Origin of the sequence: Bacillus cereus group sp. BfR-BA-01381 (assembly GCF_022663555.1) — a bacterium.
In the GTDB taxonomy this organism is placed as follows: domain Bacteria; phylum Bacillota; class Bacilli; order Bacillales; family Bacillaceae_G; genus Bacillus_A; species Bacillus_A pacificus.
On record NZ_JAKUFR010000029.1, the window covers coordinates 1 to 54,727 of the forward strand.

Below are 54,727 nucleotides of genomic sequence, written 5' to 3' on the forward strand. Positions count from 1 at the left end.
AAGCAACCAAAACAACGGAATCCACCACAGCGATCTGCACAACCGCCACAACGACCACAACCGCCACAGCGACCACAACCGCCACAGCGACGAGCAGCATCTTCAATATAGTAATATGGATATTGGTTTTGCTGGTCCCAATACACAACATTTCCAGACTGGTAATCATTAAGGCTTAACGCTTGTAGTTCTTGTTGAAACTGATTCATTTTCATGACCTCCGTTTATTAACTTTAAACCTTTCGACACTTTCCTATATTTCTGTTCGTTAAATCTAAGTAGAAATAGCACGATACTATAAACTAAGTTCAATACGTACACCTACAAAATATGACCTATCAGTAGATGATGCACCTTGTTCATGTACCTATTTTTAGCATATTTTTCCACTGGTTCATTTTTAAAAATTAAAAAAAGACGCACTTAGATTGATGCGTCTTTTTACGATACTTCTTTTGTTAAATCATATACATAAATATGATTCACACCTGTGAATAGCAATATCTCTTCTCTTTATCCTATTACGTTTTTCTCTTTTGTACTTATCGGCCACTTTTCTAATGTATAAGCCATTTCCCAAAATGAATATTCATATTGACTGCTAATAATAAAATGTTGTTTCATTCGATTTCGGTCTGCCTCTGTTACTTTTTCAGCTATTGCATCTAATCGTGTAATTTGTTCTTCAACCAATGTTCGGAACCAATCAGATCCATAAGCAGAAATCCATTCGTTATAAATTGGCTCTTCTGGCTGACACTCTTTTAAACGCTCACCAATTTCATAATATAACCAATAGCAAGGTAAAATGGCTGCAATGATATCACCTAAATGCCCTTCATACGCAGCACGATACATATGTGAAGTATATGCATATGCAGTTGGAGCAGGGATAAAATTATCTTTTTCTTCTTGTGTTATCCCTAATTTCTTCGCAAAATTCTCATGTAAAGATAATTCCGCCTCATATGTATTTTGAGCATGGTGTGCCATACGAGCTGTCGTTTCTAATTCCAGTGCTTTTGCAGCTCCTAAAGTTTGTACTCTAGCGAAGTGACTTAAATAATATGAATCTTGAAGCACGTAATAGCGAAAACTAGCTAAATCTAACGTTCCTTCACCAAGTTTTTTTACAAAAGGATGATGAAAACTAGCTTCCCAAATTGAATCTACTTCTTTACGTAATGATTGTGAAAAAGTCATTTAAATCCCTCCAATTATGTATAAAATTTAAGTATTTACCCACCATTATTACATCTGTAAAACAAAAAAACTTTCTTTACAGGCGTAAAGAAAGTGAAATTGACAGTTTTTATTTATTAAATAGCAATGTCTTTCCCACTTCCCTACGCTGGTATTAACCAGATCAGGTACTAAGAGTCTCAAATTCCAATTTGATCTCAGCCTATAATAGGCTCCCCTAGTGGATAAAATATTTAATTTTCGTATTGTATTCATCATAACATACTTCATGTAACTGTCAAAAGTTATTCATGATACCGCTACTTAAAATCCTTCTTCTTTTCTTACTCTTAATGAAGTTTCAATAATCATATCTAATAGTTTACTATATTCAATTCCAGCTGCAGCTGCACTTTTTGGTAGTAAACTCGCTTGCGTCATCCCTGGTAATGTATTAATCTCCATTACATATGGAATACCATCCTTCACCATCATATCCACCCTTGCATAAACGCTGCATTTTAATGCTTTATAGCAAGCCAGGGACGCTTTGTTTACACGTTCCTTAAGTTCAGCTGGAAGTTCGATAACTTCTTCAATTGTACTAATATCATCATATTTCGCATTGTAATCAAAGAACTCCGCCGCATGTCGAATTGAAATAATAGGTAATTGTTTTCCATCAAAAATGGAACATGTAATCTCGTCACCTTTTATATATTTCTCTATTACTACTTCAGAATCCCATTCGAACACCGTTTCCAGCATTGAAATTAATTCATCTTTATCATAGACAATCTTTACCCCCACACTCGAGCCACCAGAGTTTGGTTTTACCACTAACGGAAATCCTAATTTATCTAATTCATCAACATTTAGATCCTCCATTTTTGTAAGTTCAATCCAATCTGGTGTTTCTATTCCTTCATAACGTAAAATCTTTTTCGAAATATTTTTGTCCATACATATACCGCTAGATAACATATTGCTTCCGCTATAAGGAATACCTAAACTTTCAAGCGTTCCTTGAACAGTTCCATCTTCTCCGTATTTTCCGTGTAACGCGAGCAATGCAAAATCAATGTCTTTCGCTTTTTCGATTAAATCCATTTTTTCATTTAATGTAATTGGTACAATTTCATATTTATTTTTATCTAAATTTGCAATCATTTCATTTCCAGTCATAATGGATACTTGTTTTTCAGAGGATACTCCTCCCATAATAACGCCAATTCTCATTTTCTCAACTCCAAATTTCGTTTTTTATTGTATCACCGATTATTTTGATTCCACGAACTATTTCTTCTTCTTTCAGGCGTGAAAATCCTAATCGAAAAGTGGTCGCTCCTTCTCCATCAGAATAAAACACATCTCCAGGAGAAAAAGTAACCCCTTGCTCATAACACTTTTGCAAAAGTGTGCGGGCATGAATTTTTTCTTCTAACTCTATAAATAAATGAAGTCCACCATCACCGGTCATTCTTTGAAACGGAATGTACTCGTTACACGCCCCAACAGCTAACTCATATTTTTTCTTATAAACAGACCTTGCCTTTTTTAAATATTTTTCAAAATATCCTTCATGTAAATATTGAAAAAGAACAGCTTGATCTAAAGTAGATGTGTGAATTGTTCTTGCTCTTTTTACACTTTCTAAATAATGAATCAGCTCTTTATCTGCAATGATCCATCCAACACGTAAACCAGGGAAAAGTACCTTAGAAAAGCTACTAATATAAATCACATTATTACCAGCACCAGCAAAAGTTAATAGTGGGGCTAAATGTGAACCTGAATAACGTAGTTCCTCATTAAATCCATCTTCTATAATAGGAACCTTATATTTTGAAAATAATCTCATCAGTTCCGTTCTTTTCTCTGAACTCGTAACAATACCGGTTGGATTATGATAGGAAGGAATTAAATATGCAAAATCAAACTCTTTTTCACGCAAGCTTTTTTCCACTTCGTTCGTATCAATACCATCTTCATTCATATTTATTCCATGCACTTCAAGACCATGTAGGCGGAAAAGCTTGAGTGCAGCATGATGAGTCGGATTCTCGCAAATAACCCGCCCTGATTTCTTTGATAACGAGGATAGAACAATGTCTAACCCTTCTGTAAATCCATTTGTAATTAAAATGTCTTTATTCGAAATATCTACACCTTTCATTTCCATATAATGAAGTAGATATTTCATTAACGGTCTATAGCCTTTTGCGTATCCGTAATTTAATACGACATCACCTTCAATGGACATACGAGTAAGAAAAGCTCTTTTGAAATTTTCCACATCAAATAGCTTTTCGTCCGGAGCGATACTGTTAAAAACAATCATTCCTTTTTCCCAGCGAACACCATGTTTCATTAAATCTAATTCATCCGCTAATAAAGTAACTGTATTAAGTTTATTTTTCCAATCTATTTCAACAGACGAAGTGTTTGAAATATCAACCTTCGCAACAAAATTCCCTTTTCCTTTAACTGCATATATAAGTCCTTCTTGCTCTAAATCCGCATAAGCAGCTAGCACAGTATTTCTGCTCACACTTAATAATTCGCTAAGTTCCCTCGTCGAAGGAATTTTTTGCTCCCCGAGCAAATGCCCTTTCATAATCATCTTTTTTAAATAATCTTTCAATTGAATATAAACGGGACGCTCTTTGACAACTTTAAAATCTTTAAACAATTCCTTACCCCCTGCAATCATTTTTGCATAATTATTTCATTCTCAAAAGGTCCACTACATATGTATTTTTTATAAAGGGCGGTACGGTTTTATAAAGTGAAACTTTAACCCATTGATAATTTTACTACCCGTTCATACGTGACAAATCTTTACGATATAAGTTAATTACATCTTTTAAAGCTGCAGCTGCAGCGCCTCGTGGATTAGAAGCACCACCAATTGTAGTAACTTGCCCCATCGTATCTGTAAAGAACGTAATTCCTTTTTCTGTACCATTTACATTTGCTAGTGGATGATTCTTATCTATTTCGTACGGTTCTACTTTAAGAGTCACTTTACCATCCTGATCCTTATACGCTGAAGCTATTAATTTAATAAATTTATTTTGTTCCTTAGCATTTCGAATTTGTTGTTTTGTAACATGTTCAATTCCTTTTATATATATATCTGTAAGCATATGCTCTGTTCCCATTAAACTGTTTGTCAAAAGTAACAATTTACAAGCACTATCAGATCCGCTTACATCCAATATTGGGTTCGTCTCAGCAATTCCTTTACGTTGCGCTTCTTTCAGTGCTTCTTCAAACGTAATATCTTCCTCATTCATTTTCGTAAGAATATAATTTGTTGTACCGTTTAATATTCCTTCTATTTTTTCAACATGGCAACCAGCTAAACTAAATTGACCAATATCAAGTGTCGGTAATGCGGCCGCAGTTGCACCACTATATCGAATTCGTACATTCGCAATTTTTGCTGCTTCATTTATTTCTCTCCAGTTTGTAACAAGCGCACCTTTTGAAATTGCTACTATATCCATTTGTTTCTCAATCGCTTGTTTTATATATTGTTTCCCTGGATTTCCATCTTTAAGGTTTGTAACTGTTGATTCTACCAGCACTGTACCACTTATGTTATCTGTCGCACGTTCCTCCGGATGATATTCTATATACTTTTCAATTGCAGCACTACTGCTACCATAAATTAATAAGTTGTGAATAGATAATCCATCCTCATTATGTATTGCAACATTTCTGCCTAATACGCCACTTACAACTAACTCTATACCATATGTTTCATATATATATGAACATTTTTCATGTAGTAATTTTATAAACTCTCTTCCTACTGTTCCATATCCTGATAGTACAACTTTAATTTTCATAATATCCCCCCATATTTTTCTACCAAATCCCTCTTTCAATATAATATAAAGCGCCCTCGAATTCCATCGAGAGCGCTTTATTATTACCTATTTCGGTAAACGTGATAGCTTTTCAGCAATTGTTCTATAAAACTCTTGAATGTTAGAAAAACCTAACGTGTCTGAAATACTTAATCCTACCATGTCGAGATGGTCCCAATTTGCTTTCGTTTCGATATGATTCCATTTCCCAATCTGTAATGACTCATTATTATTTACGGTAGCATTAGAAGAAGGTGCAATCATAGAACTTGTATTTACTACACCATCATTTTGCCACCAAGTAGTATCAATTAATGGACGATTTTCTTCATACCTTGCATAGGAACCTAAGAAAAATGCATTCCCCATTAACACTTTATTCATCGTTATATGAGGCAAATGTAAACCTGTTATAGGTGCCGCTTGTGATGCATGTCCACTATAGGATAAGTAATACACATTCGGTTGCGTCTTTACCCAATTATTTAACTCCTTTGCACCATCTGTACTTAAATCCCATTGACTTATATCTTTTGTATTTTTCCAAAGTGAACTATTTAGAATACGATTACTGTATTGGAAAAAGGACTCTCCAACATTTTTCTTTATGCCCCATTGATCCAATTTAAAATCATATAGTGATAAATTATCGTTTCCTCCAAAACTTGCAGCTGTAATGAGTAAATCTTTAACGAACGGTAGTAGAAGACTACCATCCGCAAGTGTTGTACCGTTGTGAGGAGTTGCTAATGTTGTAACACTATGAACATATGATTTCTCACCCTCAAATAATGGTGATATTTTGGTGTTTGGGTGATTTTTCACATGATTTTTTTCTTCAAAACTGCCTTCTTTTAATAGCTGTACTAATGTTCTAATCGTTTGTCCACCCATGCTATGCCCAACTAAATGAACTTTATTTGTTTCACTCCAATTCGGCGCAAAACCACTATAAGTTCTACCAAAACGATTATGTCCATGTTTCTCAGCATGTGCGGCACCGTAGTCTACTGTTCCACCGTTAATTTGGGCATATAATTCACATGCACGGTCCCAGTTACTAGAAACTGGTCCAACAGCTGCGGTATGAACTGTATAACCATTGCGTTTCAAATCTTCTTGTATATCATGAACACCCCCCCAATATTTAACCCCTAGCATTTCCTCTCTACCCCATCCGGCAAACCCATTTACTAAAATGATCGGATAATTATTTTGTTGACTCTCTTCAGCATATGTTATTTTCGCTACCAATGAACAAACAGCCACTAATGCAAAAAAACATATTTTTAAAAATAACTTCCCCATATTTCCTCCCCCTGATAAAACGTTTACATTTTTCACTTTACAGCATGCTTTAATAACTTAAACATAATGTAAATTATTATATATACGTTGTATATATAGAAAACATATACAAATGTTGATAAATATTAATTCAAGTAAACATTTACTTTTTACAATGCACCTTGTAAATCTATTTATTTGAATTTATAATTAGGTATAGTTTCCTCATGTTAAAAAGATTTAAAAACCATAAGAAAACTAATCTCATTGCTTGAAAAGGAGGAAAAAGCATGCAAATCAGATCAAATATTCATACATTATCTCAACCTACTAAAATAACTCCATCTAATCTTGAGCATAATACTATCTCTTCTACTAAACTTGAAGATAAAAAATCAAATGATCCCATCAAATTTGATATTCGTTCATCTGAAAAAGAGATGAAACAACCTGAGCATAAATTTAATGAATTAGATTTATGGAAGATGCTAAAAGATAAAGGTGTTCCTTTATGGATTATACTTGAAATGCTACAAAAGGCTCGTAAAGAAAAAGAAGCACAAAATAATTCAGTTCAAAATTCAACTGCGATTGAAGAAACAAGTGAGACTCGATTAAATGAAGTAATGTAATCTATGTTATATGAATGCTCTAAAGTAAAAAGAGTTCGAGATTGATAAAATTTCTATCAAACTCGAACTCTTTTTTAAGATTTTTCTCCAATCGTTACAAACTGAAATGATACTTCCCCTTGATGATCTTTAATTAACTTTTCTACTTTTACTTTTTCATTTATTAATGTATTATCTGTCGACATTTTAGGTTTTTCATCACCTAAAGACTTGTTCAGGTGGAGAAGATGCATTTTCGTTTCATTTGCTTTTAATTCTTTATACACACTATCTTTTGCTACAATTACATACGCTTGTGTTGGATATTTACGAGTGTTACCTATCCAAGCATCACTACCGTATTTAACAGCAAACTCCTTTCCTTCTAATTCAATACTTTTTAAATTTTTTTCATCTTCTTGTGCCAACAAAATCGAGCCTTCTTTTGGTAACTTAGGTAACGTACCTATAGGTCTAAATTTGGATCCATTCTCTCTTTCACGAAAAACCTTTGTTTTAATCAACGCTTGTGCTGTAGATTCATTTAAAATTAAAACTTGTCCATTTCCAAATGTACCCGTTTTTACAGAAAACACTTCATTTTCTTTCGTAATTTCCTGATAACGATTCATAATTGATAAAGTATTATTTTCATCTCCAATGATTAATACACCGTTAGCTGGAAATCTGTTTTCATTTTTAGAGCATGCACTTAAACTTATTAACATTAATATACTTAAAATGAAAATAGATAATATTTTCTTCATCACAGTTCCTTTCATAACTCAAATTGTTTTTACATGCTTTTATGCAGTCTTACTTACTCATATTCCCTACTGTTCCATAGTTTTATAAAGCTTCTGTAAATAACGCCAACGAGTTATATAGAAATATAAAACTTGTATACAGATAAATGAAATTAAAATTACAATAGAACTATTTAAAATAGAAAAATCGACTAATTGTTGCAATGCCATATAAGCAACCACTGTGTGTATTACTGCAATGGTAATCGGTAAAAAGAACATTAATAATAACTGTCTCGTTACAACTTTTTTCAACTCTCGCTTACTTAATCCCATTTTCGAAATCATTTTATATTGTTGTTGATCGCGATCCAAATCAGTATATAACCGGAAGTAAATAAAACTAGCGGCAAATGTGAAGAAGACGATTCCAACTAAAACACTGGCCATAAGTAATAATCCATTCGTTTGTTTTGCCTCTAACAAACTTAAAGTCAAAGCTTGAAAATGGAAATTATCTTCTCTTGCATCTGCATTGAATATACTATTTAATTGATTTGAAATTTCTTTCGTCTTTATCCAGTCATCTACAACAAATCCGTATGTACGATGTTGAATAACTACATCATCTTGATTGATATTAAAAGGAATACCATCATATACACGATCTTGAACCGCGATAAAAATACCGCTAGTATCATGTGGTAAAACTAAATTTTCTACAGCTTTTTTCACACGAAATGTCTTTATCCAATCTCCTTCAATGACTTCAATATTCTTTTTATAATCACCATTTTTAAATTCTTGTTTTTGTGATACCATTCCAGGGATTAGTAATATTTCATCTTCTTTTTCAATTGTTTCTTGTTGATATCCTAGTGCTCTCGCAAGTTCGTTATATTCACTTAACTTCATTACATATACATTACTTTCTGTATATTTATAAGAAGATGAAGCTGTTCGATATGGAATATTCGCATCAGCAAGATGTTTTTTTATAATAGATAGATGTTTATCCACCATTTTGTCTTTTTCAGGACCTATATAAAGAAACGTATATGGGTTTGTCATTCTTACCAATTCTTTATTCCCAATAGCAGCTGTAGTTCCAATTGCTGTAAAAGCAACTGCTGAAATAATAGACACTATAAAAAACATAGTTGCATTATCTTTCATACGGTAAATTAATTCTGAAAACGTTAATATATTTGTTCTCTTTAAAAAGAAAAATTCACTCCTTTTCGCAAGATGCAATATATAAACGCTACATTGTGTATATAAAAAGTACGTTCCTATAATTACTAAGAGCACACCCATTACGAGCATGATAAAACTATGATTTTGAATAAAGCGAAATACTGAAATATATCCATACCCTATACTAATTAAAGAAAGTAACGATAATATTATTGAAGCTTTCGGTTCAGGCTTTGGCTTTTCTCCAGCTTGAATAAGTTCCACAAGTTCGGTTACTTTAACCGTTTTAAATGTAACTAACGAAACGATTAAAAATAAGACAAGAAACGTGAAAACTGTTAATAATACAGCCTGCACTGGTATATAAAAAGGTAAACCATTACTAATCATTAATACACTGGCACTGATTAGTAAAACTAGTTTAGAAAATATGAGGCCAATGAGGATCCCAATACAAATCGAACCAAGTCCGATTAACATATTTTCAATTAACAATAACTGCTTAAGCTGTCTCATTGACATACCTTGCATCATTAAAATGCCAAATTCTTTCTTACGCGTTTTTAAAAACGAGCTCACTGAATATAAAATAAAGAAAAATGAAAAAACAAAAATCAAACCTTGGGATATTTGAAATCCTAATGTACCAAATGTACTTATTGTTTTACTTGTCGATTTCAACTCCCCCTGTAAATCAGGATGGAATAATAAAAGGGCATATGTAAAGAAAATCATAATCGAAAATGCACTACTTAAAAAATGGGCAGCATATGTACGCTTATTTCGAAAAATATTATTAAATGCGAACTGACGAAAAGTCATGCCTTTTCCCTCCTAACAAAGAAAGGACATCCATAATCTTTTGATAAAAGGTTTGCCGACTTTCACCACGATAAATTTCGTTATATAGTTGACCATCTTTAATGAAGATTACTCGGCTACAAAAACTAGCTGCATACGGATCATGTGTAACTAACATCATCGTTGCCTTTTCTTCCTTATTAAGCGTATCCAGCATCTCCATTACATCATTTGAAGATTTAGAGTCTAAATTCCCGGTCGGTTCATCAGCAAGTAATAATTGCGGTTTATGAACAATTGCACGAGCAATTGCTGTTCTTTGAGCTTGTCCCCCTGAAATTTCAAACGTTCTTTTATTCAATATATCTGTAATATTTAATTTCTCTGCAATTTCTTCTACTCGTTTATTCATTTCTTGCACAGAAACACCATCTAATGTCATCGGTAATACGATATTTTCCTTCACTGTAAGCGTACTAAGTAAATTAAATGATTGGAATACAAATCCTAATTGTTTTCTACGGAATAAAGCCAAATCTTCAGATGATAACTGGAAAGGATTCGTACCATTTATTACTATTTCTCCCGATGTTGGAGAGTCGATAGTAGATACCATATTTAATAACGTTGTTTTCCCGCTACCAGATGGCCCCATGATCCCTATAAATTCACCTTCTTGAATTGATAAATCAATATCTACTAATGCTTTAAAAGGTAGTTTCCCTTTATATACTTTACTAATATTTTTCGCATGTAAAATTTCCATTTCTATTCTCCCTTCATTTGCACTTCTCACAATGAGTGTAAATGAATTCTCTTATAGCTCATATTGATTCATCTTTCATTTATCTTACACGCTTGTAAGATTTCTAAAAAAACTGATAATAATACTATTTACAAATTAAAATTAACGCATAACTATCTTATAATAATTGTATAGTGGGAGGAAATACAATATCCTATCTTTATTATACGAAAAAGAAAAGACCGATTACTTTATCGATCTTTTCCTTCCCAAAGTTATATTTTTAACTTACGCCTTTAATTGAAATGTATTTGACTCACCATTTTAATTCTCTTTCACTTTATAATACCCTCTACAAAAAATTGAGTGCTTCGGTTTCATTGCAATTAACAAAGAATTGTATATATCTGAAGCAGAAATTATTGAATTTATCCAACATACAAATAATAAAATTGATTTAATATTGCCTGATACAAAAGATGATATAATGGCCGGAATGACCGATAGTACAATAATAGGTAAACTCATAAAGGTCCAAAATCTCGCTTTGGATAGAATTGCATTCGTATTTAGCCAAAAAAATACTCCACTACGGGTTAAGCTAATATCACCTTTATTATTTATGACAATAATATGTAGACATTCATGAATAATGAAGACCAAAATGCCTATGATAATAAGATAAAATATATTAAGATCAGTGAAACTTGCTCCAAAATAATTCGGAATTAGAAAAATAATGATTTGAAGTACATATACAAACTTCATATAATGTTTCCTATGCCAATTATTCTGTATAAAAGGATTCCATTCTGATAAATCCATACTTATTTGTGGTAAGTTACGAAACCAAATTATAATACGCTTTCTCCCCCTCTTTAAAACTATTTCATACTTTAAGAAATGTACTCCACTAAAACTTTACCGTTAATTTTAGTTACAAACTCTTTTTTCCCTTTATGCTTTTATTAAAGCTTAAAGTAATTCATTTACAGAATAATTCGAGTAAAAATTTAGTGTTTTCACAGATGAATATATTCGACAAAATTTTCCAAACCCCTTTTCGAATATGTTGTTTATAAAATGGTTCTTGCTTGTACAACTTGATACATCTGTTTTTGGTGAAAAGCACAAAATGTAAAAAAGCTTAGAGTTTTAGCTCTAAGCTTTTTTTGCATTCTCGCTCCTTTTAAAGAGCACTATTTTTTATCCATACGGATTTACTCAATACATAATGATTATAAATTTGATTTTCTATCGTCTGTTGACTCAAATAAGTAAACCCGCATTTTTCAATAACTTTATTTGAAGGTGCGTTGTTTATTACTGCAATTGCGTTAAGAACATCTACATTTGTATTTTTAAACAAATAATTAATCAAGCTTTTTGTCGCTTTCGTCGCATAACCTTTATTATGATATTCACTTGAAACAGCATACATAATTTCTCTATTTGGTGAAGGAAGTTCGTCTTTCATACCTGTGCAGCACCATCCAACAAATTCATTAGTCGATTTCTTGAATATTCCTAGCTTTAATATATGGTCATCTATGTTATTCGTAGTTCTTACAGCATCAAGGAACGCTTTGTTTGCAGGTGTTTCATAATTTGCAATCCAAACAATTCGTTGTTCTTTCGTTGATTTCCAGTCCGGTAAAAATTTTTCTATGTCCGGTTGATTTGCTATTTGATATATACTCTCTGCATCATTGACCGTAAACTCTTGTAGGTATAGATCTCCACAATCTATTCTAAATAACTTAGTCAAACTCTCTTCTCCCATGTTAATCCCCCTTACTTACATTAAAGTTCCTTAATCTGCTTTGTAAGTTCCTTAAATCGTTCATCCAGTGCTTTATATTCTTTATCTTTAGAAGTTAAAAAGCTTAATTTCCCTAATACTTCTTGTCTTTCTGTTTCTAACGTTAAACGTAGCTCTTCAATTTCATCTCTAGTTTTCGTAGGTTCTTCAAGTTGCTTTTGTATCGTATTGTTTACAAACACAAGTTTTGTGTTTGTTGTTTTCTCCAGAAAATATCGATCATGAGAAACAATAACGAGTGTTCCGTTATACTCAGCTAATGTATTTTCGAGCTGTTCACGTGAAGGCAAATCCAGATGATTCGTTGGTTCATCTAAAATAAGTACATCTTTTTCATCTAAAATATAAGCCATTAGCTTACATTTTACTCGTTCTCCCATACTCATATATCGTATCGGCTCTGTCCATTGAGAAGATTCAAATCCTAAATGTTTCATTAAATTTTGGACTTTTCCTCTTTCTTCAAATGTCTCTTTATAAAATAAATCTTCTGGTGTTTTATCAAGTGGTAAATCAAATACTTCTTGTGTTAAATATCCAATGTTTGCTGATGGTGAAACCCATACTTCTCCTTCAGCAGTTTCGTTTCCCATAATCATCTTTAGTAAAGTTGTTTTCCCGCTACCATTCGGCCCAATAATCGCAACCTTCTCACCATGCTGAATTGTAAAATTAACGTTTTCAAATAATGTTCGATTATTAAATTCTTTCCGCAATTGTTTTACTTCTAAAAAACGTTTCCCTACTTTTTTACTCGCTTGAATAGAAAATTCAACTGAATACTCCTCTTTCACACGTTCTACCTTCGTTTTCTCTAGCTCTTTTTCGAGACGCTTTCGTTTTGACTTCACTTGTGCATCCATGCGCTTCGCTTTTACACGATAAAATTCTTTAACTCCTTCTTGTTTTGTAGACTGTGCATGTGCCTTTTGTGACCATGAACTTAATTCTTTTATATGAGTTTCTACTTGTTCTATCTTTTTTTGTTGTTTTTCATATTCACGCTGCTGCGTCATTCTTTTATGCTCACGTGCTTTCATATAACTCGTATAATTCCCGCTATGATCAATTAATTTCTTATCCTCAATTGACCATATTCTAGTCGCGACAACATCTAAAAAATATCGATCATGCGATACGACGATAACTGTACCTTTCATATTTTTTATTTGTTTAATAAGAAATTCCGTACTCATCTCATCTAGATGATTTGTCGGTTCGTCTAATATTAAGACATTAGGATTTTCAGCAAATCCTTTTGCTAATCGAACTTTTAGCTTTTCACCACCACTTAAAGTATGAAAATCATTCGTTGGCACACCCCATTTCGCAAGAAGTTCCGCCTCTTTTGCAATTATATCCTTACTAACGAAAGATTCTTTTTCTTGTTCAACATATGCTGTTGTCATATTCATTTGCATCCATTCAACAGTACCTTTTGATGGTTCAATCTTCCCATTTATTAATTGAAGTAACGTTGATTTACCAGCCCCATTTTTGCCGATTAATCCGATAACATCCCCTTGTCTTACTGTCACATTCATTTTCTCTAACAAAGTATTTTCCTTTATTTCAACATAAACATCATTTAATTTTAATAATTCTTTCATAATACCGATCCCTTTCATTAAGGGAGAATAAAAAAATCCTCCCAAATAAATTTGGCAGGATTAGTCGTTAAAATATTTATACCCAAATAAGCTATTGCGCAACATAAATAGCAATACCGTTGTATGGAAATTGGGCAGACTAATCCTATTTTTTAGAAATTGAAATATATTGAATTTCAACATTTAAAAATAAGATTAGTTAATCATCGTCCACCCATCATTCCTTTCCGTCGTTAATAACCATATTGTACCATACTAGTACTGTATGAGTAAATGTAATTATATGTGCCGTTAAAAAGATTGCTTTCTTTTAGATTTATTTATCATTCCTTAACTTCATGTTGAATAAGCACAAATTACATTGATTGTAATACGTCCTTTAGATTTCCCCAGTAATAAATTTTATATAAAAACAAAATCTTATTCGTTATCCAATAACCACTTATTGTTTTTCGATAAATTTTTATTGATTATTCCCTTGTAATAAGCTATTATATCTTTACAGAAAATATTAATGTAAGGATTGAATTTATGGACAGGACATTAGAAATCACAAAGTTAAATATGTTTATAAGGATTTTTATCCTCCCGATTATAGTAGGGATACTTGTTGGTATACTAACGAAATTGGGGCAAGGTATACTTCCGGGACATTGGAATTCATTAGCTAACCTAGGAAGCGTTTGGTTAGTTCCATCCTTTTTTGTGGCTAGCTTTAGTTATTCTAAGCGTACAGCTATACTTTCTGGTATCCTTGCACTACTCGGTATGGTACTAGGCTACTATGGTTATGCAATAATATTTAAAAATGTATCTCATTCTATTTATTTTATTTCTGTATGGATAACATGTGCATTCATTGGAGGAACTATCTTTGGAATTGCAGGTTTTCTATGGAAAGATACTACAAATCCACTTCATAAATTAGGAAGTGCACTTATTGGTGGAGTTTTTGTAACGGATGGACTTCACATTCTTTTAAATTTTGAAGACTATAATCACATGTTACCTGTTGGATATACCGAAGTCATAGTCGGGATTATCTTGATTCTTGTATTAGAACGCTCTAATGCTAATCGAATTTCTTCTTTCTTAATGATGGTTCCTATCACTATTTTAGGATTAATTGGATATAAATTATTAAGTTTGTTTACTTAATTACAATACTGTATCATGAAAAAACAAAAGACTAATTCTATTATAGTCCACAAAATATATCAAGAATTTGATCATTATACTTATTAATGTTGATACACTTATTCATAGGCTGGATTCATGAAGCTATCTCTTTCAAAGGGATAGCTTTTTTCTTACAAAAACTATTCATCAACTTTTATTAAATACTTCTAATTTAACAATCGTATTTATTAGCGTGGCATTATGTATACTAAGATGACCTTTTACCATTCCATATAATCGCCATAAAGTTAAACTTTAACCAGTGGGGGTTTTCTTTATCACCCACTAATTATTATCCCTCATCAATCGGACTTTAATGAGCAATCCGCCCCCATTAAAACGAGATAAAATAAGGCTAAAAAACTTATTTCCAAAGTTCTTTAGCCTAGATCACTTATTTATACATTATAAAATTTAATTCGTACAACCGTACCTTTACCAACTTCTGAATGTATTTCTACACTATGTCCTAATTGCTTCGTAATTTCACATACGAGATATAGCCCCATTCCAGTTGATTCTTTAAAATCTCTACCATTTTCTCCTGTAAAGAAAGGTTTAAACACTCTTGGTAAATCTTGCTTCGGTATTCCTACACCATTATCGGCAATTTCAAGTATAACATTATTACCTTCCTTACAAGCTCTTACTCTAATCTTCTCTCTACTACCAGATGAATATTTAATCGCATTTGATAGTATTTGTCCAATTAAAAATTGTAACCATTTCGCATCACTTTCTACTGTAATGTCCTTATCAATTTTAAGCTCTGGATATACAAAATTTCGGATAAAGAAGCGTTTATGTTCATGCACAGAATCATTCACTATTTTATGTAATTGTACTCTTTCCACATAAAAATCTTGTGTAAATGCTTCTAAACGTGCGACATACAGTGCCATCTCTAATCCCTTTTTCAGCCTATCTGTTTCCTCATTTATACTTTCAAAACGTGGATCCACTTCATCCTGTGTAATTAATTCTATTACAGATAAAGGTGTTTTCATTTGATGAATCCACTGATTCATAAAAGTTAAATGATCATTATTTTTTCTCTCTTGTATCTGGAGTTGATTTTGATAATGGCGATATTGTACCTCAAGCAAGTCTTGAAGAGCAGCAGATATAGCTGCAAAATCAGATTTTTGAACCGATTCATCTAAAGATTGCATCGGGTTTGCTAAACGTTCATAAAAAGAACGATGTGTATAGTAACGAAATAGTAAATAGCCTACCATAAAAAAGGCACCTAAAAACATTGCATACAATGCCGTCGCAATACGGTTATGTCCATCAAACCAATATACGAGGAATATGGCTAGTAGTTGGATTGCTGTAAAGCAAATAAGTGGTATATGATCACGTATAAACAGCCTTATCATTTTTCCATACCAGTATCCCAAGTAATATGCAATCTATATCCAACACTACGAATTGTTTCAATCGCATTCTCAATATGTAACGTTTTTAACTTTTTTCGAACACGTGTCGTATTTACACTCAATGTATTATCATCAACATAGGATTCACTATCCCATAACTTATTTAATAACACTTCTCTACTCACAACACGCGGATAATTTTTCATTAACATCTCTAATAAAATAGCTTCATTTCTCGTTACATCAATTTCTTGATTCTTAAGCTTCAATACAAGCCTTTCAGGATATAAACAAAGACCCTGTTGCTCAACCATCCGTTCTTCTACTTTCGGTGCATAATCTCCGTAAGCACGCCTTAAATGACTTCGAATTTTAGCCATTACAACTTCGTAATGGAATGGCTTTGAAATGAAATCATCGCCACCGTTTTCTAGCGCCATGACTTGATCCATCGTACCTTCACGAGCTGAAATAAATAATATCGGACATGTAGAAACTCCACGAATTTGACGACACCAATAGTACCCATCAAAACTCGGTAAATTAATATCCAATAAAACTAACTCTGGTTGTTCTTCTAAAAAAATATTTAATACATTATGAAAATCCGATACAATAATTCCTTCATACCCATATTTCGCAACGTGTGTTGATAATAGTTCTGCAATTTTCATATCGTCTTCTACAATCATAATTTTAACCATGTGTTTACTCCTTTTTCGACCCACAATCTTATATTCAATTATATAAAATAAATACTACCTTTTTTTATATAATCCGTAAATCAAAAAAGATACTTTTATACAAAATCATCCTTCTTCTATCATTTCTTATTTAATATGGAATTCACTCATAGTAAACCCCAATTTCTCCACATAATTCATCCCTAATTCCATTCGAGCAGTCTTCAGCGGGTCAACCACTTGACAAATTTTTAAATTGCCGGCAGCTGATAATAAAAGTATTGCATCAGCTTTAGACATTTCTAATTCTTCATGTAAAAATGTCACCATATTACGTACAGCACGATTCGCTGCATCATCTAGCAATTTTTCTGAAGCAATCGTCATTACTTTTTCTCTTTGAATAGCCATTGGTAGTGGCCATTTTTTCCCTCTTATAATTTGGACTGTTACGGTTACCTCACCAGCAACCTCTACTCCACTAACACCAATTTCACCATCACCCATCGCTGCGTGTAAATCACCTAATGCTAATAGAGCACCAGGAACATTTACAGGTAATAATAATGTTGTCCCTTCTTTTATCTCTTTACAGTCCATATTCCCACCGTGATCATATGGTGTGCCACATGAAATGCTCTCTTCTTTCGGCGCAGTTCCAATTACACCAATCATCGGATTAATCGGGATTTGTAGTTCATTTGAAAACAAAACATGTTCATTATGTATTGAGACGATTTTCACTGTATTTTCATGTAGATCTTCACCCATTACGCCAAGGTTCACCCCTGTAGTTAAAACACCTTGCTCTGCAATTTTTATCTTTTCAATCGTAACAACTAATATATCCCCAGGTTCTGCACCATTAATATATACCGGACCAGTCGCTGGATTAATCCGGTTCCAATCTAATTCTTGAAACACAACATCTTCAGAATCAATTTGATTTTCAAAGCAATCATATGTTTCAAATATAAGGCGACTCCCAATTTCTACTTCCATACATGGTTGATTTTCTGGTGACATTGCGTAAATGATATGGTCTTTCTGAATTCGATGCATATTATCTCTCCTCTTTATATTAGTCTACAATTACTAATTAGCTTTTTTCATAAAAGCTCCTTTTAATAATTAATGAATTTACATATAGAAAAGCACTTAGCTTATTTTCATACATACACTCTTTACTATGACAGGTAAAGAAAGTTGGTATCACTATGCCCCTTATTCCATATAACGAAAGCGATGTTGATTTACTAGCTCGTTTAATGCGTGCTGAAGCTGAAGGCGAAGGTCGACAAGGTGAACAACTTGTTGGCTGCGTAGTAGTAAATCGTGTATTTTGTGATTGCTTAGATTTTAAACAACTCCGTACCGTACGTGACGCTGTATATCAAAGCCCTGGTGGATTCGAAGCAGTGCAATACGGATATTTTTATCAACGCGCTCGTGATTCAGAAAAAGAAATCGCACGAAAAGTTTTACAAGGTGAATGGCGCTGGCCAGCAAGATGGGCTCTTTGGTATTTCCGTCCAGTTGGAGCTTGTCCACCCCAATGGTATAATCAGCCGTTTGTAGGACAGTTTAAAAGTCATTGTTTTTATGAACCTAGTGGTGATGAATGTCCGAAAATGTATTCACGGTAATAGAATTTGAAATGCAAGTACTTAGCCCTTTAAGTACTTGCATTTCTTTGAGCTTTTTAAAAATCTAATAATGTGATGAACTTTTCAACTCCTACAACATGTATTAATAACGGTATTCGAGGGCCACTGGACTGATTCATAATGAGCTTATATATAATAATAAATAATTGTTTTTGATTTTCTTTCATTATTTTTTTATTTTCATGATGACAAAGCGCGTACAATTGTTCCATTAAGTTAGAGTAATCTTTGTTAGAACGAAGTATGTTGCAGACTTCTACTAACCATTCTTTCTGTCTTTCATCTAATGTGTTGTAAAACTCTATATTTCTCTCTTGATTTACCGCCATTAATTTTTCAGATTGAAAGTTTCTAACCCAATACTCTGCACGTTTACTTATCGCTACCATATCCTCTAATGCATAATTCCTATCTATTTTGTCTAATATACCTTGTAAAACAGATGAATCAAAATTTAATAACGGTAACGTTCCTGCTACTTGATTAAATTTCGGATATTCTTTCAATTCGCTATCTACTCTAGAAAGTTTAATTGCATCAAATAAATCTTCATTTTTGAGCGTTTTATTTTTATAACGATCTTTTGATCGTTCATACTCTGTATAATTGCGAATCACATCTTCATCAAGACCGATATGAAAAGCTGCGTCTGGCCTATATTTTGCAAACATAAATAGAATCACTTCGGGCAAATACACTTTTAGCAACTCGCTAGGTGTAATACTATTCCCTGAGGAACTAGACATTTTTTCATGATTCCCTTTAATACCAATGAAATCGTAAGCAACGTAATGGGGCGCTTCACGATTGAATATTTTTCTCGCAATTTCTTTTGATACATTATAACTACCCGTTTCTGATGAATGATCTCTTCCTCCCGGTTCAAAAACAACATCCTCTATCATCCATCTCATCAGCCAATCGATTTTCCAATTCAATTTCATATTATTTGTTTTTAGTATAGATAATTCATTTTGATTTCCACATTCACATTCATACCGAACTGTTTTTAATACTTCATCAAAATGCATAATCGCTGTTGTATCTCTCCCGCATTTCTCGCAATAGAACGTAACTGGATAAAAGCTCTCTCGCTCTTCTTCACTACATTCCCCAGTTTTATAATCCATTAAAATATCATATATTTCTTTTCTTTTATACAAAGCCTCTAATATGCTTTTGTTATACCTTCCGCTCCTGTATTTATCATGTTGATAAATAAATTCTACTTCAATTCCAAATGCTTGAAGAGATTCCTCAAACTCTTTTTCAAAATGATCAGCATATGAATTATGGCATCCATACGGATCTGGTATATTACAGTATGGCATACCGATATACTTTATAAAAGATGGATCAATATTTTTAGGAACTTTTCTAAACCTGTCGTAATCATCCCATGAAAATATAAAACGCGCTTTTTTCCCTAAATCTTGAAGTGCCCTTACAACAAAATAAGTCGTTACGATTTCACGAAAGTTCCCAATATGAACAGAACCTGATGGACTAATTCCAGATGCGCAAACAAAAGTTTCTTTGTTTGGATGTTTTCTAATTAATTCGTGTGCTACTTCATACGCCCAATGCATATGTTACTCACCTCAATTGTTTTTTGTTTTCAGATTTTCAGTTTTATACAATAAAAAAACTCCCACCCCCAAGATTATTCATCTTGAGGACGAGAGTTGTTAGCTTCGCGGTACCACCTCAGTTTGTCAATATGTCGCCATATTAACCTCTTCAGGTACGGCAAAATATGCTTATACCCTATCTCTATAACGGGAGATCCCGTCGCACCATCCCTAAATACATTAGTTCCTTGCGCAGCTCCAAGTCTTTTTTCATTAAGATGTATACTGCTCTTTCTCAGCTACCAGAGCTCTCTGTACGTATCTTTTCTTAACTACTCTTCTCTTCCATGCCATTTTAAATATTAGTTTTTTCATATGATAATTTATAACGCTATTATTGTCAAACTTTTCCGAAACAAAATTATATAATTATCTAAAAAAATTCTTTATCGCTTCTAATTGAATTTTGTGACTACACTCATCACAGCAATATACCCCTTTTGGTTTCTCTTTAAATCGCTTATATTTTTCACTACCTTCATAAACACGAAATATATTTTTACAAGAAAAGCAAACAATCTCATAAAACATCATATGCATTTTCCTCTCCATGTTTATACATTTTTTAATCACTCGAGAAAATCACTTTTCCATAGTACAAATCTTAATATCTTCTGATTAAAAGGTTTACCTCTATTCTTATCGAATTATATAAATATCTTATAAAGCGAGGTGAACATCTTGGACAGTACTATAGAATTAATTTTAGATGCGAAAGCAAGTTTAGCAGAAGGACCATGCTGGGATGAAAAAAAGCAACTTTTATACTGGGTTAATATTGTAGAGAAACAATTATGCATATTTAGTCCTACCGCTAATACAAACCGAGTAATTGCTCTCAATCAACAAATTGGCTGTGTTGTTCCATATTTAGATGACGTACTACTCCTAGCTATGGAAAATGGCTTTTATTCTATTAATATAAAAACAGAAAAACTGACACATATTTTTGACCCTGAACCACATTTATTTGATAATCGTTTTAACGATGGAAAATGCGATCCAGCAGGACGTTTTTGGGCAGGTACTACAGATACATACGGTATTAATGCTGCAGGTTCCTTGTATTGTTTAAATAATAGTTTAAAGGTAGAGAAAAAAGTTTCACATGTAAATACATCAAATGGCATAGCTTGGTCACCTGACCATACATACCTTTACTATATTGATACACCTACTAAAAAAGTAGTTCGTTTTCATTATGATATAAGTACTGGAGAAATTTGCAATCCAAACGATGTAATCATGTTCTCTGAGAATGAAGGTTTACCTGATGGTATGACAATTGATGAAGAAGGTTGTTTATGGATTGCGCATTGGGGAGGCTCAAAGATTACTAGATGGAATCCTTTAACTGGCAAACAAATATTGAGTATTCCAATTCCAGCGTTATATGTAACGTCGTGTACATTTGGAGGGCCTAATTTAACAGATTTATATGTTACAACAGCCAGAACAAGAATGACGGATGACGAATTAAAGAAATATCCACATGCTGGTGGTATTTTTCGAATCCAAACAAATGTTAAAGGCTGCCCCACTTATTCATTTTGTAATAAAAATATTGGAGCTGAAACAATATGAACCGTATCGATTACATAAGAGAAGAAGAAAAGAAATATCATGACCTTTGTTATGAACAATACAAACTATTTGAAACTGGTTCTTGGCTTTACAAACCGGTTAAAACAGTTATGGATTTGATGGATTATTTTGAAGGAAAAAACAACTTGCAAGTACTTGATCTCGGCTCTGGTGTTGGAAGAAATAGTATTCCAATTGCCCAAAAGATTCAAAATGCTAGTGGTACTGTTACATGTGTGGATTTACTTCATTCCGCTTTAACAAAATTACAAACTTATAGTAAAGAATATGGTGTAATTAATAATATTAAAACAGAACAAGCAGCAATTGAAAACTATTACATCCAACCTAATACTTATGATTATATCGTTGCAGTATCCAGTTTAGAGCATGTTCAATCAGAAGAAGATTTAAAAAACGTGCTCCATTCTATAAAAAAAGGTACAAAGATTGGTGGTATCAATTGTTTAATTATTAATTCAAACATACAAGAAATCGACTTACATACGAATGAAGAATTAGATGCTTTAATTGAAATTAACCTTCCTACTGAAGATATGATATATCTATTAGAAAGTATTTATAAGGAATGGAAAGAAATTAAAGTTGAAATAAAAGAATTAGTCTATGATATTGTTCGCGATGAAAGGCATATTCAATTAAAAACAAATGCTATTACGTTTGTTGTTCAGAAATAATCGTATAATTAAGATGTGACTCTTTCCTTCTAATTTATTTTTATTGAATGAGATTTTTACCTTTTAATATTTATTAAACAAAAAATAAAAGAGCACTTGTTTCCGCAAGTGCTCTTTTGGGGATTTTGAGATACCCTATTAACGAAAGTTACGGTTACTTAAAGTTAATAGGTATTTCTATTATATGCTTGTCCTTTTTATTTGTGCATAATCAATATATAAACATATTTAATCATTCTTAATAACTTTTAGTTATAGTTCTTTCTTACATTTTATCGTTAAAAAGTTGATTGAAGGTTTATTTGCCATGTTCTTATTTGGTTCATCAATTTCCGAAACTTGTACTAATCCATATTGATTAAAATCTTTTTTTATAGATTCAGAATCATAGAAGAACATTTTTACGCCTTCCATTATCTCATAATAATCTTTATCCAACTGTTTTCCTTTTCCGTACATTGGAGCTTTTTTAGAAACAGTTGTAAAAACCATATATCCGCCTGGTTTTAACAGAATATAACAATCTTCAATAAATTTCTCTCTTTCCTGTTCATTCAACAAATGAAGAAGTGCATGACTAAATATCCCATCATACAGTTTATTATCAAAAGGCATTTCGTTTACTGAACCGTGATATATACTAATATCTTCTAATCCGTTTTGTTTCGCTAAATCAATAGCTGTTTTTGAAATTTCAATTCCTGTTACATTTATATCATTATCGATAAACACTTTTGCGTTTCTACCATATCCAATACCCGGAACTAATATGTTCTTAACGTTCTTTTCTAGAAAAAAATCTTTTGCCAAAATTGCAGATTCTGTAGGTTCAAACCCCCACATTGTTTGCTTCTCAATAAAGCTTGATTCCCAAAATTCCATTATGTTTCTATCTCCTTGTTCTAATCCTATTTTTAGTATCACATTAAAAACTTATAAATTTTAGTGCTGCAGTTACCTATGACCTATGCCAAATTAATTTTTTTACCACATTCACTATAAGTTCATTGAATATAGCATAATAATAAGCCTATATCTAATTTTAAGATTGGCTTATTATTTACCCTATATTAGTGTGTAAAAAATAGAAAAACCAATACTTCCGTTGTAGTATTGGTTTTTCTTAAGATAAATTATCTTTTTATATTGTACTGATCTATTACTTTTTCTAACATTTCTAAAGTTATCGGTTGAGCTTTCTCTATTAATTGGTAACCAATACGTCCATTCGGTTCAGCTGTAACTTGCTGTAAACTCTTTAAATCATGAATCCCTTTTTCTCTTAATTGCATATATAGTTGTTGTTCCGACATTTTCGCCTTCATCAAATTCTCTTTTACAATCTCTCCATTTTCTACTACTATAATGCTACTGCCATTTAGGAATTGTTCCATCTTCTTTGATTTCAATTCAAAGAAATGAATGATAAGAAGGACGCCTGCAAATATTACAGCTGCAAATATAGATGGGCCTACTTTCCTACTTAATACAGGCTCCACAATAATACGTGCAATTGATACTACTATAATAATTTCAGCTCTTGTCATTTGGCTAACAGATTTACTACCTGTCATTTTTAATGCAATAATCCCAGTCAGAATTAAAATAATACTTTCAAAAATCATATTCATAATAGCCCAATCCTTTAATGGTGAATGTTACTAGCATTCCCATTTCATATAGCATTCTAAATGTATTTTAATTAAATTTTTTTGTAAAAATCAAACTTACATATACTGAAAAAGAACCTATTTTAATCAACCTTTTTTCAATAAGGATTTGATGGTCCATCTTCCATTGTCAAAAAAGAAAAAGCACCCGAATGGATGCATATAGATTAAACTTATTCATTATTACTTTCTTCACTTTCATCATCAACTGATTTGGAGTCTAACATGCTGCCTATATCAGGTGGTAAAGCTAACTCTATACCAGCTACTGGTTGATTATCTTCATTAAACCATTGTTTTTTAAATTTAATCAATTCTTCATTTTTCTTTTTTCCATCCATATTACCCCGCCTTTTATGTACATGATATTAAACACTTTACTTAATATGTACACTGAGAAAGATAATATACTATTTGTACATAATGAAAGAGCAAAAACCATTCTCTGTTTTCACAACCCGTTGTACCTATTAAAGAATCCCCGTACATGTTACTCCGCGCTCTGCTATCATATTAGTGTCTAAACATATGTGGGCTATGTGACAAGTACCAGGTCATTTTGTTCATTATTCATATGAGACAAATACTTTTAAAGGGGTAATTATTCCTTGACTTAATTCCTCAAAACATTGAATGAGTCCTGTATGTTGTATTTCATGTTGAAAAATCTCTTCTATCCATGGTGTTTGTTCTATTTGACTAAAAAACCAATCTGCATGTTGTTGATAATTATATCCGTCACTTGAACCAATGATCCGCAGTTCTTTCTCATAAAAATTAGCGATTAATGTTAGTTCCTCTAAATTCCCATCAGAAAGTATACATATTTCACTATTACTGTTAAGTGCTTTTTGCAATGTATGAAATCCGATATTTGTAGCAGAACATTCGAAACCGTAATTATATGTTTCTATTATTTGTTCTTCTGATTCATATATGTTTTTCGCACCAAAATTCTTTGCAAAATCTCTTCTATTTTTATTAGGTTCAACAACATCTACATGCTTAACACCTACATAGTATTTTAAAAAATAACAAGCGAGTAAACCAATAACTCCCATTCCAGTTATAAGTACTTTTTCATCCTGTCGCATATTTAGTTTTAATACTCCTTTAGCAGCATCACACGAAAGAATAGATAATAAAGCAACTTTAGGTTTTATTGAATTAGGAACTCGAATCACTTTATGCCCCTTAACTATTCCTATCGTTTCATGTCCATAAAAAGAAACTACTTTATCACCTACTTTTAAATTTGTTATTTTATTCCCAACTCGAACAACCTCACCATAACTTTCATATCCAGTTTTTCTTGGATAAAAATGGTTCGTATCTGTAACATCGGATCCTTTATACTGCGGTAACTCTGCTCCAATGCTTATTGCACCTGCAATTGTTTTAACGATAATTTCATCATCCTGTATAGACTTTACTCTACACGTTTTCCACTTAAGGTATTTTGGTCCTTCTAAAACTAATTTATTTTGTTCCATTTATAACCCTCTCATTTTATAAAAATATATTCTCACTAAATTTCAAACAATGTATAATAGATTCATCAAAAATTTAAGCTATAACGTTGGCTAGCACCCAACAGTGATAATATGATAATTGAATTTGATGGATATGGTATAAATGAGTATGTAGCTGGGCAATGCGTTTCAATTACGAAATTAAAGAGGATGTATTTGAATGTAAAACATGAGGGGATTTCTAACGGTGGTGTCATTGATTTGTTTTGTGTTCGACATAATTATGAATGTCTTCCCCGCTCTTTTTGTAAAGACATTATAAGTGATATTGTAATCGATCTAGATACCGACTATATTTATTTACCTAATCTATAAGCCTATCTTTGTCCTTTGCCTTTATTTACCGTACATTTCTGCCCAGCACCTAATAAACAATTAACCATAAATTAACTATTCTGATAACATTTTAAGAAAAGTTGTTGCCGCCCAAATGAAATACGCAAGTTGCGTCATGATATACATCGTAATTTCAAAACCTGTAAGCTTTCTTTCCCTTTTTATTTTCTTTAAATATCTATAAAAACAAAATGAACATAGAAGTAATAAAACAATAGACATTTGATATAGATTTTCCACTAAAAGAACTGCCATTTATTTCATCACCTTCCCAATAAAAAAGTATATAGTTCAAGCATATCATGTTAATGGAATTAACTACCATAATTTTCGAATTAAATAATCTTCCTAAGTAAAAGAAGTCACTTTTTTTTAATGTTTCAATACAATATTATGTAATTAACTACGCTCTATATAATATTAGATTACTTTTTCTTTTACTGTACATGCTTAGGAGGAAGTTTTACATGCAATTGATTCATAACATAAAAAAAGCGTTTCATAACTTATGTGACTACGATACGGCAAATCTAATATCCGCTATTCAATCATTAAATATTACACTTCATAAAATATCTCCTTTTATTACTTCACCACTTAACCTTGAATACGGAAGAAATGTTATCTATAAGTCTGAATTTGTGGAGATTTTAGTATTAAATTTCCCTAGCAAAGCAAAGACTCTTATTCATGATCACGGAATATCTATAGGATGTATATTAATAGTCAATGGTACGCTACAAAATATTACGTACGAAAAAAATAGCGAACGGATTGAAGAGTTTACAGAGGGAAATATTTTCACCGTAAAAAAAGATACTGTGCATAAAATGTATAATGCTACAGATTCAACAGCAATAACATTCCATGTATATTCACCACCATTAAAAGATGTACAAATATATGAGTAGTCTTTAAAAGGAGGAAATATGCAAAATTTAAAGGATCACTATATAAAGAGCTTACAAGATGGTCGAAATGTTTGGCTGTATGGAAAAAAAGTAGATGTAACTACAGACAACAATTTTGCGGGGACACTATGTACCATTTCTAATTTATTTTCGTTATTTGATGATCCCAAACAGAGAGATTCTATTGGATATGTGAGCCCAAAAACGAAAGACTTTGTTCATAAATCATTTTTAGTTCCGAATTCCTATAATGAATTATTAATGAGAAGAACTGCATTTGAAACATGGAGTTATGCTACAGACGGTGTAATGAGTAGACTATCTGATTACGCAAGATCGAGACTTACTGGCTGGTACGTATCAAGAGATTTTTATAAAAAGTTCGATGCACAGTTTCCAGATAAAATCGCATCTTATTACGAAAAAGCTAGGGATAATCACTTGTTTTTAAGTGTGGTCCAACGTGATCCACAAATAAATCGCTCAACAGAATCAATGTTAAATGCAAATGACTTAGGGTTGCTAAGAGTTACAAAGGAAACTTCTGATGGAATTTATTTAAGTGGTGCGAAAATGATAGGAACTGCTTCTCCTTATTCAAATGATTTATTAATCTACCCATTAACAAAACTGACTGACGCCCAAAAAGATTTAGCTCACTTTCTTATCGTGGCAGCCAATTCTCCAGGATTACATATGGTTTGTAGAGAACCATATGCAAATACAACTTCAAGCACAGTTGATTCCCCTATTAGCTCACAGTACGATGAAATGGATGCACTATTAATCTTTGATAATGTATTTGTCCCCTGGGAACGTGTTTTACTTTATAATAATCCAGAAGCAATATGGGCTATAAAATCCGATACGGCTTCTAGTAGTTTAGCTTATCATCAAGCTATAGTACGACTACTAATAAAGCTAGAATTTATAACTGCGATTGCTTTTGAAATTGCTGAAGCAATTGGAGCTCATACTTATTTGCATGTTCAAGAAAAACTTGGAGAATTAATTATGCAAATCGAAACAATTCGCGCACTTTTAATTGCTGCAGAAGTTGAAGGTAGTACAAATGAAACAAAAACTTATTTACCAAACTTTAAATATATCGAAACTGCAAGGAATCTTGGTTCTAAATATTATCCCCGCGCAATAGAAATTTTACAATTAATTGGAGCAGGTGGCTTCATTCAACTTCCTTCAAGCTCGATTGATTTCCAGAGTCCAATAGCTGATTTATTAAAAAAGCACTTTAAAGGAACAAATATAGATGCCGAACAACGCACAAAATTATTTAAGTTAGCCTGGGATATTATTGGAAGCCCATTAGGATCAAGACACGAATTATACGAAAGATTTTACGCGGGAGATCCAATACGAAATACAGCTACACAATATGTAAATTATGATAAAAATCACTTTAAAAAGATGCTAAGTAAATATTTATGATGAAAAAGAGCACCCTTTGCTAAGAGTGCTCTTAAAAAATATATAATTATCCAGTTACATATATAGTTGCTCCGACCACAACTGCTACTTTTTCCGTAATGGTTTCATCTTATTCACCTTTATGTTTCTACTTAAGCTTTATAACTTTTGGTATATGATGCTTCCTATCATATTTCCTCGTATAGATCTCTCCATCTGGAGTAACGAATTGTAAAACAATCTCACCACATACCCCATCTAGTATTTCAAATTCACCTTCTGCATTTGAAATATTGCGTTCCTTACCTTTAATAGAACCTTCGTCAACTACCCCCACTGAGATAAAACCTTTCAGTGGGGGCTTGAGTTCGAACACTAGGTCTTTTCGTCTATCGCTAGACAGTTTGACGCTCTAGCATTCATGCTACCTTATGGTAACACCCCAAGTCTGTTTTTGGTTGGTACTGACAACGAACGATTGTTTTCCCACTTGCACCACCCTTTCGAAAAAGAGCGGTTCTCCCTTATGGAAGAAGCCACCACTCAGATGACTCCGGCGTGTGCTACAAGCCCCGACAAGCCGCGTACACATGGATGGTTGACGCACCCACTAAGCTATGCGTGAGGCAATAGCCTTACGTTTTTGCACTTCTAATAGAATCTGCGTTTTCACTTTCAGATTTTCATCCAGTTCTACAACTCCTGATTTTTTCAATATATTCAGCGCACCATTAATATCAGCATGGATACATGTTCCTGCTTTACTTTGATACAGACCACGCGTAATTCGTTTGCCACTAAAGCGATACTGTGTCTTATCATCCTTAGACCAAACTGGAACCGGATCCTTATCAAGAAAACTAGCTTTTGAAGTATAGCTTTCTTCTTGTTTGAAAAATCGGATGCCTTCTTTTACACATTTATTCTCAATCGCTGCAATCAATTTTTGAAATGGGATTTGAACAAACTTTTGATTATTCTTTTTCCCCATATGAGATTTCTGTTTCCAACCAGCGTTATACCCTACGACAACCGTATCTATATCGAATTCTTTCACTTTTTTGAACAATAGGCCTAGCGCTTGTGCAATGTAACCGTTTATTTGTCTTTCTCGTTTATGCCAAAGTGCAGCGATTTTATTCGTTACAATACGTTTTGAAATTCCATTGTCCATATTTTTCTGTTGGAGGTTACATATTATTTTGTTGAAGTATTGATTTATGGATTTTAGTTTTTTTCCATCAATTAAGAAGGCATCACCTGTATTGGTTACGCAACTTAACAATCTGTCTACACCTAAATCGCAACTCAAAGCGTTACTCGTGGTCGTGGATGGTTTCTTCATTTGAGAAACGTTCATTTCATATGTGTAATGCACCTCAAAGAACCGACCTTTTTGCTTCGGTACAATCTCAATGTAGGAGATGTTTTTATTTCTTAAGTTTTTTGGCATACGTATTTTAATGGAAACGAATTTTTTTCTGAATGCAACATTCATCGGAATCATCCAATACCCGTTCTCATCCACTTTTGGCACTTGATAGATTTCAATGATTCGCTTGTCAGTGGAACGAGAATAATTCGGAAACTTCGGACGACCTGTGAACTTCTCAGGATTTTTCTTCCACTGTTCCAATGCCTTAAAAAAGCTCTTCACTTCTGTAAATAAGGCTCTACGAATCGCTTGAACAGAATTTGATTGAACGCCCCAATAATTCGTATCGGCTTGCATGGCAGTGTCCACTTCTTTTACAGTAGCCATTTTATTATCGTTCAAATAGCTTTGTTTCATCGTGTACAATCCAACATTCCTCAATGCCTTTGAACTGTGTGACATGCGTTGTAGTAAGCGGAATTCTTTTGCAGTCAGACAAGCTCGTCCGATATTCTGTTTCTGCGTGAATCGTTGCATGTTTTCTCTTTTCTTTTGTTTCCGTAATACTTTCACTGCTTTCTTTCTAGTCATTGTTTTCACCACCTTTCTTAGAGGGAGTATTAAAATTATTTTTGACAAATTAATATGTAGAAAGAAATGGAACAAGTAGCGGAATGAGAATCATTATCTAATTTCGTTGTCTTACAATCTATTTCCTCTTTATCTACATGATATCGTAAGAAAAAAAGAAACAAACATTCGCCCTCAAATATTATTATGAGCGAAACAAAAGAGTTCAGCCTACCTGCTGACGGCAATTCATCTCCACCTGAATTGTTGGGTTTCACCCGTAACACAAATCAGATGGAGTTTTCTTGCCTAAAAGGATAAATTTTCACATTAAATATAGGTTCATTATTTTGACCTATGATAATACCTCTTGAATACTTACCAACCGCAATGCATTGATCATCTTTTTTATAATAATTAGTCACAACTATAGCTCCAATTATTGCAGTGATACACACAAACAAGAGAATCATTTTGCGTCTCACAACAAACCTCCTAATTCAATTTATTCTTTTTTAAATTGAAAATTTAGACGTTCCACTTGTTTGATTTCCTCCACCACTTTACGAATTCCTTCCTCAATCCTATCTTCCTTTACATTCGATACGTTTAACTTTAATAGTCTTTGTTTCGGAAAACCTCTCACATAATTTTTATCAATCGAATCAATACTGATTTGTATTTCACTTAGTCTTTGTATCAACATGTCCGAAATACTTGTTTTATGTACTTCTAAACAAGTATGGATTCCAATTGTATTTTGCTTTTTATATGTGAATAAAAGCGGGTTTTCACTATGCATTCTTTCTAATGCTTCTGCTAGTTTTTTAGATCTATTATTATAGGAAGATTTAATTTTATTTTTATGGCGTTCGAACATGCCACTCTTTATATAAATTTCTAAAGCAGCTTGGGATATCATTGGGCTATCGATATCTAAAATCTTTTTATATGTATGGAAAGCACTCGAAATAACCGGTGGAATAACTGCTACACCAACTCGTAAACCTGGAAAAATAATTTTCGAATAACTTTTCAAATATATAACATGATTACTATGATCCAAGCTATATAAAGGATCGGCTTTTGAATCCGTTTCTAAATCTGCTAAATAATCATCTTCTACTATAAATACATTATATTTCTTAGCCAATAGTACTATTTTTTCTTTCTCATCTTTAGAATAAGAGGTTCCAAGTGGATGATGATATCTCGGTATTGTATAAAAGAATTTTATTTTACCAGTTCGAAAAATACGCTCCAATTCATTTAAATCAATACCTTCATTCGTACGTTTAATACCGATTACAGGGACTTTATTTATTTCTAGATATTCTATATATAAATGATACGTTGGCTGTTCAACTAATATTGTTTCATTTTCATTTGGAAATGGTATAGAAGTTAATATTGCAAGTGCCTGCTGCACACCTGATGTTATAAAAATATTGTCTTCTTTCGTGAACACTTGATAATTTGCCAACTGTTTTTGAATGACTGGAATTAAAGATGGTAACCCTTTCGGTGTTCCGTATACGAACAAATCATTTTTATAAGTATCAATTGCCTTATTCATACAATGCTGAAAATCTAAATATGGGAAAACATCTGGATCTGGTGCTGAAGAAGCGAAATCAATTATCTCGTTATTTTCTATGGTACTCCTAGATTTCTTAACAACGTAGTAACCACTTTGAGGGACAGAATATATAATATGACGCTTTTCTAATTCATGAAGTGCACGTATAACTGTCGCCTTATTACATTCATATTGTGTAACAAGCGATCGTATAGACGGTAATTTCTTTCCTTCTTTTATTTCTCCATGTTCAATCATGTTTTCTATATCATTAAAAATACGTAAATACTTATACATTTTACACCTCCTTCAGCAATTTTATATTTAATTACATCGATTTTTCATCCATATAGCATTCATTCCTCAATTAGTTAATTTTTCGATTATCTATATCGTAAATCCCAATAGCATATGAATCATTTTCAATCCATTTCTTTACTGCTTCTGTTTTAAGTACACCTTCAACTTCTTTTTCTATTTTCTGTCCAAGTTCTCTCGCCCCTACTTCATCATCGCTAATCTTAGTTTTTATATCTATGGTAACAGGTTGATTCTTTTTATAATTTATTTGCTGAATCCCAAACCCTTCATATCCATTTTTTCTGAATACGTCATCAAATATCTGTCCAAAAACTAACTCCCATCTATGTTCTGCATTTACAATCTCCTTGTTTCTTTGAGATATATTTACTTTATAAGACATAATGCCTTGAATTTGCAATCTTTTATCAATTTCTTTTTTTATTTCGTTAACATTTTCGCTATCAGCAATCTCTAAATCTACTATTCTTTCCTTTTCATCCCATATAGCAGCACTAAAAAAAGATTCCTCCTTGACTGTCGCTGTAGCAATATCCATAACTATAGAATCTTCACTTTTGGATTCTTCCATTTCAGACTCACAAGCACACAATAAAGCAATTGAAAATAAAAATACAATCAACTTCTTTCCTCTTTTCATTGCACTTCCCTCCGTAAATTTTCATTTACGATAAACTTTTACTTTCACATATAAATACCTTCTATAATTTTAAAATTTAACATTATTTCACATTTTCTCCTCTTAAAAAGGAAATTACAATTAATAAATAGAATATCTTCATGAATAAATAAAAAGTGAGGGATATATAATGCAACGTGTAAATACGATTGATATTAGTAATGTACTACAATTGGAAAAAACGCTTTCGACTTTATTAAATAAAATGATTTCTTCAAAACTAGACCTTGAAAATTGGTTAAAAGAGCAGTCAAAAGTGATTTGGGAAATCGAAGAACAATTAAGATCACATTATATCGCCTTTCAATGTAATACGGATGATGAAGAAATAAAAGATACTTTTGAACATGATCAACAATTTGTAAAGCCACTTTTAAAGCGGTACCAAAATTTATTGGATAATAAATATTTAGAGTCACCATTTCGAATGGAATTAGATTCTAACGTATATGGTTTATTGGATGCAAAAATAAAAAATGCTCAAAAGTTATTTTGTGAGGAAAATATCGAATTAGAAATAAAAGAAGACAAATTAATCACAGAGTACTTTGAAATCACAGGAGGATTAATTGGAATTTGGGACGGAGAAGAAAAAACGATAACAGAATTACAATCCTATTTACAAGATTCGAATCGTGACACCCGTAAAAAGGCAAAAACCATTATTTCTGAACAATTTTTATCTGTTGAAAAAGAACTCCAAAACATATTAAATCAATTAATTGAAATTCGCCATCAAAAAGCAAACAATACTCAACTAGAGAATTATCGTGATTATATGTTCAAGAAATACGAGCGTTTTGATTATTCAGCAAAAGATTGCTATGAACTAGCTGAATCCATACGTAAGTATGTTGTGCCTCTTAAAGATAAAATATTACTAGAGAAAAAAGAGAAACTACAAGTGAATACGCTTCGCCCGTGGGATGTATCAGCTGTAACTCCAGATCAAAAGATCCTTAAACCCATTGCAAATGAAAATGATTTAATTGAAAAGAGCACTCATATCTTTAATAAACTAGATGCTGAATTTTCAACACTATTAAACCGAATGTATAAACACGATTGTCTTAATTTAACAAGCCGCAAAGGAAAAGCAGCTGGAGGCTTTTGTGAGTACTTACCAGCTTCACAATTATCATTTATTTTTATGAACTTAAATTATACACAAGATGATATTATCACTTTTATACATGAAATGGGTCATAGTATTCATAACGAACTCATAAAATCATTAAAATTACGACAGTATATAGAAATTCCAGCTGAAACAGCTGAACTAGCCAGTATGACAATGGAGTTATTCTCGCTTAATTATTGGGATACCTTCTATACAGACAAAAAAGATTTAAAACAAGCAAAAATTAACTTCTTTAAAGATGTTATTTCATATTTACCTATTATGCTTATTGTCGATCAATTTCAACACTGGCTGTATGAAAATCCAAGTCATACTTCTGAAGAAAGAAATGAAAAATACTTACAACTTCAAAAACATTATCAGTCTAGCGTCATACATATTGATGGCTACGAAAACTGGATAGCAACGAGTTGGTTACCTGTACTCCATATTTTTGAAGTACCATTTTATTATATTGAATATGCGATCGCCCAACTGGGTGCATTACAAATGTATAAACAATATAAAGAGGATCCAAAGCAAGCACTAGAAAATTATAAAAAGGCATTATCACTAGGAAGCTCGCAATCTATAAAAGAAGTGTATGAAGCAGCTGGAATTCGTTTTGATTTTTCTGGCGAAACAATTAAAGAATTAATGGCATTTGTAGAAAAAGAATTAGAATTACTTGAGCAATTATAAGAAGAAAACTACACCTATATTTTAGGTGTAGTTTTCTTCTTTATTTTATTAATCAATTCTATGTACTGAGTATCTCCATATCCAATTGTTGGAAAAACTTGAAACAACTTCGTTAATAATTCTTGAGTTGATTCGTCTTTATTTTTAAAGATAAATTTCATTACAGCATTGTCTTCTTTTAGCATTTCTAAATATAAATCTATAGACTGATACATTATTGGCATTAATTCAATAGATGGTTTTTTATAATTCACCAACACTTCTTTATATACATAATGATAGTTACCTAACTTCATTTCAGTTTGACTTACTTTAAATTCATCTTCTCTGAAGCTATTTAAGTATACCTTCCCCTCATAACGAGAATGTTCAAGGTATGAAAGTATTGTAAGTAAGTTCATTTGACAAAACATATCTTCACCAAACCATAAAACAATACATTTGTACTCTTTCGTAAAAAGTTTCTTTAATGGATCTATAACCTTTTTTGTGTAACTTTCTACTGAACTGTTATGTCCTGTTGCCCTTGTCTTAATAAATTCTTCATCAAAAACTCGTGTAGTAACTCGGTTTACGCACATCGCTTCATTAAATGGGGCATAATCAGAATCACCCATTAGCTTTTTATTTTTAAATTCTTCATACATAACTTGACCATTTAATATGTTAAGTACCTCTTTATCAAATAGCTCACTCTTCCTATTTCGTAACTGTTCAACCTCTATTCTTCTAGAATTATTCATAGTAAACACCCCTTCTTTATTTAAGTTGAGTTTAACAAATGATTGAATAGGCATTTTGTTAAGTTGGTATTCTCTTGGATTTATTCCTAAAACATTTTTAAAAGCTCTACTATAAGCTTCTTGGGAAGAGTAATCGTAATCCAATGCGATTTCAATTATTTTCCTACTATTCTTTAAATCTTCTGTAGATAAATATAATCTTCTAAGAAGAATATAGCGTCTAATACTGAAACCTGTTACTTGATGAAACTTAAAAGAGCAATAATAAGGAGAATACCCCATGTAACGAGATAATTCATCTAATGAAAATCCTTTTTTCAAATTGCGCTCAATCCAATCAATCATCTGCTGTATATGTTCATTCATTTCCTTCACTCCTTATAAAAAGTATAAGAGAAATGCGTTTCATTCTTTTGATATTTCTTGTGTTTAATAACATGAGCCATTCTGTAAGTGTATTAATTTTATATTTGTTATCTATCTTATTTTGACATACCTTCTATTCATTTTTCAATTTAGTGTTCATTCGTATGCTGGTAAGATCTAACTAATTATTAAAGGTCGATTTACATCATATTTCATTTTAAAGGATTTCAAAAATGAAATATGATGTAAAATAAGATTCTTTTAATTCTCTAATAAAAAATAAAAATTTAGAAAGGACGTTACAATGAACAAACTAGAAAAAGAAATACTTCAATTCATAAATGAACTATATCCGTTGAATTTTATTAACATTCAACCAATAACAAATGAAATGTATAAATGTCTCACTGAACAAGGTACATACTTCATTAGAGTTACAAACTATAAAACGTATGAAGAACAATTAGAAGAAGTTACATATACGAATTTTTTATACCAAAACAGTTTAGCTGTTCCACCAATCGTCCCTTCATTGCAAGGGAATTTTGTAGAAAAGTTAACATTAGATAAAGAGATTTTTGCCGTATTATATAAAGCAGCTCCAGGTATACATTTACCAAGGTGCGAATGGGATTCTAATATATTTAAAAAGCTTGGTAAACAAATTGGAAAATTACATCGTATTTCTAAAAGCTTTGAAAAGACTAAACCAGTTAAACATATAAACGATTGGTATGAAAATGAAGAATATAATTTTCTTAAGTATATCCCTAAAGAAGAAACTACTATAAGAGAAATTGCATCTGACGTTTTAACTTCTATAAAAGGGCTAGAAAAATCTACTTCGAATTACGGCTTAATCCACGGTGATTTATGGTTAGAAAATATTTTAGTTGAAAACAATTCAAACTTAACAATGATTGATTTTCAAGACTGTGAAAAACATTTTTACATATTTGATTTAGCAGTTCCTATTTATAGTGCGATAGAATATTCATTTGCTGGAAATGGGAATATCGTTGACTATGAGTATTCTATTACAAAAGCACTATTTGAAGGATATCAAAAAGAAAATGAACTACCTAAAGAGATGATAGACCAGTTGCCTATGTTTATTAAATTAAAGGGGATTTTTGAATATAGCTTAATGCATATGTATTGGGATAAAGAAGAATTAACTGAGGAACAAGTACGGATAATGAACCTTTATAGGATGAAGATCGAAACTAATCGTTCTCTCATTAATATTTAACAGAAGTGTTGTTCAACTACATGGTAATGATAGTTGAACAACATCCTATAATTACTAAATTATTTTAAATGGTATTCTACATTTCGTCTTTTATAAATCGATGTTCCTTTCCATGTTTTTTCTTAATTAAAATTGCTTTATACAAAGATGCTATACCTAATATAGCAAATAGGATGATTATAGGAATACGAACAATATGTGGAACATAGCGTGGTAGAAAGAAAAGACGAACTTTATCATCTATACTAAATATCTCAAAAATTAACGGGACTACACTTTGATGTATCAAAAAAAAGATACCCATAAATACTAAAAGAACAACAATAGCTAGTTTTTTCTTAGGTAATTCAACCGCTTTTCTGTTATCTTTCTTTTTGTTATCATCACGCAATATTTTCATGCCATTCTTCATTTCAAATAGCAATTCAGATCCACTTTTTTCAATTTTTAAGTAAGCAATTCGCCCAAACCACCAAGCAAAAAACATTCCTGTACAAATGCCAGTCAACACACCTAGCCATTGTAAGAACTGTACATGTAGTAATGTCCCAAGCCATACAACTAACAAAGCGGGTATAGTTGTTGCCATTACCATCACCATCATTAACCACGTTGTTATAAACATTTTACTCGCATTCATATCATCACCTGAGATAACTGATCCTCTCCCGCGGCGATGAGGATCAGTTATCGGTACTACGTTAAATACAGAAAATAACATAATTAGACCTGCAGCTCCACCAAGTAATGCTGGTATTACTGTAAATACCCAAGGATAAATGAAAGTAAGCCCGCTAGAAATTGTGAAAATAATTGTTGCTAAAATTGCAATTGGACCAACTGCTATCAACCATGCAAATTGACGACCACGCACATCAATTCGTTCTGCGTCAGGTGTTGTCAAAGTTAACCATAATGCACTCCCATCAAAACCATATATATTACAGGAAAACATACTTGTGAATACAATCATAATTATCCCTGCCCAAGGCATTAAGTACGATATATTAGCACTTGTAACTAAAATACCATAAAATACCCCTATCCAAATACCCATTCGGAGGAAACGACCACGTTGTGGATCTCTTCTCCAACTTTTTAATTCTTTCGTAATTGTTGCTCCAATTTTCGTTTCTGAAAAGAAACGTAAAGCTTTTCTATGTTTATTAGTAGTAATCCTTCCTTCGATTTTCTTAGTTTCTGTACTTTTCATTAATAATGTAGCCCATATAAAAAACAGCAATCCACATAATATTGTTAGAACAATTAAAAAAACAAGAACTAATAACCAATTGGATTGAATCGCATACTCTACAGCGAGTATCGCCCAACTAGACGGAAACATGTAAAGTAAAGTTGAATCACTAAGTGTCATCTTATTAATAGCAGGAAGTACATACCAGCCCACATTTAGAAACGCTATAATGAAACCAAAGAGCATTGCTCCCACTTCCATTCCAATCCTTGATTTCAACGTCTCACCAATAATACTAACTACTACTTTCGATAACAACACCACAAAAATTAACTGTAAAATAATTGCTGGAATTGCAACTATAGTTGCAGATAAGCTAACCCTAGCTGCGTAAATGAATAGTCCTATGAAGGCTATTAAACTAACGATTGGTCCTAATCCTATAAAAGCTACAAAAAGTAACGCCCTAGCAAGTTTATAAGAAGTAAATGGAAGCAACACGAAATATTCAGAACGTAATATTCCATCTCCCCCAGCGATAATTGGACCCAAAACCCACCCTACTGTCCACAGAGCAAATGTAATGTATAGAATACTTTGTGAAACGTTCTGTTCCGTAGGATAAAAAGAAAAAACCAGCATGGTTCCAATTGCAATTAATAAGCCAACTATTCCTGTAACAATGAAAAGAACTGCTTTACCACTATTCATTGAATTTTTAAGGATAGATAACTTCATTCGAATCAAAACACTAACCAAGACAGTTCCTCTCCTTTAACAGCAGGAATCCCTACTAACTGAACGAAAATGTCTTCGAGGGTTTCTTCACCGCAAACCTCTCCCATTGTTCCTGAAGAAACCACTCTACCTTTTGAAATAATTGCAACGTGATCACAAAGTTGTTCAACTAACGCCATGACGTGACTAGAAAATACTACAGAACCACCCGAACTAACAAATTTCTGTAAAATCTTTTTGATAGTAGCTGCAGAAATAGGGTCTACCGCTTCAAACGGTTCGTCGAGAACGAGTAATTTCGGCGCATGAAGAAGTGCAAGTGCAAGGCCAATTTTCTTGCGCATACCAGTAGAATAATTAATAACTAAAGTCCCCTCAGTATTATTTAACTCTAATATTGTAAGTAATTCTTCTGTCCGCTGAGCAACTTCCTTAGCACTCATTCCTCTTAACAATCCCATATATGTTAATAATTCGCGACCAGTAAGTCTTTCCGGTAAAGCTAACCCATCTGGTAATACCCCAATCAATGTTTTAGCTTGTTTTGGATTACCCCAAACATCAATTCCAAAAACTTTTGCGCTCCCACTATCTGGTCGTAACAAACCAACGGCCATCGATAAAGATGTAGTTTTCCCTGCTCCATTAGGCCCAACAACTCCGTAAAAAGATCCTCTTGGCACAACTAAATCAATATGATTAACTGCAATAAATTCTCCGAAACGCTTATATAGTTTCAAAAGCTGTAGTGCTGGAGCAACTTGCTCAAATTCAGTATGCATTGAAATTGGTTCACCAGTTTTCATAAAATGGACTCCTTCTTTACAAATGTAATACCCAATTACAAATCTCAATAACCTTACTCATCCATTTGCATTGTTAGAACGGATATAATAAAAAATGAATTTAGGAAGAGCTCTTCTTTAATTACAATACTGCGCTACCAAATCATTTAAATATTCAATGTTTGTAGCAGTTACATTTTCAGATATTCTAGCCGCAATAATAATAGGTGCCCATTGAAAAATCTCATCTCTCGATAATCCAGTATTTCTGCAATAAATATGCAAATACTTTTCAGCTAATTCTACCGAGGATTGTGAGTACAACAAGTATGTCCGAAACAAATCTGCGCGAATGTCACCTGAACTAGCATCTACCCAGTCTATAATACTTACATTCTTTTCACTTAAAATTAGATTAAATGGATGGAAATCGCCATGGCATAATCTAGGATCAAATTTGATTGAATGTAACTTATTCAATATACTTTCCTTTTGTTTTTCATCCAATTTATGTACAGATTTAATTTGACGCTCTAGCCTTTCCCCCATTGCTTCCATTTCATCTGTATTCACATGTATAGCATGAATCTTTTTTTGTTCATTCACACAAATATTTATATAATACTCTGCCTCATTTAGATTATTAAGTAGGAGATCACCAATACTGTCCCCTTTTACGTATTCCATAATAATTGCCTGTCTATTTTGTATCTTTGTCACTTCAAATACGTTTGGAACTGGCAGCCCGCATGAATAAGCATATTTTTGTTTTTTTGCTTCATTCATAGACTCTGTATTTGGGAGGTAATCTTTAAATAATTTCATAATCTTATTATCATATAGATAAATTTCCGCTGTGTTCCCTTTTGCTATCGGATTTCCTAGATTCAATTCATTTCTCTCCTTACTATAAATTAAGCTAATACATTATACTCCTCTATAAATTCAGTGTAATTATGCTGAAACCCTTCTCCACGAAAATATAAAAAAACTTACCGCTTTCCATCATTAAATAGAAAGCGGTAAGTTTAATTGTTTAGGAATATCAGAATGAAACTCTGATGTATGCACAATTGAAAATGTATATCCTTGCTCAATAAATGATACTTCATTACGTTTACATTCAAATAGTACACTATTTTTCTTAAAGTTATTTTGGATTCGCTGTAAAAATGCGACGTCTGGTGTTCCAAAAGAAACATGTACTTTCGGTGGTAAAGCTTTCATCGCAATCGGGATCCAAGGTCGCTGCCACCAAGTTGCGACGATATATGCAGTGCCGCCAACTACAAAGTTAAAAATATCCCCGTCTTCCATCGTTTTCATATTTAAATTTGATTTCAGCCATTCCCTAAAAATAGGTACACTTTTAACAGGAAGACCAATTTCCCTTATATATAAAATGTTTAAAGGTGACTGCGATACTAATACATCCTCCTTAACATAACTATGTGCGATAATTTCGAGTAGATTTCCATCTCCGTCTTTAAAGTATAAATTGAATAGCTCGTTCTCCTCACCAATTGTATTTCCATCTTTCCATTTCACAATAAGTAACCCAGACTTTTCAAGCCATTTTGCTGTTTCATGAAATTTTGAATATGAAATTTCAAAGGCGAAGTGCGCAGGTGCAATTGGCTCATACACTTCTTGAAAACTAATTGTTGTATACGGTGTTACTTCAAATTGAATGTAGGATGCTGTTTCTTTTTTTATTGGAAAAGATAATACGTCCCTATAAACTTGTTTTACCCCTTCTATGGAAACAGTTTGTAATTTTATATCAGAAATATGTGTAATCATTTTACATCCCCCTATTTCATACTATCTATTTGTATTGTATTACACTTATAAATAGATAAAATCAAACGGAAGGATGGATTTTTCATATAAAGACTACAACTTTAGTATGAATATGTTAGCTTCTTTCAGTGTGCGTACAGTAATGTTTCAAAACAATTATCCACCATATTTCATTTTTTGATTAACACTTTACTTATTTTTATTTTTTCAAGTTTCCCCTGCATTGTTTCTATATAAGAAAGCTGCCTTTCTTAAACGAAAAGCAGCTTTTACAATAAAATACATTAAGATTTTACAGCAATAATCATAAACCTTTTTGAATTCGTACGGATCCCTTTTTCAGAACTATTTGCATCAATGAACTTTTGTAAAATAGTAAAATCCTCTTCCTCTTCTCCAAAATTAGGAATTATAGGCGTATGTTTTAATAAGAAAATAAGATCCTCAGGCGTACTGTAATAATCAGTAACATCATATTCACGTACTTGCACGAGTTCAAATCCTGCACTAATAAGTTCACTCATATACTTTTCTTTTAATGTACCATCTCTTTCACCTAAGCATTGTCCTCTTCCAAATGCTTCTTTAAGATTCAATTTATCATGTTCGCAAACTTGTTGCGTTAAGAAAAAAGCTCCTTGTTTCATCACTTTTGCCAACTCAGATGCTATAAACGGTGCGTGACTACTTGAAACAATATCAAAATAAACATGTGGAAACGTTAAAGCTTCAGAATCCATTTGCAGAAACTCAACATTTTGTACACCTGATTTTCTCAAATTGGAATGTGCTTTTTCAATCATTCCGTTAGAATTATCTATTCCAATTAAAGATTTAGCTGATGATGCTATATGAAGTACATTTTCTCCTCCGCCTGTACCAACATCAAGTAAAATATGTGATGGTTTGCATCTTTCTTTTACCTCTCTATAAAAGTCCCATGAATCTCCTACAGTTTCACATTTTATCTTACTAAAATCCCATCCATTTAGTCTTCCTACTTTATCATAAAAGTTTTTGTACTCTAATTCGTTCATTTTATGTGTTCCCCTTTGTTATTACATATAAATTAAAATGAATCATCAATTATTTATTCTATATATGAAAGCCAAGCTTCATAAAATGCTTGAATAGTGCGATATCTATTACTTTTTTCTTTATGTAGCGCTTTTTTACATATATTATATAATTCTTGTGTGCTCTCCCATTTTTCATAGCTTTTATCATTTTTTCCGCCGATAAAGGCAAAAGCAATTCCGGCTAATACGTACACATTCGTTTCGCTGGTAATTTGTGCATGTAGTTCATATTCCTCCGGTGCTTTAAAGCGAGCTGTACCCCAAAAATTATCCCCAATTTCATTAAACACTGGTGCTTTTTGAAAAAAATCAATATCACAAATCATCAATTTTGATTGCTCGAAATTATATAAAATACTACCGTCATAAAAATCAACCATGACATAGCCTAGTGACTCCACATAGGTTGCAAACTCAAAAATCTGAGTCAATATGTTAAGCCTCTCCATCACGGATAATTGTCTTAACTTAACAAAAGGTGAATTTGGTGAATGGTGCTTTTCAAACGGAGTAAAATCCCAATGATTGTGCATGCATTCCCCATCTATCCAATGAAACTTTAAACAAAACCCATTTTGCATTTGAATACAATTAATATATGGAACTAGTAAAGGATGTTGAATTTGTTCATATATTTCTTTTGCTTTCATTAATCGTTGAATTGCATCCGCTACATTACCTTTGTACTCTAAATTACGTGCACCGGCATACTTCAAAAAGTAACGATGTCCATTTTCAATAATACCAAAACTAATATTACCTGAATCTTGTTGATCAAAAATAGTAAATACTTCTACATCCTTTAACCAATCAAAATTATGTTCCTCAGCTAATGTTAATGGATATTGATTTTTTCCTATTGTAATTTTTATCATGCGCTGCTCCTAGCTTTGAGCGAACGTAGTTTATAGAGGTATGATACGCATACTCAAATTATTTTTACCTCATACTTTGTTTTCTTTTGTTTGTTCATAAAACATCACTCCTTTCAAATACAGGCTCTTAATTTCATTCAATAACTACCAAAATGTTCTTACTTTCTATTATATATTATAAAATACAAATTATAAGGAAAATATATTTCATATGCACAAACAGTTTACATAACATTTTTATGGTTTATTTACATGTATAATCTACATCTCTCCCCAACCACACATACTATCTAAAACAGTACAGACTGCTTTTACATTCTTCATTTTTATTTCCTCCTTAAAATACATGCAAAAAGTAGGATTCACCAAAAAATTACAGAATTATATATATAACAAGTATTGGACGGATGATTTTCAAATTCCTCTATCATAAAGGTGGTATAAACAGTGTGAAACCTATACAAGAACGTAGCCTTACCGTAAAGACGACTTTTTCTAAAGAATACAAGATTTTTATTTTTGGTTTACTCATTTCACGAATTGGGGACTCATTGTATACTTTTGCGTTACCTTGGATTGCCTATCAATTAACCGGTTCAGCTGTAATTATGAGTTCTTTATTTGCTATTAACGTATTGCCAATCGTTTTATTTGGCCCTTTAGTTGGTGTAATAATTGATCGTTATGATCGAAAAAAGTTACTTTTGGTAGCGGATATTACTAATATTATTTTAGTAAGTCTTGTTCCAATACTACATTCATTACATCTATTAGAAATCTGGCATTTATACGTAATTACTTTTATCCTAGCAGTTATGTCCATGCTTTTCGATGTAACAACTGTTACAGTCATTCCGCAAATTGCTGGAGCATCCTTAACGAAGGCCAATTCTTTCTATCAAATGGTTAATCAATTGGCTAGTTTATTTGGTCCAATGATAGCTGGGGTTTTCATTTCTTTTATTGGGGGCTTTCAGTTGCTTTGGATTAATGTTCTTTCATTTATTGCAACATTAGTTGCTGTGATATTATTACCGTCTATGAAAACCGTAAACAAGAAATGCGAAGATAAAAATACACTTCAAAATGTACTATCTGATTTGGTTAATGGATTTAAATGGCTTAAAAATGACCGCTTAAATTTAGCTTTATCTTTTCAAGCTATGATAGGAAACTTTGGAGCAAGTGCAGTTTTAGGTATATTCATGTATTATTTATTATCCACATTACAACTTACCCCAGAACAAAGTGGGGTTAATTATTCATTAATTGGAATAGGTGGTCTTTTAGGAAGCTTTATTGCAGTTCCTTTAGAAAAGAGGTTGCAGCGCGGCATACTAATTCCTTTACTCCTATTTGTTGGAGCAATTGGCTTAACTTTTCCACTTTGGAATACATATTGGTTCGCTCCTGGAATTGCTTTCGGTATTGCAATGACTTGCAATATTGCATGGAATACAATTGTAGCCACGGTTCGCCAGGAAACAGTTCCATCAAATATGCAAGGAAGAGTTTTAGGGTTTTCACGTGTACTTACACGATTAGCTATGCCACTCGGAGCATTAGTAGGAGGCATTCTTTCAGCTTATGATCCAGTGTATGTATTTGCTTTAGCTGCTTTCACGAAGCTACTTGAAGTTTTTATTGCACTATATAGTCCGATAAGAAAACTATAATAGAAGGAAAGATAATTATATATGATTGGTTAATTTTAATTACGGATAAGTTTATAAAGAAAAAAGGCATATCATAATGCCTTTTTTCTTTATCATCATTTTACTGGATAACAAACTTCTGTAACCCACTTATTAGGATCCGATTCCATCGCTGGGCTCACATGATAAATATTAAACATTGGGCCTGCTAATTCGTAACCTTCTGTCTCAATCCATTTTGCCGCAGCTTCATTTACAGCTGTCATTTGTTCATAACTTCCATTAACCGTTATGGAAGCTACATTGGTTGATTTTACATTTTTAAATGTAACGTCTTTTGTATTTTTTTGTTTCTCTAAAATACTTAGCTGTATTTCTACATCTACATCATTTTCTTTGTATTCACGATCATGGAAAACTGCAATACTATAACTCGGATGGGCAATACTAATATTTTTCATTTGTATTTCTTGCATTAATATACCCCATAAATCCTCTTCGCGATTATAAGATGGAATAATCTTTCTAACACTAGCTACATTTCTTTCTGGAATTTCTTTTATTGAAACATGATAGTTCATCTCAACTACATCCTCTCTCATCGATTTCATTGAGGCTTCAAGAAGACGTAATTGTTTTTGGAGGCCATCCATTTCATCTTTTATTTGAGCACTACGATTTTTAAATTGCGATTTTATTACTTCCATATTTTCACTTGCAACTATTTCTTTAATAGTTGCAATATTAAATCCCATATCTTTTAATGTTTGAATTTGATTTACTTTCTTTAGCTGTGCTGCTGCATAGTATCGATAACCACTTTGTTCATCGACTTTTACTGGTTGTAATAATTCCACTTTATCGTAGTGTCTCAACATACGTATACTAATGGAAGATAACTTTGAAAAATCTCCTATTTTAAACATGATTTCCTCCTAAAATTCACATCTACTTCGAAGCTCAACTTTATCTTAAACAATGACATCGTGTGAGAGTCAACTGTTTATAACGCTTAAATTATATTTCTTTAATTATTTACCTTTATACCTATACCTTTTTTCCTTCTTAAGGCTATAAAGATTGAAATTAGCCCGTTCACAACTAATAAAGTTACAATAGTACTTGCAAATAAAGCTACGTCTGGCGCAAACATTTTAATCGTATGCCATGGTGAACTTGTACTATAAGTAAGAATTGGGATGAATGTAATAGATAATAGTAGCGATAGACCCCCTATCGATAACCAAATTACCTTTTTTACAGTTTTCATATGTTTATACTTTTTAATTAACATAATTGATATTACGAAAAGTATGAGTGTAACTATCAACAAAATAATTTGTGTTAATGGTATATTTTTAGGGATATCAACCGGTTGTTCTCCATTCAAAATACTAATAATCCCCTTTTTCAATACTGATAGTGTGGTTTCTTCTAATACATGATTTTTATTTGTTAAAATCACACCACCCCAGCCACTTTTATTTAAAGTAAATATTTCTGCACGAGCATCGGGCGTTGATCCTGAATGCCAAATCATCGTTTCACTTTCATTTATATTTGTTGTTCTTAATCCAAAACCATAACTTTTTTCTGAATTTGTTTGATAAAGTGGTGAAAGATAAAGATCCATGTTTTCTTGCTTTAAAAATTGAGGATTTCCTTGGCGATTCAAAAACATAATGAATTGAATCATATCTTCCAAATTCGCGGTAATATAACCATATGGTGCCCCGGCATTATCATAGGACACTACACTTTTTCTTGGTATGCCAAACCACGACTGATAACCTGTTAAATAACCTTTTTCATATGCAATTTCTTTACTTGCAGCTGCGCCATTCATATTTAATGGCTGAAAAATATGCTTTTGCATATATGATGAATATGTTTCATTTGTGACTTCTTCAATAAGTGCACCTAAAATAATATAATTCGCATTACTATATTGATATTTTTCACCTGGCGGAGCAGTTACTTTTACATTTGAAAGCTCCATTACATTTTCTTTTAATGCTGTAGAACTTTTGGACTGTTTATCTGATAATGCTAAGCCTTCATATGTGCTGATTCCGCTTGTATGAGTTAGTAGATGTTGGATTGTTATAGTTGAGGATATTTGAGGATTCTTTAGTTTAAACCAAGGGAGATATCGTTGAACTGGATCCTCTAATTTTATTTTTTTATCTTCTATTAATTTCACTATAGCTAAAGCTGTTAAAGATTTACTTATAGAGCCGATTGCAAATGGTGTTTTACTAGTTACCTTTTTTTCAAATTCCCCAGTAACCCCCATTGTTTTTGCGAAGAATACATCTCTATTATGTACAATTGCAACAGAAGCTCCCGGAATGTTCTGCTCTTTTATAAATTTTTCAATATACTTATCTAATGTAACTTTAATATTTTGCTGAGCATAAACTTTGGGAGGTGTGATACATAATATTAATACATTACAAAGCATACAAATTAGAGACAGTTTATAGATTGTATTCTTCATTATACTTTAGATGCTTTCTTTTTTTATAACTTACTAAGCTAATAAATACTACTACAGAGAGCGTCAAACTAGTCATTATTAATAATGCGTTCCACCATTGATTCTCTGATATGCGATATAAAATATTATAATTAAATGTATTTTTACTATTAGTTGAATTAAATGATTCAGTTAAAAATATTGAAAATGTAGTTTGCGAGATGAGGTAAGTAATAATTGCGATGAATATGCCACGTAACATAAATGTGTTGAATTTGCACTTTTCATTTTGAAGTTGTTTCATTTTAACTTGTGAATCAATTTCATTTATTTCTAAAAAATCTTGAACAAATAATTCAGGTGTACCTAAATCATCTATACTATCTTCTCCATGTTCACGACATTCTTGAATATGTTCTAATATTTGTCGCTTAATATTTTCCCTTTCTTCTAGACTAATATCGTATTGCTTTAATTCCTTAAGTACGTCTGTTAAAAATTGCTTTTCTTTACCTATCAATTTATTCCTCAATTCAGAAGGTCTCCTTTCAAACCGCTTTTTAGTAATGTTTGAATATCCGATTGCAATTCTAACCACTCATTAATTTTCTTCTCAAGACGTAATTTTCCATTTTCATTAATCTCATAATAAATCCTAACTTTACCACTGTCTGTTACTTCTTGATAAGTATTAACCCACTCTTGATTTTTCAACTTAGTTAGAATTGGATAAATACTTCCTACTCCTTTCAATTTTAAATTGTTTAATTCAAGTTCTTTCATAATCTCATAACCATAACTTTTCTTTTTCGACAAAATAGATAATACACACATTTCTAAATGACCTTTAATTAAACTCGTTCTATCCATAGGATAAATTTAACAGAAATATATATTTTATTCAAGTATATATTTCTGTTAAATTTAAAAAATCAGACAATAAAACAAATAGATTAATAAGTAAACATATAACTTATGAACTGTTTTCAACCTTATTCATCACTTTTATAATATAATAATTACATAATATATCAACTGTTTATTCTTTTTAGTTTTCCATCTCTCCTCCTTTCCATAATTCTTTTCTTAGTAAAAAACATTGTATGCGGAACATAAAAATAATAAAAGATCCAATTTCTTAATTTTAACATTAAGAAATTGAATCTTCTTTCATTACCTTGTATTAATCATACTGCGTTAATATATATATTATAAAGAATATACATTTTATATAAGTTATGTTAATAACACATAAGCTAATAAAACTTTACTGATTACGCTCAAGACATTCATAAACCGCCATCATATCTCGTTTATCCAATTCACGAATACGATTAAAAATTGGTATTTGCTCAACAGCCTCTGTTAATAAGCTCTCATCCACAACATCACTAACTTTTCCAGTTAACCATGTTTTTACATCCACACCCTCAACAACTTCTTTTAGTCCTTCGTCATTAATACCACTTGCATTACAAGTTACACATGGAATTGTTAATTTAAAGACACCATCATGCAAATTATCTTCCGTTATAACTTTCTTTCCTTTACAGAATGGACATGGATAACCTTTTTTAATTTTATTAATTTGGGTAACTAACTTTTTATATCCAAATGCTTCGTATACATACGTAAGTTTTTTATATTTACCATTTGTGAAATACTTATCTATCATGTTTTCTCTCGTTTCATAAACATTAAGAAAATCACAAACAGTTACTTGATTATTACCACTAATGAATTCGATATTTCCTTTTATTTTATCCCAGAATGGTAAGACATTTTGTAACACTATTTCATAGTTTGAAAAGCTTGCCTGTTCTAATTCAAACATTTTCAATGCAACTTGTACTTTTCTTGGCAATAAAGAAACATCTTCTGTCAATCTCATATCGCCACCAACTATATCCTTCAATTTATGAAGTGCAGGTAAATCACCGACTATTTTCAACACTTCATCAACTGGCTGATTGATAATTTCACGAATATCTGAGTTGCCAAATTTAAGTGGTTTATGATGATTTAAAACCGTCCCTTCACAAATTGGACATGTCACCATTTCTTTAGAAGTCTTAATTTCTTCTTTAATAGGTGCTTTTGAAATAACAATATATCCACCAATAATCGTATTAAAACCTACCCAGGTTCTGCGTGTCTTTCCTTTTTTATCATAAAATGATTTTTCAAAATATCCGTACCAAAACGTATGCTTTTCTTCTTCGGACATTTCATTATAGCTCTTTGACAAATCTTGACCAAGCTCATTTTTAATTTCATCAAATAGAAATTCTATTTTTTCATATTGATAAAATTTTAATACTTTCATGATTTCCGGATCGAATAAACCGTCCCAAAATGGAACGTTTTTATTTTGAATTGTAATATCTTTATCGAAAACTTCAATTTGAAGACGTCCAGAGCAAGATGGACAATGGTTGTCCTGTGAATAGAAATCAAAACTTCTCGTATCTTTATTAGTTGGATGAGCAGCTACAATATGATTAATTAGTCCACCAACCTCATATAAAAAACTATATTGACTATATAAATGTCTCTCAAGATCAATAGCAATAACCGGTGCAATTGTATCAGATTCATATTCACCATAAATTAAACGCGCCATTGAAGATAAACTTTTTAAAATACCACCCTTATAAACATTTTCGGCATTTTTAAAATAGTTAATATGATTTTCTTCTAAATAGTGAACGCCTTCTTTATGCTTAAGTGCTGAAGAAATATGTATTTGCTCAACATTATTCACACTGCTTTTTTGACGATAATAATCATCATGACTTACTACTTCAAGATGATTGATAGCTTCAAGCTGTCTTTCCCCAAAATCTACAATATAATCAGAGCTTTCTAACATGTAACTATTATGTTCAATCATAATAATCGAGACTGATTTATCTTGCAATATTCCTCTAACACTATCTATAAATTGATTTAAAATATTTTGTGATAAACCTTTTGAAGGCTCGTCAAAGATAAATAACGTATGTGGATTTCTTGTGTTTGCAAATAATTCAGAAACTAAATGAACACATTGAAACTCACCTGTTGATAATGTTTGTGTTTTTCGTTCTAATGTTAAATAGCCAAGCCCTAATTTAACTAGTAGGCTCAAGCGTTTATACGCAATATCTTCATTTGGAAGTTCGTCAATAATATCTTCAATCGAACGCTCAAAAATATCTTCAATTTCTTCACTATACTTTGTTAGTTTCTTTTTAATATCTAGAAAAGTTGCTACAGTTGATCGACTTGTAATGGATTGATTTCGATCTTGCCCTACCATAACTAGTTTATCTTTTGGATATCGTTTCAAGAAATCTGTAGCTAAACATTCATTGACAAGAGTAGATTTCCCGCAACCAGATTCTCCTGTAACTGTTACAAGCCTATTTTTAGGAATCTGAAACTCCGCCATTTGGATATTACGGCAATATAATTCTTGGAATGTATAATATTCTGTTGGTACTTCTTTATTTAGATCGCACAGTATTGATTTTGGTCTTGGTGATTCTTTCACAATTTGTCCACCATATTTTCCGCTACCAGGTCCAAAGAACAATTGCTCATCTGTTGTATCCAGTACTGTATCTGAATGATCTATAAGCCAAATTTGATTTTTACACCCTAATTGCTTGATCTCTTCTAATATTTGTAATAATGTTTCATGATCAAGTCCAACTGAAATCTCATCAATAATAATTACAGCATTTTCACTTACTGCCATGAATTCAGCTAAATATAGTCGTGTTAACTCTCCACCTGACAACGTACCCATTATTCGATTTAATGTTAAATAACCAATGTTCATATTTATTATATTTTGTAGTATATGTTGCTTTGCTTCACTAATATTTAACACTTCCGCTAGCGAAAGAATAGACTCAACACTTAAATCATTAATATTTGAAATGGTATGTGGTTTAGCAAATAAATCTATAGTATGTTGTTCAATTTCTTCACTATAACGTTTTCCCTTACATTTTTTACACTCAATATTTTTATTAGTACCTCGGCCTTTACAACCAGAACACCAACCTAACTGGTTATTAAATGAAAAAACCTCAGGGGAAAGATGAAATACGTCAGCAAGTTTTTCGCGAATTTCAGTGAAAACACCAGTATGAGTACCTAGCGTTGAACGTGGATTAGAAGAAATTGATGATTTCCCTAGAAAAAGTACTAAAGGCATATCCTCCATCTTAATAGCACTAAAATTCGTTTCCATGATATTAGGAAATAAATATTGATATTCAGCCTTTGGTAATAAAGAAACTAATCGTTTTTTTGATTCTTCACCAATTGTTTGACAAAAAGTTGTTTTACCTGATCCTGATAAACCAGCGATTCCAAAAGACTTGTTAAATGGAATGACTGTATCTAATTTGTTTATGTTATTAGCAATTAATTGGTTTACCTTCATATTAACCTCTATTCTTATTTCTCATTAAAATCATATTTGCAATATAATAATTATATAATGAATATAACCTTTAAGTTGATTACGCTCTCAATTCAAGAACCTTATCTTTATATATTTCAAACCACTGTTGCCATTCATCTTTAGAAAATTCTTTTTCTTTCCCTTCTAGTACGGAGGAAAAAAGATCTAAACAAATATGCCAACCCGCTATATCTTTCGGAGTATGATCTGTTAACTCATGAATGAATTCTTTAAGAAATAAAATAGAACCATTTTCTTCTTTATGTATTTCAAATCGGACACGATCTTTATCCCAAGTAAATTCAAGCACTGCGTTTACTTGACACTCTAAAATATCGATATTTATAAATGAACCGTCCATCATATCAAACTTGATTATTCCACCTGTTTTAAGGCTTTCGATTTGTAAATTAGACATCCATTTTTTCAAATTACTGTTTTCAGTTAAAACTGACCAAACCTCTTCAATCGTATATGCAAATTGACGTTCAAATTTTACAATATATCCATGAGTTAGTTTCCCGATTTCAGCTACCATATTAATTGCCCCCTAAACAGAATGTACGTTCTTATTTCATTTTACACGAATATAAATATAAAATAAATCTTTATATCAACGAAATATTAATTTAAAGTTAATGATTATGAAAAAAATTTAAATATTTTCTAAATCGAATTTTATAATCTTTAGAATTAATTATCATAACTGTACGTTTCCCTATTAAATATAGACTTACGCCCAAATAAAAAGAGCCGCCTTTGCGACTCATAAATTTATAGAATTACTTCTGTTTTTGTTGAATGATTTAGCGCTTAATTGCATCAACAATTAGCGATGGAAAACCAAGCTTATCACCTTTATTTCTAGAATCATACCTTTTCGAACGGAAAATAACACCGTCGTTTGCATCCCATTCCTTGTAATAAAACTGACCATTTTCATCACAATATTCAAGTAAAACTACCTCAAATCCAGCAGTTTCAAACATTTTCGTTAAGGTTTTATAATTATGAACGATTTTATGACTTGCTGCTGGATGATCTTTCGGACCAGGTCCACCTATTTGAACTATATTTTGGTACGCCTCATCTCGGAAAAATGCATCAGGAACACCGCACCGAATATGCCCCTCTGACTTTAAAAATTCATAGCAAATTTCAGCAGCTCTTACACCTTCTTCAAAAGTAAGGTGTTCCCATACATGCTCAGCTAAGATAGCTGAAATAGAATTGTATTCAAATCTTTCTTCCCACGTAGTTTTATCTAGTAAATTAAGTTCATTTTCTTGCGTTTGTATCCACCCTGGATTATTATTAAACACTCCAGCTCCGACAACTACTTTAATTTCGTCTTGTTTTATTACCACCATTTTCACCTCTTAAATATTTTAATTTATTAATATATTCTATGTTTACTATTATCCTTCCTACTTCAACAAATTTAGTAACATGAGTCCAGTACAATACAGGACTCATGCCCTAAAAACTCTCTAACGTAACGATCTGTCTAACTCTATAAAATTAGTTCATAATATACGATTTTTCTTACGGAAATATAGCACACCAAGCATTAGCATAATACCAATCACGTAAAAAATTGTTGTTCCGCTCCCACCAGTATTAGGAATTACCCAATTATTCTTCGCATTTTTCACTGTTATTTTTTGTGTCTTTACTGCTTCTGTAATTTCTATTTCTATTGGATCCCTAAGTAACATGTATCCGTTCGGTGCTTTTATTTCTTTAATCGTATACTTTCCAATTGCTAATTGGTTGGAAATTACCTTTCCTTTTTCATTCGTTATTAATCTACTAACTTCTTTCCCTTCTTTATCTAACACTTGAAATACAGCGCCTTTTAGCTTTAATTCACTATCCTTATCATCAACTTTTTCAATTTCAAATTGCCCAGTCGGATCTGGCAATTTCTTATTTTCTATTTTAATTTCTACTACTGTATCTTTTTCTATTTTTACAGCTATTTTATCTTTTAATAATTCATAGCCTTTAGGTGCCTCTATTTCCACTAGGGTATAGTTTCCTATTGGTAAGTCTTTTGATATTACTTCTCCTTTTTCATCTGTTACTAACTCCCCAACTACTTTTTTATTTGAATCTTCTATATGAAACTTTGCCCCTGCTAGCTTTTTATTTTTATCTCCCGTATCTACTTTCACTAACTTCATTTTCCCCATTGGATCGGGCAATTTCTTATTTTCTATTTTAATTTCTGCTACTGCATCTTTTTCTATTTTTACAGTTATTTTATCTTTTACTAATTCATAGCCTTTTGGTGCTTCTACTTCCACTAAGGTATAGTTTCCTATTGGTAAGTCTTTTGATATTACTTCTCCTTCTTCATTTGTTACTAG

General features: G+C 32.0%; 51 protein-coding genes, 2 pseudogenes, 1 riboswitch and 1 other annotated feature. Of the genes and pseudogenes, 11 read left to right on the forward strand and 42 right to left on the reverse strand.

Features of this window, described 5'->3' with window-relative positions:
• The 6 genes from MR079_RS12285 to MR079_RS12310 form a co-directional block, all read right to left on the reverse strand.
• A partial coding sequence (locus MR079_RS12285) for a heterocycloanthracin/sonorensin family bacteriocin (RefSeq protein ID WP_242294031.1) occupies positions 1-209 on the reverse strand: 209 nt, incomplete at its 3' end.
• A gap of 304 nt (positions 210-513) precedes the next feature.
• Positions 514-1,203, reverse strand: a complete 690-nt coding sequence (gene tenA / locus MR079_RS12290; RefSeq protein WP_242294032.1) for a thiaminase II — start codon at positions 1,201-1,203, stop codon at positions 514-516.
• Between the two features lie 123 nt (positions 1,204-1,326).
• A riboswitch (TPP riboswitch) is annotated at positions 1,327-1,432 on the reverse strand.
• 74 nt (positions 1,433-1,506) lie between these two features.
• Positions 1,507-2,421 carry a D-alanine--D-alanine ligase gene (ddlB, locus tag MR079_RS12295; protein WP_242294033.1) on the reverse strand — a complete coding sequence of 305 codons (915 nt, stop codon included), beginning with the start codon at positions 2,419-2,421 and terminating at the stop codon, positions 1,507-1,509.
• Positions 2,422-2,425: 4 nt separating this feature from the next.
• The gene (gene pdxR / locus MR079_RS12300; protein ID WP_139869033.1) at positions 2,426-3,874 is read right to left on the reverse strand and encodes a MocR-like pyridoxine biosynthesis transcription factor PdxR; all 1,449 of its coding nucleotides are present in this window, start codon (positions 3,872-3,874) and stop codon (positions 2,426-2,428) included.
• A gap of 124 nt (positions 3,875-3,998) precedes the next feature.
• A complete protein-coding gene (locus MR079_RS12305) occupies positions 3,999-5,039 on the reverse strand; it encodes a homoserine dehydrogenase (RefSeq protein WP_242294034.1) in 1,041 nt (346 codons plus the stop codon).
• 87 nt (positions 5,040-5,126) lie between these two features.
• Entirely contained in the window at positions 5,127-6,368 is a 1,242-nt protein-coding gene (locus MR079_RS12310; RefSeq protein WP_242294035.1) for an esterase/lipase family protein, read from the reverse strand.
• Between the two features lie 269 nt (positions 6,369-6,637).
• Here MR079_RS12310 and MR079_RS12315 point away from each other — a divergent pair, with 269 nt between their 5' ends.
• The gene (locus MR079_RS12315) at positions 6,638-6,979 is read left to right on the forward strand and encodes a DUF3914 domain-containing protein (RefSeq protein WP_242294036.1); all 342 of its coding nucleotides are present in this window, start codon (positions 6,638-6,640) and stop codon (positions 6,977-6,979) included.
• Positions 6,980-7,053: 74 nt separating this feature from the next.
• On the opposite strand, the gene MR079_RS12320 is transcribed toward MR079_RS12315, so the two are convergent.
• The 6 genes from MR079_RS12320 to abc-f all read right to left on the reverse strand — a co-directional run bounded on the left by MR079_RS12320 (position 7,054) and on the right by abc-f (position 13,879).
• On the reverse strand, positions 7,054-7,725 hold the full coding sequence (locus MR079_RS12320; protein ID WP_242294037.1) for a lipoprotein BA_5634 family protein: 672 nt from the start codon (positions 7,723-7,725) through the stop codon (positions 7,054-7,056).
• A 66-nt stretch (positions 7,726-7,791) separates the two neighbouring features.
• A complete protein-coding gene (locus tag MR079_RS12325; protein ID WP_242294038.1) occupies positions 7,792-9,723 on the reverse strand; it encodes an ABC transporter permease in 1,932 nt (643 codons plus the stop codon).
• The gene (locus MR079_RS12330) at positions 9,698-10,468 is read right to left on the reverse strand and encodes an ABC transporter ATP-binding protein (RefSeq protein ID WP_139869037.1); all 771 of its coding nucleotides are present in this window, start codon (positions 10,466-10,468) and stop codon (positions 9,698-9,700) included. The genes MR079_RS12325 and MR079_RS12330 overlap by 26 nt, the downstream gene beginning before the upstream one ends.
• Before the next feature lie 303 nt (positions 10,469-10,771).
• On the reverse strand, positions 10,772-11,272 hold the full coding sequence (locus MR079_RS12335) for a DUF3267 domain-containing protein (protein ID WP_242294039.1): 501 nt from the start codon (positions 11,270-11,272) through the stop codon (positions 10,772-10,774).
• A 364-nt stretch (positions 11,273-11,636) separates the two neighbouring features.
• Positions 11,637-12,230: a GNAT family N-acetyltransferase gene (locus MR079_RS12340; RefSeq protein ID WP_242294040.1), complete on the reverse strand. Its 594-nt coding sequence runs from the start codon at positions 12,228-12,230 to the stop codon at positions 11,637-11,639.
• A gap of 20 nt (positions 12,231-12,250) precedes the next feature.
• The gene (abc-f, locus tag MR079_RS12345; RefSeq protein WP_242294041.1) at positions 12,251-13,879 is read right to left on the reverse strand and encodes a ribosomal protection-like ABC-F family protein; all 1,629 of its coding nucleotides are present in this window, start codon (positions 13,877-13,879) and stop codon (positions 12,251-12,253) included.
• Positions 13,880-14,410: 531 nt separating this feature from the next.
• On the opposite strand from abc-f, the gene MR079_RS12350 reads away from it, so the two are divergent.
• Positions 14,411-15,037 carry a DUF6518 family protein gene (locus tag MR079_RS12350; RefSeq protein ID WP_000376246.1) on the forward strand — a complete coding sequence of 209 codons (627 nt, stop codon included), beginning with the start codon at positions 14,411-14,413 and terminating at the stop codon, positions 15,035-15,037.
• Between the two features lie 419 nt (positions 15,038-15,456).
• Here MR079_RS12350 and MR079_RS12355 read toward each other — a convergent pair whose 3' ends face one another.
• The 3 genes from MR079_RS12355 to MR079_RS12365 form a co-directional block, all read right to left on the reverse strand.
• A complete protein-coding gene (locus tag MR079_RS12355) occupies positions 15,457-16,440 on the reverse strand; it encodes a sensor histidine kinase (RefSeq protein WP_139869185.1) in 984 nt (327 codons plus the stop codon).
• Complete coding sequence (locus MR079_RS12360; RefSeq protein ID WP_087953671.1) at positions 16,437-17,144, reverse strand: response regulator transcription factor; 708 nt, start codon at positions 17,142-17,144, stop codon at positions 16,437-16,439. The genes MR079_RS12355 and MR079_RS12360 overlap by 4 nt, the downstream gene beginning before the upstream one ends.
• Before the next feature lie 126 nt (positions 17,145-17,270).
• Positions 17,271-18,185 (reverse strand): acetamidase/formamidase family protein, encoded by a 915-nt coding sequence (locus MR079_RS12365; RefSeq protein ID WP_242294042.1) that lies wholly within the window; start codon positions 18,183-18,185, stop codon positions 17,271-17,273.
• A 155-nt stretch (positions 18,186-18,340) separates the two neighbouring features.
• Between MR079_RS12365 and MR079_RS12370 the strand changes: the two genes are divergently transcribed.
• Positions 18,341-18,769 carry a cell wall hydrolase gene (locus MR079_RS12370; RefSeq protein ID WP_242294043.1) on the forward strand — a complete coding sequence of 143 codons (429 nt, stop codon included), beginning with the start codon at positions 18,341-18,343 and terminating at the stop codon, positions 18,767-18,769.
• A gap of 56 nt (positions 18,770-18,825) precedes the next feature.
• On the opposite strand, the gene lysS is transcribed toward MR079_RS12370, so the two are convergent.
• Both lysS and MR079_RS12380 read right to left on the reverse strand, forming a co-directional pair.
• Positions 18,826-20,379, reverse strand: a complete 1,554-nt coding sequence (lysS, locus tag MR079_RS12375) for a lysine--tRNA ligase (RefSeq protein WP_242294044.1) — start codon at positions 20,377-20,379, stop codon at positions 18,826-18,828.
• Between the two features lie 82 nt (positions 20,380-20,461).
• Positions 20,462-20,718 (reverse strand) — a binding site (T-box leader).
• Positions 20,719-20,790: 72 nt separating this feature from the next.
• Positions 20,791-20,961 carry a DUF2197 domain-containing protein gene (locus MR079_RS12380; protein ID WP_000551046.1) on the reverse strand — a complete coding sequence of 57 codons (171 nt, stop codon included), beginning with the start codon at positions 20,959-20,961 and terminating at the stop codon, positions 20,791-20,793.
• A 141-nt stretch (positions 20,962-21,102) separates the two neighbouring features.
• Here MR079_RS12380 and MR079_RS12385 point away from each other — a divergent pair, with 141 nt between their 5' ends.
• The gene (locus tag MR079_RS12385) at positions 21,103-22,005 is read left to right on the forward strand and encodes an SMP-30/gluconolactonase/LRE family protein (protein ID WP_242294045.1); all 903 of its coding nucleotides are present in this window, start codon (positions 21,103-21,105) and stop codon (positions 22,003-22,005) included.
• The gene (locus MR079_RS12390) at positions 22,002-22,703 is read left to right on the forward strand and encodes a class I SAM-dependent methyltransferase (RefSeq protein ID WP_139869044.1); all 702 of its coding nucleotides are present in this window, start codon (positions 22,002-22,004) and stop codon (positions 22,701-22,703) included. Before MR079_RS12385 ends, MR079_RS12390 begins: the two co-directional genes overlap by 4 nt.
• 252 nt (positions 22,704-22,955) lie before the next feature.
• Here MR079_RS12390 and MR079_RS12395 read toward each other — a convergent pair whose 3' ends face one another.
• From MR079_RS12395 to MR079_RS12410, 4 genes are all read right to left on the reverse strand, one after another.
• Positions 22,956-23,585, reverse strand: coding sequence for a class I SAM-dependent methyltransferase (locus MR079_RS12395; RefSeq protein ID WP_242294046.1), 630 nt, complete (start codon positions 23,583-23,585; stop codon positions 22,956-22,958).
• A 251-nt stretch (positions 23,586-23,836) separates the two neighbouring features.
• Positions 23,837-24,334: a DUF421 domain-containing protein gene (locus MR079_RS12400; protein WP_001055958.1), complete on the reverse strand. Its 498-nt coding sequence runs from the start codon at positions 24,332-24,334 to the stop codon at positions 23,837-23,839.
• 212 nt (positions 24,335-24,546) lie between these two features.
• On the reverse strand, positions 24,547-24,714 hold the full coding sequence (locus MR079_RS12405; protein ID WP_087953679.1) for a hypothetical protein: 168 nt from the start codon (positions 24,712-24,714) through the stop codon (positions 24,547-24,549).
• Between the two features lie 225 nt (positions 24,715-24,939).
• Complete coding sequence (locus tag MR079_RS12410) at positions 24,940-25,866, reverse strand: alcohol dehydrogenase catalytic domain-containing protein (RefSeq protein WP_242294047.1); 927 nt, start codon at positions 25,864-25,866, stop codon at positions 24,940-24,942.
• Positions 25,867-25,977: 111 nt separating this feature from the next.
• On the opposite strand from MR079_RS12410, the gene MR079_RS12415 reads away from it, so the two are divergent.
• Positions 25,978-26,220, forward strand: coding sequence for a hypothetical protein (locus tag MR079_RS12415; RefSeq protein ID WP_049111239.1), 243 nt, complete (start codon positions 25,978-25,980; stop codon positions 26,218-26,220).
• Between the two features lie 75 nt (positions 26,221-26,295).
• Here MR079_RS12415 and MR079_RS12420 read toward each other — a convergent pair whose 3' ends face one another.
• Entirely contained in the window at positions 26,296-26,496 is a 201-nt protein-coding gene (locus MR079_RS12420; protein ID WP_048554549.1) for a hypothetical protein, read from the reverse strand.
• A 212-nt stretch (positions 26,497-26,708) separates the two neighbouring features.
• On the opposite strand from MR079_RS12420, the gene MR079_RS12425 reads away from it, so the two are divergent.
• Positions 26,709-27,152 (forward strand): cysteine dioxygenase, encoded by a 444-nt coding sequence (locus tag MR079_RS12425; RefSeq protein ID WP_001176000.1) that lies wholly within the window; start codon positions 26,709-26,711, stop codon positions 27,150-27,152.
• Positions 27,153-27,170: 18 nt separating this feature from the next.
• The gene (locus tag MR079_RS12430; RefSeq protein ID WP_242294048.1) at positions 27,171-28,601 is read left to right on the forward strand and encodes a 4-hydroxyphenylacetate 3-hydroxylase family protein; all 1,431 of its coding nucleotides are present in this window, start codon (positions 27,171-27,173) and stop codon (positions 28,599-28,601) included.
• Positions 28,602-28,728: 127 nt separating this feature from the next.
• Here MR079_RS12430 and MR079_RS12435 read toward each other — a convergent pair.
• The 5 genes and pseudogenes from MR079_RS12435 to MR079_RS12455 all read right to left on the reverse strand — a co-directional run.
• A pseudogene (locus tag MR079_RS12435) lies at positions 28,729-28,902 on the reverse strand (carboxypeptidase regulatory-like domain-containing protein); the annotation flags it as partial.
• A 288-nt stretch (positions 28,903-29,190) separates the two neighbouring features.
• On the reverse strand, positions 29,191-30,546 hold the full coding sequence (locus MR079_RS12440) for an RNA-guided endonuclease TnpB family protein (RefSeq protein WP_242294049.1): 1,356 nt from the start codon (positions 30,544-30,546) through the stop codon (positions 29,191-29,193).
• Between the two features lie 296 nt (positions 30,547-30,842).
• Positions 30,843-31,010, reverse strand: a pseudogene (locus MR079_RS12445) (carboxypeptidase regulatory-like domain-containing protein); the annotation flags it as partial.
• 20 nt (positions 31,011-31,030) lie between these two features.
• Positions 31,031-32,401 (reverse strand): aminotransferase-like domain-containing protein, encoded by a 1,371-nt coding sequence (locus MR079_RS12450; RefSeq protein WP_242294050.1) that lies wholly within the window; start codon positions 32,399-32,401, stop codon positions 31,031-31,033.
• A 70-nt stretch (positions 32,402-32,471) separates the two neighbouring features.
• A complete protein-coding gene (locus MR079_RS12455) occupies positions 32,472-33,065 on the reverse strand; it encodes a DUF4030 domain-containing protein (RefSeq protein WP_242294051.1) in 594 nt (197 codons plus the stop codon).
• Positions 33,066-33,234: 169 nt separating this feature from the next.
• Between MR079_RS12455 and MR079_RS12460 the strand changes: the two genes are divergently transcribed.
• On the forward strand, positions 33,235-34,926 hold the full coding sequence (locus MR079_RS12460) for a M3 family oligoendopeptidase (RefSeq protein WP_242294052.1): 1,692 nt from the start codon (positions 33,235-33,237) through the stop codon (positions 34,924-34,926).
• Between the two features lie 14 nt (positions 34,927-34,940).
• Here the strand turns inward: MR079_RS12460 and MR079_RS12465 are convergent, their stop codons facing one another.
• Positions 34,941-36,035: a helix-turn-helix domain-containing protein gene (locus tag MR079_RS12465; protein WP_242294053.1), complete on the reverse strand. Its 1,095-nt coding sequence runs from the start codon at positions 36,033-36,035 to the stop codon at positions 34,941-34,943.
• Positions 36,036-36,339: 304 nt separating this feature from the next.
• On the opposite strand from MR079_RS12465, the gene MR079_RS12470 reads away from it, so the two are divergent.
• Positions 36,340-37,287 (forward strand): phosphotransferase enzyme family protein, encoded by a 948-nt coding sequence (locus MR079_RS12470; protein ID WP_242294054.1) that lies wholly within the window; start codon positions 36,340-36,342, stop codon positions 37,285-37,287.
• A gap of 76 nt (positions 37,288-37,363) precedes the next feature.
• Here MR079_RS12470 and MR079_RS12475 read toward each other — a convergent pair whose 3' ends face one another.
• The 6 genes from MR079_RS12475 to MR079_RS12500 all read right to left on the reverse strand — a co-directional run bounded on the left by MR079_RS12475 (position 37,364) and on the right by MR079_RS12500 (position 43,762).
• Positions 37,364-39,241 carry a hypothetical protein gene (locus tag MR079_RS12475; protein WP_242294055.1) on the reverse strand — a complete coding sequence of 626 codons (1,878 nt, stop codon included), beginning with the start codon at positions 39,239-39,241 and terminating at the stop codon, positions 37,364-37,366.
• Positions 39,226-40,026 carry an ABC transporter ATP-binding protein gene (locus tag MR079_RS12480; protein WP_000847755.1) on the reverse strand — a complete coding sequence of 267 codons (801 nt, stop codon included), beginning with the start codon at positions 40,024-40,026 and terminating at the stop codon, positions 39,226-39,228. Before MR079_RS12480 ends, MR079_RS12475 begins: the two co-directional genes overlap by 16 nt.
• A 117-nt stretch (positions 40,027-40,143) precedes the next feature.
• On the reverse strand, positions 40,144-40,896 hold the full coding sequence (locus MR079_RS12485; RefSeq protein ID WP_242294056.1) for an aminoglycoside phosphotransferase family protein: 753 nt from the start codon (positions 40,894-40,896) through the stop codon (positions 40,144-40,146).
• Positions 40,897-41,013: 117 nt separating this feature from the next.
• Positions 41,014-41,808, reverse strand: coding sequence for a VOC family protein (locus tag MR079_RS12490; protein WP_242294057.1), 795 nt, complete (start codon positions 41,806-41,808; stop codon positions 41,014-41,016).
• Positions 41,809-42,092: 284 nt separating this feature from the next.
• On the reverse strand, positions 42,093-42,845 hold the full coding sequence (locus MR079_RS12495) for a class I SAM-dependent methyltransferase (RefSeq protein ID WP_242294058.1): 753 nt from the start codon (positions 42,843-42,845) through the stop codon (positions 42,093-42,095).
• 53 nt (positions 42,846-42,898) lie between these two features.
• A complete protein-coding gene (locus MR079_RS12500; protein WP_242294059.1) occupies positions 42,899-43,762 on the reverse strand; it encodes a serine/threonine protein kinase in 864 nt (287 codons plus the stop codon).
• 449 nt (positions 43,763-44,211) lie between these two features.
• Between MR079_RS12500 and MR079_RS12505 the strand changes: the two genes are divergently transcribed.
• Complete coding sequence (locus MR079_RS12505; RefSeq protein WP_139869062.1) at positions 44,212-45,438, forward strand: MFS transporter; 1,227 nt, start codon at positions 44,212-44,214, stop codon at positions 45,436-45,438.
• 95 nt (positions 45,439-45,533) lie between these two features.
• Here MR079_RS12505 and MR079_RS12510 read toward each other — a convergent pair whose 3' ends face one another.
• The 8 genes from MR079_RS12510 to MR079_RS12545 form a co-directional block, all read right to left on the reverse strand.
• A complete protein-coding gene (locus tag MR079_RS12510) occupies positions 45,534-46,343 on the reverse strand; it encodes a MerR family transcriptional regulator (protein WP_242294060.1) in 810 nt (269 codons plus the stop codon).
• A gap of 101 nt (positions 46,344-46,444) precedes the next feature.
• Positions 46,445-47,917, reverse strand: a complete 1,473-nt coding sequence (locus MR079_RS12515) for a serine hydrolase domain-containing protein (RefSeq protein WP_242294061.1) — start codon at positions 47,915-47,917, stop codon at positions 46,445-46,447.
• On the reverse strand, positions 47,898-48,428 hold the full coding sequence (locus tag MR079_RS12520) for a DUF1129 domain-containing protein (RefSeq protein WP_242294062.1): 531 nt from the start codon (positions 48,426-48,428) through the stop codon (positions 47,898-47,900). The genes MR079_RS12515 and MR079_RS12520 overlap by 20 nt, the downstream gene beginning before the upstream one ends.
• Entirely contained in the window at positions 48,425-48,766 is a 342-nt protein-coding gene (locus MR079_RS12525; protein WP_139869066.1) for a PadR family transcriptional regulator, read from the reverse strand. Before MR079_RS12525 ends, MR079_RS12520 begins: the two co-directional genes overlap by 4 nt.
• A gap of 397 nt (positions 48,767-49,163) precedes the next feature.
• The gene (locus MR079_RS12530) at positions 49,164-52,334 is read right to left on the reverse strand and encodes an ATP-binding cassette domain-containing protein (protein ID WP_139869067.1); all 3,171 of its coding nucleotides are present in this window, start codon (positions 52,332-52,334) and stop codon (positions 49,164-49,166) included.
• Between the two features lie 79 nt (positions 52,335-52,413).
• Complete coding sequence (locus MR079_RS12535) at positions 52,414-52,893, reverse strand: SRPBCC family protein (RefSeq protein WP_242294063.1); 480 nt, start codon at positions 52,891-52,893, stop codon at positions 52,414-52,416.
• 268 nt (positions 52,894-53,161) lie between these two features.
• Positions 53,162-53,725 carry a class I SAM-dependent methyltransferase gene (locus MR079_RS12540; protein WP_242294064.1) on the reverse strand — a complete coding sequence of 188 codons (564 nt, stop codon included), beginning with the start codon at positions 53,723-53,725 and terminating at the stop codon, positions 53,162-53,164.
• Between the two features lie 156 nt (positions 53,726-53,881).
• Positions 53,882-54,727 (reverse strand): MSCRAMM family protein (locus MR079_RS12545; RefSeq protein WP_242294065.1); only part of this gene is annotated, 846 nt, incomplete at its 5' end.

What these genes read in the sequence shown, in the direction of transcription:
- MR079_RS12515 (WP_242294061.1), bottom strand. Translation starts at nt 47,917, where the DNA reads ATGAAGAATACAATCTATAAACTGTCTCTAATTTGTATGCTTTGTAAT.
- MR079_RS12480 (WP_000847755.1), bottom strand. Translation starts at nt 40,026, where the DNA reads ATGAAAACTGGTGAACCAATTTCAATGCATACTGAATTTGAGCAAGTT.
- MR079_RS12500 (WP_242294059.1), bottom strand. Translation starts at nt 43,762, where the DNA reads ATGATAAAAATTACAATAGGAAAAAATCAATATCCATTAACATTAGCT.
- MR079_RS12420 (WP_048554549.1), bottom strand. Translation starts at nt 26,496, where the DNA reads ATGGCAGTTCTTTTAGTGGAAAATCTATATCAAATGTCTATTGTTTTA.
- ddlB (WP_242294033.1), bottom strand. Translation starts at nt 2,421, where the DNA reads ATGAGAATTGGCGTTATTATGGGAGGAGTATCCTCTGAAAAACAAGTA.
- lysS (WP_242294044.1), bottom strand. Translation starts at nt 20,379, where the DNA reads ATGCATTGGGCGTATGAAGTAGCACACGAATTAATTAGAAAACATCCA.
- MR079_RS12495 (WP_242294058.1), bottom strand. Translation starts at nt 42,845, where the DNA reads ATGAACGAATTAGAGTACAAAAACTTTTATGATAAAGTAGGAAGACTA.
- MR079_RS12530 (WP_139869067.1), bottom strand. Translation starts at nt 52,334, where the DNA reads ATGAAGGTAAACCAATTAATTGCTAATAACATAAACAAATTAGATACA.
- MR079_RS12525 (WP_139869066.1), bottom strand. Translation starts at nt 48,766, where the DNA reads ATGGATAGAACGAGTTTAATTAAAGGTCATTTAGAAATGTGTGTATTA.
- MR079_RS12510 (WP_242294060.1), bottom strand. Translation starts at nt 46,343, where the DNA reads ATGTTTAAAATAGGAGATTTTTCAAAGTTATCTTCCATTAGTATACGT.
- abc-f (WP_242294041.1), bottom strand. Translation starts at nt 13,879, where the DNA reads ATGAAAGAATTATTAAAATTAAATGATGTTTATGTTGAAATAAAGGAA.
- MR079_RS12340 (WP_242294040.1), bottom strand. Translation starts at nt 12,230, where the DNA reads ATGGGAGAAGAGAGTTTGACTAAGTTATTTAGAATAGATTGTGGAGAT.
- MR079_RS12370 (WP_242294043.1), top strand. Translation starts at nt 18,341, where the DNA reads ATGCCCCTTATTCCATATAACGAAAGCGATGTTGATTTACTAGCTCGT.
- MR079_RS12390 (WP_139869044.1), top strand. Translation starts at nt 22,002, where the DNA reads ATGAACCGTATCGATTACATAAGAGAAGAAGAAAAGAAATATCATGAC.
- MR079_RS12380 (WP_000551046.1), bottom strand. Translation starts at nt 20,961, where the DNA reads ATGCATATGATGTTTTATGAGATTGTTTGCTTTTCTTGTAAAAATATA.
- MR079_RS12395 (WP_242294046.1), bottom strand. Translation starts at nt 23,585, where the DNA reads ATGGAATTTTGGGAATCAAGCTTTATTGAGAAGCAAACAATGTGGGGG.
- MR079_RS12430 (WP_242294048.1), top strand. Translation starts at nt 27,171, where the DNA reads ATGCAAAATTTAAAGGATCACTATATAAAGAGCTTACAAGATGGTCGA.
- MR079_RS12330 (WP_139869037.1), bottom strand. Translation starts at nt 10,468, where the DNA reads ATGGAAATTTTACATGCGAAAAATATTAGTAAAGTATATAAAGGGAAA.
- MR079_RS12410 (WP_242294047.1), bottom strand. Translation starts at nt 25,866, where the DNA reads ATGGAACAAAATAAATTAGTTTTAGAAGGACCAAAATACCTTAAGTGG.
- MR079_RS12490 (WP_242294057.1), bottom strand. Translation starts at nt 41,808, where the DNA reads ATGATTACACATATTTCTGATATAAAATTACAAACTGTTTCCATAGAA.
- MR079_RS12305 (WP_242294034.1), bottom strand. Translation starts at nt 5,039, where the DNA reads ATGAAAATTAAAGTTGTACTATCAGGATATGGAACAGTAGGAAGAGAG.
- MR079_RS12355 (WP_139869185.1), bottom strand. Translation starts at nt 16,440, where the DNA reads ATGATAAGGCTGTTTATACGTGATCATATACCACTTATTTGCTTTACA.
- MR079_RS12405 (WP_087953679.1), bottom strand. Translation starts at nt 24,714, where the DNA reads ATGGATGGAAAAAAGAAAAATGAAGAATTGATTAAATTTAAAAAACAA.
- MR079_RS12325 (WP_242294038.1), bottom strand. Translation starts at nt 9,723, where the DNA reads ATGACTTTTCGTCAGTTCGCATTTAATAATATTTTTCGAAATAAGCGT.
- MR079_RS12535 (WP_242294063.1), bottom strand. Translation starts at nt 52,893, where the DNA reads ATGGTAGCTGAAATCGGGAAACTAACTCATGGATATATTGTAAAATTT.
- MR079_RS12415 (WP_049111239.1), top strand. Translation starts at nt 25,978, where the DNA reads ATGATAATTGAATTTGATGGATATGGTATAAATGAGTATGTAGCTGGG.
- MR079_RS12425 (WP_001176000.1), top strand. Translation starts at nt 26,709, where the DNA reads ATGCAATTGATTCATAACATAAAAAAAGCGTTTCATAACTTATGTGAC.
- MR079_RS12460 (WP_242294052.1), top strand. Translation starts at nt 33,235, where the DNA reads ATGCAACGTGTAAATACGATTGATATTAGTAATGTACTACAATTGGAA.
- MR079_RS12310 (WP_242294035.1), bottom strand. Translation starts at nt 6,368, where the DNA reads ATGGGGAAGTTATTTTTAAAAATATGTTTTTTTGCATTAGTGGCTGTT.
- MR079_RS12365 (WP_242294042.1), bottom strand. Translation starts at nt 18,185, where the DNA reads ATGCATCGAATTCAGAAAGACCATATCATTTACGCAATGTCACCAGAA.
- MR079_RS12335 (WP_242294039.1), bottom strand. Translation starts at nt 11,272, where the DNA reads ATGGATTTATCAGAATGGAATCCTTTTATACAGAATAATTGGCATAGG.
- MR079_RS12470 (WP_242294054.1), top strand. Translation starts at nt 36,340, where the DNA reads ATGAACAAACTAGAAAAAGAAATACTTCAATTCATAAATGAACTATAT.
- MR079_RS12540 (WP_242294064.1), bottom strand. Translation starts at nt 53,725, where the DNA reads ATGGTGGTAATAAAACAAGACGAAATTAAAGTAGTTGTCGGAGCTGGA.
- MR079_RS12360 (WP_087953671.1), bottom strand. Translation starts at nt 17,144, where the DNA reads ATGGTTAAAATTATGATTGTAGAAGACGATATGAAAATTGCAGAACTA.
- tenA (WP_242294032.1), bottom strand. Translation starts at nt 1,203, where the DNA reads ATGACTTTTTCACAATCATTACGTAAAGAAGTAGATTCAATTTGGGAA.
- MR079_RS12440 (WP_242294049.1), bottom strand. Translation starts at nt 30,546, where the DNA reads ATGACTAGAAAGAAAGCAGTGAAAGTATTACGGAAACAAAAGAAAAGA.
- MR079_RS12350 (WP_000376246.1), top strand. Translation starts at nt 14,411, where the DNA reads ATGGACAGGACATTAGAAATCACAAAGTTAAATATGTTTATAAGGATT.
- MR079_RS12400 (WP_001055958.1), bottom strand. Translation starts at nt 24,334, where the DNA reads ATGAATATGATTTTTGAAAGTATTATTTTAATTCTGACTGGGATTATT.
- MR079_RS12450 (WP_242294050.1), bottom strand. Translation starts at nt 32,401, where the DNA reads ATGTATAAGTATTTACGTATTTTTAATGATATAGAAAACATGATTGAA.
- MR079_RS12465 (WP_242294053.1), bottom strand. Translation starts at nt 36,035, where the DNA reads ATGAATGAACATATACAGCAGATGATTGATTGGATTGAGCGCAATTTG.
- MR079_RS12315 (WP_242294036.1), top strand. Translation starts at nt 6,638, where the DNA reads ATGCAAATCAGATCAAATATTCATACATTATCTCAACCTACTAAAATA.
- MR079_RS12320 (WP_242294037.1), bottom strand. Translation starts at nt 7,725, where the DNA reads ATGAAGAAAATATTATCTATTTTCATTTTAAGTATATTAATGTTAATA.
- MR079_RS12455 (WP_242294051.1), bottom strand. Translation starts at nt 33,065, where the DNA reads ATGAAAAGAGGAAAGAAGTTGATTGTATTTTTATTTTCAATTGCTTTA.